The sequence below is a fragment of the Microbacterium gawkjiense genome (assembly GCF_031932225.1).
Classification (GTDB): Bacteria; Actinomycetota; Actinomycetes; order Actinomycetales; family Microbacteriaceae; genus Microbacterium; species Microbacterium gawkjiense.
Genome location: NZ_JAUZVV010000002.1, coordinates 563,012 through 617,482 on the forward strand (window position 1 = coordinate 563,012; position 54,471 = coordinate 617,482).

62 protein-coding genes, 2 tRNA genes and 1 other RNA gene (2 of these 65 only partly in view) are annotated in these 54,471 nt (G+C 70.7%); 31 read left to right on the plus strand and 34 right to left on the minus strand.

Translation table 11 applies throughout. The annotated features are described in order from the left end of the window. A protein-coding gene (locus tag Q9S71_RS10875) for a hypothetical protein (RefSeq protein WP_064001906.1) crosses the window boundary here: on the plus strand, positions 1-241 show its 3' portion. Its footprint begins 20 nt before the window's first position; the window shows 241 of its 261 coding nt (coding positions 21-261); its start codon lies off the left edge, out of view; it ends in the stop codon at positions 239-241. Between the two features lie 27 nt (positions 242-268). Here the strand turns inward: Q9S71_RS10875 and Q9S71_RS10880 are convergent, their stop codons facing one another. Genes Q9S71_RS10880 through Q9S71_RS10890 form a run of 3 tightly spaced genes read right to left on the minus strand, consistent with a single transcriptional unit; the run spans position 269 to position 2,875 of the window. Next, on the minus strand, positions 269-1,450 hold the full coding sequence (locus tag Q9S71_RS10880; protein WP_311862337.1) for an acetyl-CoA C-acetyltransferase: 1,182 nt from the start codon (positions 1,448-1,450) through the stop codon (positions 269-271). Then, positions 1,447-2,100: a CoA transferase subunit B gene (locus Q9S71_RS10885; protein ID WP_311862339.1), complete on the minus strand. Its 654-nt coding sequence runs from the start codon at positions 2,098-2,100 to the stop codon at positions 1,447-1,449. The genes Q9S71_RS10880 and Q9S71_RS10885 overlap by 4 nt, the downstream gene beginning before the upstream one ends. Before the next feature lies 1 nt (position 2,101). Next, positions 2,102-2,875, minus strand: coding sequence for a CoA transferase subunit A (locus Q9S71_RS10890; protein ID WP_311862341.1), 774 nt, complete (start codon positions 2,873-2,875; stop codon positions 2,102-2,104). Positions 2,876-2,977: 102 nt separating this feature from the next. Between Q9S71_RS10890 and Q9S71_RS10895 the strand changes: the two genes are divergently transcribed. Continuing rightward, positions 2,978-3,769 carry an IclR family transcriptional regulator gene (locus Q9S71_RS10895; RefSeq protein WP_064001902.1) on the plus strand — a complete coding sequence of 264 codons (792 nt, stop codon included), beginning with the start codon at positions 2,978-2,980 and terminating at the stop codon, positions 3,767-3,769. Between the two features lie 12 nt (positions 3,770-3,781). Here Q9S71_RS10895 and Q9S71_RS10900 read toward each other — a convergent pair whose 3' ends face one another. Then, the gene (locus tag Q9S71_RS10900) at positions 3,782-5,197 is read right to left on the minus strand and encodes a dihydrolipoyl dehydrogenase family protein (protein ID WP_311862343.1); all 1,416 of its coding nucleotides are present in this window, start codon (positions 5,195-5,197) and stop codon (positions 3,782-3,784) included. 148 nt (positions 5,198-5,345) lie between these two features. Here Q9S71_RS10900 and Q9S71_RS10905 point away from each other — a divergent pair, with 148 nt between their 5' ends. From Q9S71_RS10905 to corA, 12 genes are all read left to right on the plus strand, one after another. Next, the gene (locus Q9S71_RS10905; RefSeq protein WP_311862345.1) at positions 5,346-6,182 is read left to right on the plus strand and encodes an ABC transporter ATP-binding protein; all 837 of its coding nucleotides are present in this window, start codon (positions 5,346-5,348) and stop codon (positions 6,180-6,182) included. 7 nt (positions 6,183-6,189) lie between these two features. Next, positions 6,190-6,867, plus strand: a complete 678-nt coding sequence (locus tag Q9S71_RS10910; protein WP_311862347.1) for an ABC transporter permease — start codon at positions 6,190-6,192, stop codon at positions 6,865-6,867. Beyond that, the gene (locus Q9S71_RS10915) at positions 6,864-7,583 is read left to right on the plus strand and encodes an ABC transporter permease (protein WP_311862349.1); all 720 of its coding nucleotides are present in this window, start codon (positions 6,864-6,866) and stop codon (positions 7,581-7,583) included. The genes Q9S71_RS10910 and Q9S71_RS10915 overlap by 4 nt, the downstream gene beginning before the upstream one ends. Before the next feature lie 39 nt (positions 7,584-7,622). Beyond that, on the plus strand, positions 7,623-8,546 hold the full coding sequence (locus tag Q9S71_RS10920; protein ID WP_311862351.1) for an ABC transporter substrate-binding protein: 924 nt from the start codon (positions 7,623-7,625) through the stop codon (positions 8,544-8,546). A 3-nt stretch (positions 8,547-8,549) separates the two neighbouring features. Further along, a complete protein-coding gene (locus tag Q9S71_RS10925) occupies positions 8,550-9,335 on the plus strand; it encodes a glycosyltransferase family A protein (protein WP_311862353.1) in 786 nt (261 codons plus the stop codon). Further along, the gene (locus Q9S71_RS10930) at positions 9,332-10,150 is read left to right on the plus strand and encodes an endonuclease/exonuclease/phosphatase family protein (RefSeq protein WP_311862356.1); all 819 of its coding nucleotides are present in this window, start codon (positions 9,332-9,334) and stop codon (positions 10,148-10,150) included. The genes Q9S71_RS10925 and Q9S71_RS10930 overlap by 4 nt, the downstream gene beginning before the upstream one ends. Beyond that, entirely contained in the window at positions 10,147-10,749 is a 603-nt protein-coding gene (locus Q9S71_RS10935; RefSeq protein ID WP_311862359.1) for a DUF2238 domain-containing protein, read from the plus strand. Before Q9S71_RS10930 ends, Q9S71_RS10935 begins: the two co-directional genes overlap by 4 nt. Further along, positions 10,737-10,949: a hypervirulence associated TUDOR domain-containing protein gene (locus Q9S71_RS10940; protein ID WP_064001895.1), complete on the plus strand. Its 213-nt coding sequence runs from the start codon at positions 10,737-10,739 to the stop codon at positions 10,947-10,949. The genes Q9S71_RS10935 and Q9S71_RS10940 overlap by 13 nt, the downstream gene beginning before the upstream one ends. A gap of 75 nt (positions 10,950-11,024) precedes the next feature. Next, complete coding sequence (locus Q9S71_RS10945) at positions 11,025-11,732, plus strand: WXG100-like domain-containing protein (protein WP_311862361.1); 708 nt, start codon at positions 11,025-11,027, stop codon at positions 11,730-11,732. After that, positions 11,732-12,370, plus strand: a complete 639-nt coding sequence (locus tag Q9S71_RS10950; protein WP_064001894.1) for a DNA/RNA non-specific endonuclease — start codon at positions 11,732-11,734, stop codon at positions 12,368-12,370. Before Q9S71_RS10945 ends, Q9S71_RS10950 begins: the two co-directional genes overlap by 1 nt. A gap of 14 nt (positions 12,371-12,384) precedes the next feature. Further along, positions 12,385-12,765 (plus strand): hypothetical protein, encoded by a 381-nt coding sequence (locus Q9S71_RS10955; RefSeq protein WP_064001893.1) that lies wholly within the window; start codon positions 12,385-12,387, stop codon positions 12,763-12,765. 74 nt (positions 12,766-12,839) lie between these two features. After that, entirely contained in the window at positions 12,840-13,838 is a 999-nt protein-coding gene (gene corA / locus Q9S71_RS10960; protein ID WP_064001892.1) for a magnesium/cobalt transporter CorA, read from the plus strand. A 66-nt stretch (positions 13,839-13,904) separates the two neighbouring features. Here the strand turns inward: corA and Q9S71_RS10965 are convergent. After that, positions 13,905-13,977 (minus strand) — tRNA-Lys (locus Q9S71_RS10965). A gap of 115 nt (positions 13,978-14,092) precedes the next feature. Between Q9S71_RS10965 and Q9S71_RS10970 the strand changes: the two genes are divergently transcribed. After that, the gene (locus Q9S71_RS10970; protein ID WP_311862363.1) at positions 14,093-14,917 is read left to right on the plus strand and encodes an inositol monophosphatase family protein; all 825 of its coding nucleotides are present in this window, start codon (positions 14,093-14,095) and stop codon (positions 14,915-14,917) included. Further along, positions 14,914-15,486, plus strand: coding sequence for a hypothetical protein (locus Q9S71_RS10975; RefSeq protein WP_311862364.1), 573 nt, complete (start codon positions 14,914-14,916; stop codon positions 15,484-15,486). The genes Q9S71_RS10970 and Q9S71_RS10975 overlap by 4 nt, the downstream gene beginning before the upstream one ends. Positions 15,487-15,546: 60 nt before the next feature. Here the strand turns inward: Q9S71_RS10975 and ssrA are convergent. Continuing rightward, positions 15,547-15,919, minus strand: a transfer-messenger RNA (tmRNA) gene (gene ssrA, locus Q9S71_RS10980). Between the two features lie 101 nt (positions 15,920-16,020). Then, positions 16,021-16,431 carry an NUDIX hydrolase gene (locus Q9S71_RS10985; RefSeq protein WP_311862365.1) on the minus strand — a complete coding sequence of 137 codons (411 nt, stop codon included), beginning with the start codon at positions 16,429-16,431 and terminating at the stop codon, positions 16,021-16,023. 47 nt (positions 16,432-16,478) lie between these two features. Between Q9S71_RS10985 and Q9S71_RS10990 the strand changes: the two genes are divergently transcribed. Then, complete coding sequence (locus Q9S71_RS10990) at positions 16,479-17,948, plus strand: SDR family NAD(P)-dependent oxidoreductase (RefSeq protein WP_311862367.1); 1,470 nt, start codon at positions 16,479-16,481, stop codon at positions 17,946-17,948. Then, positions 17,945-18,163 (plus strand): putative acetyltransferase, encoded by a 219-nt coding sequence (locus tag Q9S71_RS10995; protein WP_311862369.1) that lies wholly within the window; start codon positions 17,945-17,947, stop codon positions 18,161-18,163. The genes Q9S71_RS10990 and Q9S71_RS10995 overlap by 4 nt, the downstream gene beginning before the upstream one ends. Positions 18,164-18,166: 3 nt before the next feature. Here Q9S71_RS10995 and smpB read toward each other — a convergent pair whose 3' ends face one another. The 8 genes from smpB to prfB form a co-directional block, all read right to left on the minus strand. Then, positions 18,167-18,643, minus strand: a complete 477-nt coding sequence (gene smpB, locus Q9S71_RS11000; RefSeq protein ID WP_064001887.1) for an SsrA-binding protein SmpB — start codon at positions 18,641-18,643, stop codon at positions 18,167-18,169. 65 nt (positions 18,644-18,708) lie between these two features. Beyond that, positions 18,709-19,623, minus strand: coding sequence for a permease-like cell division protein FtsX (gene ftsX, locus Q9S71_RS11005; RefSeq protein WP_311862370.1), 915 nt, complete (start codon positions 19,621-19,623; stop codon positions 18,709-18,711). Next, entirely contained in the window at positions 19,620-20,684 is a 1,065-nt protein-coding gene (gene ftsE, locus Q9S71_RS11010) for a cell division ATP-binding protein FtsE (RefSeq protein ID WP_311862372.1), read from the minus strand. Before ftsE ends, ftsX begins: the two co-directional genes overlap by 4 nt. Positions 20,685-20,741: 57 nt before the next feature. Continuing rightward, on the minus strand, positions 20,742-21,500 hold the full coding sequence (locus tag Q9S71_RS11015) for an anti-sigma factor (RefSeq protein ID WP_311862374.1): 759 nt from the start codon (positions 21,498-21,500) through the stop codon (positions 20,742-20,744). After that, entirely contained in the window at positions 21,487-22,065 is a 579-nt protein-coding gene (locus Q9S71_RS11020) for an RNA polymerase sigma factor (RefSeq protein WP_422880362.1), read from the minus strand. Before Q9S71_RS11020 ends, Q9S71_RS11015 begins: the two co-directional genes overlap by 14 nt. 2 nt (positions 22,066-22,067) lie before the next feature. Beyond that, positions 22,068-22,712 (minus strand): class F sortase, encoded by a 645-nt coding sequence (locus Q9S71_RS11025; RefSeq protein ID WP_311862378.1) that lies wholly within the window; start codon positions 22,710-22,712, stop codon positions 22,068-22,070. A 9-nt stretch (positions 22,713-22,721) separates the two neighbouring features. Continuing rightward, positions 22,722-23,543 carry a DUF4397 domain-containing protein gene (locus tag Q9S71_RS11030; protein ID WP_311862380.1) on the minus strand — a complete coding sequence of 274 codons (822 nt, stop codon included), beginning with the start codon at positions 23,541-23,543 and terminating at the stop codon, positions 22,722-22,724. Between the two features lie 117 nt (positions 23,544-23,660). After that, complete coding sequence (prfB, locus tag Q9S71_RS11035) at positions 23,661-24,773, minus strand: peptide chain release factor 2 (RefSeq protein WP_217530141.1); 1,113 nt, start codon at positions 24,771-24,773, stop codon at positions 23,661-23,663. 26 nt (positions 24,774-24,799) lie between these two features. On the opposite strand from prfB, the gene Q9S71_RS11040 reads away from it, so the two are divergent. Together Q9S71_RS11040 and Q9S71_RS11045 are read left to right on the plus strand one after the other, a co-directional pair. Next, positions 24,800-26,080, plus strand: a complete 1,281-nt coding sequence (locus Q9S71_RS11040; protein WP_311862381.1) for an MFS transporter — start codon at positions 24,800-24,802, stop codon at positions 26,078-26,080. Continuing rightward, entirely contained in the window at positions 26,077-26,490 is a 414-nt protein-coding gene (locus tag Q9S71_RS11045) for a hypothetical protein (protein ID WP_311862382.1), read from the plus strand. Before Q9S71_RS11040 ends, Q9S71_RS11045 begins: the two co-directional genes overlap by 4 nt. 25 nt (positions 26,491-26,515) lie before the next feature. Here the strand turns inward: Q9S71_RS11045 and Q9S71_RS11050 are convergent, their stop codons facing one another. The 8 genes from Q9S71_RS11050 to Q9S71_RS11085 all read right to left on the minus strand — a co-directional run bounded on the left by Q9S71_RS11050 (position 26,516) and on the right by Q9S71_RS11085 (position 31,301). Further along, entirely contained in the window at positions 26,516-26,821 is a 306-nt protein-coding gene (locus Q9S71_RS11050; protein ID WP_311862383.1) for a DUF6980 family protein, read from the minus strand. A 78-nt stretch (positions 26,822-26,899) separates the two neighbouring features. Then, a complete protein-coding gene (locus Q9S71_RS11055; RefSeq protein ID WP_311862384.1) occupies positions 26,900-27,307 on the minus strand; it encodes a pilus assembly protein TadG-related protein in 408 nt (135 codons plus the stop codon). Next, complete coding sequence (locus tag Q9S71_RS11060) at positions 27,304-27,771, minus strand: TadE/TadG family type IV pilus assembly protein (RefSeq protein ID WP_311862386.1); 468 nt, start codon at positions 27,769-27,771, stop codon at positions 27,304-27,306. The genes Q9S71_RS11055 and Q9S71_RS11060 overlap by 4 nt, the downstream gene beginning before the upstream one ends. Then, complete coding sequence (locus Q9S71_RS11065) at positions 27,746-28,135, minus strand: TadE/TadG family type IV pilus assembly protein (RefSeq protein WP_311862387.1); 390 nt, start codon at positions 28,133-28,135, stop codon at positions 27,746-27,748. The genes Q9S71_RS11060 and Q9S71_RS11065 overlap by 26 nt, the downstream gene beginning before the upstream one ends. A gap of 10 nt (positions 28,136-28,145) precedes the next feature. Then, a complete protein-coding gene (locus Q9S71_RS11070) occupies positions 28,146-28,349 on the minus strand; it encodes a hypothetical protein (RefSeq protein ID WP_311862388.1) in 204 nt (67 codons plus the stop codon). Positions 28,350-28,372: 23 nt separating this feature from the next. Continuing rightward, the gene (locus Q9S71_RS11075; RefSeq protein ID WP_311862389.1) at positions 28,373-29,284 is read right to left on the minus strand and encodes a type II secretion system F family protein; all 912 of its coding nucleotides are present in this window, start codon (positions 29,282-29,284) and stop codon (positions 28,373-28,375) included. Beyond that, positions 29,281-30,141, minus strand: a complete 861-nt coding sequence (locus Q9S71_RS11080; RefSeq protein ID WP_311862391.1) for a type II secretion system F family protein — start codon at positions 30,139-30,141, stop codon at positions 29,281-29,283. Before Q9S71_RS11080 ends, Q9S71_RS11075 begins: the two co-directional genes overlap by 4 nt. Beyond that, entirely contained in the window at positions 30,138-31,301 is a 1,164-nt protein-coding gene (locus Q9S71_RS11085) for a TadA family conjugal transfer-associated ATPase (RefSeq protein WP_311862393.1), read from the minus strand. The genes Q9S71_RS11080 and Q9S71_RS11085 overlap by 4 nt, the downstream gene beginning before the upstream one ends. 108 nt (positions 31,302-31,409) lie before the next feature. Between Q9S71_RS11085 and Q9S71_RS11090 the strand changes: the two genes are divergently transcribed. The 3 genes from Q9S71_RS11090 to Q9S71_RS11100 all read left to right on the plus strand — a co-directional run bounded on the left by Q9S71_RS11090 (position 31,410) and on the right by Q9S71_RS11100 (position 33,034). Then, complete coding sequence (locus Q9S71_RS11090) at positions 31,410-32,030, plus strand: flavin reductase family protein (RefSeq protein WP_311862394.1); 621 nt, start codon at positions 31,410-31,412, stop codon at positions 32,028-32,030. Positions 32,031-32,109: 79 nt separating this feature from the next. Then, positions 32,110-32,191 (plus strand) — tRNA-Leu (locus tag Q9S71_RS11095). Positions 32,192-32,263: 72 nt separating this feature from the next. After that, positions 32,264-33,034 carry a DedA family protein gene (locus tag Q9S71_RS11100; RefSeq protein WP_217530546.1) on the plus strand — a complete coding sequence of 257 codons (771 nt, stop codon included), beginning with the start codon at positions 32,264-32,266 and terminating at the stop codon, positions 33,032-33,034. Here Q9S71_RS11100 and ku read toward each other — a convergent pair whose 3' ends face one another. Beyond that, entirely contained in the window at positions 33,035-33,922 is an 888-nt protein-coding gene (gene ku, locus Q9S71_RS11105; RefSeq protein WP_217530167.1) for a non-homologous end joining protein Ku, read from the minus strand. It abuts the gene before it with no gap. 60 nt (positions 33,923-33,982) lie between these two features. Here ku and Q9S71_RS11110 point away from each other — a divergent pair, with 60 nt between their 5' ends. Continuing rightward, positions 33,983-36,364, plus strand: coding sequence for an ATP-dependent DNA ligase (locus Q9S71_RS11110; protein ID WP_311862395.1), 2,382 nt, complete (start codon positions 33,983-33,985; stop codon positions 36,362-36,364). 6 nt (positions 36,365-36,370) lie between these two features. On the opposite strand, the gene Q9S71_RS11115 is transcribed toward Q9S71_RS11110, so the two are convergent. The 4 genes from Q9S71_RS11115 to murI form a co-directional block, all read right to left on the minus strand. Then, positions 36,371-37,282 carry a cation diffusion facilitator family transporter gene (locus Q9S71_RS11115; protein WP_311862396.1) on the minus strand — a complete coding sequence of 304 codons (912 nt, stop codon included), beginning with the start codon at positions 37,280-37,282 and terminating at the stop codon, positions 36,371-36,373. 98 nt (positions 37,283-37,380) lie between these two features. After that, the gene (rdgB, locus tag Q9S71_RS11120; RefSeq protein ID WP_311862398.1) at positions 37,381-38,019 is read right to left on the minus strand and encodes an RdgB/HAM1 family non-canonical purine NTP pyrophosphatase; all 639 of its coding nucleotides are present in this window, start codon (positions 38,017-38,019) and stop codon (positions 37,381-37,383) included. After that, positions 37,965-38,708 carry a ribonuclease PH gene (rph, locus tag Q9S71_RS11125; RefSeq protein ID WP_064001858.1) on the minus strand — a complete coding sequence of 248 codons (744 nt, stop codon included), beginning with the start codon at positions 38,706-38,708 and terminating at the stop codon, positions 37,965-37,967. Before rph ends, rdgB begins: the two co-directional genes overlap by 55 nt. Continuing rightward, positions 38,705-39,532, minus strand: a complete 828-nt coding sequence (murI, locus tag Q9S71_RS11130) for a glutamate racemase (RefSeq protein ID WP_311862399.1) — start codon at positions 39,530-39,532, stop codon at positions 38,705-38,707. Before murI ends, rph begins: the two co-directional genes overlap by 4 nt. A 56-nt stretch (positions 39,533-39,588) precedes the next feature. On the opposite strand from murI, the gene Q9S71_RS11135 reads away from it, so the two are divergent. Beyond that, complete coding sequence (locus tag Q9S71_RS11135; RefSeq protein ID WP_311862400.1) at positions 39,589-40,917, plus strand: nicotinate phosphoribosyltransferase; 1,329 nt, start codon at positions 39,589-39,591, stop codon at positions 40,915-40,917. Here Q9S71_RS11135 and Q9S71_RS11140 read toward each other — a convergent pair. From Q9S71_RS11140 to Q9S71_RS11150, 3 genes are read right to left on the minus strand one after another with little or no spacing between them, the layout of a single operon-like run. Continuing rightward, a complete protein-coding gene (locus Q9S71_RS11140) occupies positions 40,896-41,162 on the minus strand; it encodes a DUF3039 domain-containing protein (RefSeq protein ID WP_064001855.1) in 267 nt (88 codons plus the stop codon). The genes Q9S71_RS11135 and Q9S71_RS11140 overlap by 22 nt on opposite strands. 41 nt (positions 41,163-41,203) lie before the next feature. After that, a complete protein-coding gene (locus Q9S71_RS11145; RefSeq protein WP_311862401.1) occupies positions 41,204-42,757 on the minus strand; it encodes a hypothetical protein in 1,554 nt (517 codons plus the stop codon). Continuing rightward, on the minus strand, positions 42,733-44,118 hold the full coding sequence (locus tag Q9S71_RS11150) for an ABC transporter ATP-binding protein (RefSeq protein ID WP_311862402.1): 1,386 nt from the start codon (positions 44,116-44,118) through the stop codon (positions 42,733-42,735). Before Q9S71_RS11150 ends, Q9S71_RS11145 begins: the two co-directional genes overlap by 25 nt. A gap of 228 nt (positions 44,119-44,346) precedes the next feature. Here Q9S71_RS11150 and Q9S71_RS11155 point away from each other — a divergent pair, with 228 nt between their 5' ends. The 6 genes from Q9S71_RS11155 (at position 44,347) to Q9S71_RS11180 (ending at position 50,954) form a co-directional block, all read left to right on the plus strand. Then, entirely contained in the window at positions 44,347-45,036 is a 690-nt protein-coding gene (locus Q9S71_RS11155; protein WP_311862403.1) for a phosphocholine cytidylyltransferase family protein, read from the plus strand. A 40-nt stretch (positions 45,037-45,076) separates the two neighbouring features. Further along, positions 45,077-45,898 (plus strand): hypothetical protein, encoded by an 822-nt coding sequence (locus Q9S71_RS11160; RefSeq protein ID WP_311862404.1) that lies wholly within the window; start codon positions 45,077-45,079, stop codon positions 45,896-45,898. Positions 45,899-45,907: 9 nt separating this feature from the next. Further along, positions 45,908-46,132, plus strand: a complete 225-nt coding sequence (locus tag Q9S71_RS11165; RefSeq protein WP_311862405.1) for an SCO4848 family membrane protein — start codon at positions 45,908-45,910, stop codon at positions 46,130-46,132. A 77-nt stretch (positions 46,133-46,209) separates the two neighbouring features. Next, on the plus strand, positions 46,210-47,352 hold the full coding sequence (locus Q9S71_RS11170) for an acyltransferase family protein (protein ID WP_311862406.1): 1,143 nt from the start codon (positions 46,210-46,212) through the stop codon (positions 47,350-47,352). 30 nt (positions 47,353-47,382) lie between these two features. Then, positions 47,383-49,890, plus strand: a complete 2,508-nt coding sequence (locus Q9S71_RS11175; RefSeq protein WP_311862407.1) for a glycosyltransferase — start codon at positions 47,383-47,385, stop codon at positions 49,888-49,890. Then, on the plus strand, positions 49,887-50,954 hold the full coding sequence (locus Q9S71_RS11180) for a glycosyltransferase family 2 protein (RefSeq protein WP_311862408.1): 1,068 nt from the start codon (positions 49,887-49,889) through the stop codon (positions 50,952-50,954). Before Q9S71_RS11175 ends, Q9S71_RS11180 begins: the two co-directional genes overlap by 4 nt. 28 nt (positions 50,955-50,982) lie before the next feature. Here Q9S71_RS11180 and Q9S71_RS11185 read toward each other — a convergent pair whose 3' ends face one another. The 3 genes in view from Q9S71_RS11185 to Q9S71_RS11195 are tightly spaced (at most 41 nt apart) and all read right to left on the minus strand, a layout consistent with a single transcriptional unit that may run on beyond the window. Beyond that, on the minus strand, positions 50,983-52,428 hold the full coding sequence (locus Q9S71_RS11185; RefSeq protein WP_311862410.1) for a CDP-glycerol glycerophosphotransferase family protein: 1,446 nt from the start codon (positions 52,426-52,428) through the stop codon (positions 50,983-50,985). After that, positions 52,425-53,669, minus strand: coding sequence for a CDP-glycerol glycerophosphotransferase family protein (locus tag Q9S71_RS11190; protein ID WP_311862411.1), 1,245 nt, complete (start codon positions 53,667-53,669; stop codon positions 52,425-52,427). Before Q9S71_RS11190 ends, Q9S71_RS11185 begins: the two co-directional genes overlap by 4 nt. 41 nt (positions 53,670-53,710) lie before the next feature. After that, positions 53,711-54,471, minus strand: the 3' portion of a protein-coding gene (locus tag Q9S71_RS11195) for a S1C family serine protease (RefSeq protein WP_311862412.1). The gene runs 691 nt beyond the window's last position; only the last 761 of its 1,452 coding nucleotides appear in the window; its start codon lies beyond the right edge, outside the window; the stop codon is at positions 53,711-53,713.

A 54,471-nucleotide genomic window follows, 5' to 3' on the forward strand; every position in this document is an offset into this window, starting at 1 on the left:
CACCGGGCTCCTGTCGGCACTCACCGGAGGCGTCACCCTGCTGCGCTCTGCACGGAGCGAGGAGAAGTTCACCTGGCGCACCGCTCTGGCGTGGCTCAGCTGGGGTATCACGATGGCCCTCGCGGTCGGCTCGGTCGTCGACACGCGACGCGCCTCGCGCGGCAAGCTCATCCCGCTCGACTCGCCGCGCGCCGACGACAAGAAGAAGCTCTTGAAGAAGCGCGTGTCGCGTCGGCGCTGACGCCGAGGAGCCTCACGGCGCGAGCCTCTACCGAGTAAGGATCAGCGCCTCGCCCTGACCGCCGCCGCCGCACAGCGCCACACCGGCCGATCCGCTCCCGCGGCGGGCCAGCTCGTGCACGGCGTGCACGACCAACCGCGCGCCAGACGCGCCGATCGGGTGTCCGATCGCGATCCCGCCGCCGTGGACGTTGACGACCGCATCATCGACGCCGAGCTCGCGTCGGGACTGGGCGACGACGGCGCCGAAGGCCTCGTTGATCTCGATGAGGTCGAGGTCGGCGGCGGCCATGCCCTGCCGCCCCAGCGCCTGCGCCAAGGCCCGCGCGGGTTGCGAGTGCAGCGAGTTGTCGGGGCCGGCGACCTGACCGGCCGAGCCGATCACCGCGAGGACGGTCCACCCCTCGGCATCCGCCCGGGAGCGGGTCGTCACCACGACCGCCGCGGCACCGTCGGAGATCGGCGACGCGTTGCCGGCCGTGATGTCGCCGTCGGGCGAGAACGCGGGGCGCAGGCGCGCGAGGGTCTCGACGGTCGTCTCGGGGCGGATGCCCTCGTCCCGCGTGAGCCGGAGCGGATCGCCCTTGCGCTGCGGCACCTCGACCTCGACGATCTCCGCGTCGAAGACACCCGCCTCCACCGCAGCGGCCGCCCGCTGGTGAGACAACGCGGCGACGTGGTCCTGGTCCGCGCGGGAGAGTCCGAGCCCGGGGTTGCGGCGCTCCGTCGACAACCCCATCGACACGCCGTCGTAGGCGTCGGTGAGCCCGTCGACGGCCATGTGGTCGAGGACCTCGACGGAGCCGTACGTCCAGCCGTCCCGAGACCCCATCAGCAGGTGAGGGGCGCGCGTCATCGATTCCATCCCGCCGGCGACGACCACCGAGGCATCGCCCACGGCGATCATCCGCTTCGCGTCGATGATCGCCGTCAGCCCCGACAGACACACCTTGTTGACCGACGTGGCGGGGACGTCCCAGCCGAGCCCGGCGCCGACCGCGGCCTGACGTGCGGGATTCTGCCCCGAACCGGCGGCGAGCACCTGCCCCAGGATGACCGCGTCGACGGATGCCGGGGCGACGCCGCCGCGCTCGAGGGCGCCGCGGATCGCGAGGGCGCCCAGTTGCGGCGCGGTGAACGGGGCGAGCTGCCCCTTCAACCGGCCCTGCGGGGTCCGCGCCGCCGCCACGATCACGATGTCTTCGGTCATGCTCCCACCTTCACATCCTGCGCGACCACGAGCTCGGGCTCGGTCGCATCCTTCACGTCCTGCACGGTGACCCCCGGTGCGGTCTCGACCAGCACCAGCCCCTCGGACGTCACGTCGATGACGGCGAGATCGGTGATGATCCGGTCGACGACACCGCGACCGGTGAGAGGCAGCGAGCAGTCCGTCACGATCTTCGGCGACCCGTCACGGGCCGTGTGCTCCATGAGCACGATCACCTTCGCGGCGCCGTGGACGAGGTCCATCGCACCGCCCGGGCCCTTCACCATCTTCCCCGGGATCATCCAATTCGCGAGGTCGCCCCGGGCCGACACCTGCATCGCGCCGAGGATCGCAGCGTCGATCTTGCCGCCGCGGATCATCCCGAAGCTGAGCGCGGAGTCGAAGAACGCCGCCCCCGGAAGGGTGGTCACCGTCTCCTTGCCCGCGTTGATGAGGTCGGGGTCCACCTGGTCCTCCCTCGGGTACGGGCCGACGCCGAGGATGCCGTTCTCCGACTGGAGCACGACGGTCACGCCTTCGGGGATGTGGTTGGGGACCAGCGTCGGGAGCCCGATCCCCAGATTCACGTAGGCGCCGTCCGGCAGCTCGGCCGCCGCTCGCGCCGCCATCTGCGTCCGTGTCAACGCCATCTCACTCCCCCTCCGTCGCGACGGTGCGTCGCTCGATGCGCTTCTCGATCCCCGTGCCCACCTCGACGATGCGGTGCACATAGACGCCGGGCAGGTGCACCGCGTCCGGGTCCAGTTCGCCGGGTTCGACGAGCTCCTCGACCTGCGCGATGCAGATGCGGCCGGCCATGGCGGCCAGCGGGTTGAAGTTGCGGGCCGCCTTGTTGAAGACGAGGTTGCCGTGCCGGTCGCCCCGCAGCGCGTGGACGAGGGAGAAGTCCGTCGCGATGGCCTCCTCGAGGACGAACTCCCGGGCTTCACCGCGGACGTCGAAGCGGCGGACGTCCTTCGGCGGGGATGCCACGGCCACGCCGCCGGCGCCGTCGTACCGACGCGGCAGACCACCCTCCGCGACCTGCGTGCCGACACCCGTCTGCGTGTAGAAGGCGGCGATGCCGGCCCCGCCGGCGCGCAGCTTCTCGGCGAGGGTGCCCTGCGGCGTGAGCTCGAGCTCCAACTCGCCGGAGAGGAACTGGCGCTCGAACTCCTTGTTCTCGCCCACGTACGACGAGGTCATCTTGCGGATGCGGCGCGCTCGCAGCAGGACACCGAGACCCCAGTCGTCCACCCCGCAGTTGTTGGAGACGACGGAGAGGTCCGTCGTCCCCTGTGCGAGCAGGGCGTCGATGAGGGCGATCGGGTTTCCGGAGAGGCCGAAGCCGCCGACGGCGATGCTCGCGCCGTCGGGGATGTCGGCGACGGCGTCGGCCGCCGAGGGAACCGCCTTGTCGATCACGGTGCACTCCTTCGTGTCGTTGCTCCCAGCATCGACGTCGGAGGCCCCGGACCGCGAGCTGTCGGTTGCGATGTGGGACGCTCCGCGCCTAGGGTCCACGATGTGGAACACCCCTCGTCGACCGTCCCGGGAGCGCAGGCCATCGCGCGGGCGGCGCGCCTGCTCCGGCTCGTCAGCGCCGCCGGCGCGGAGGGCCGCGGTGTGCGCGAACTCGCCCACGAGGCATCCCTCTCCCGGTCGACGGCGCACCGCCTGTTGACCGCCCTGCGCGCCGAGGGCCTGGTCGATCAGGACGAGCGCACGGCACGATGGCTGGCCGGACCGGAACTCTTCCTCATGGGCGCGGCCGCCGCGCCCCGCTACGACATCACGCACGTCGCCGGCGACATCGTCCGATCGCTCGCGGTGAAGACCGAGGAGAGTGCGTTCCTGTCCGTCCGGCGCGGTGATGAGACCGTCTGCCTCATGCGCGAGGAGGGGTCGTTCCCGATCCGGTCGTTCGTGCTCAGCGAAGGAGTCCGCTTCCCGTTGGGCGTCGCGTCCGCGGGGCTCGCGATCCTCTCGTTCCTGCCGCAGCCCGAGGTCGACGCCTACCTCGGCCGCCATACCGACCTCGCCGCGCGGTGGGGTGATGTCCACGATGCGGATCCCCTGCGCGCACGCATCGGGGAGACTCGGGACCGCGGTTACGCGGTGAATCCGGGGCTCATCGTCCCGGGATCATGGGGGCTCGGGGCAGCCGTGTTCGATCAGGAGGGGCGGCCCGCCTGGGCCCTCAGCCTCACCGGCGTCGAGTTCCGCTTCGGCCCGGACCGCCTCCCCGAGTTGGGGCGTCTGCTGCTCGCGCACGCGCACCAATTGACGACCCGCATCCAGTCCGTCCGCCGTCGATGACGACGGCGGCGGTCACAACCCCGCGGTCTCGAGCCAGCGCAGCCACACCTCGCTGACGGTCGGGTACGCGGGGACGGCGTGCCAGAGGCGGTGCAGCGGGACCTCGCCGACGATGGCGATCGTCGCGGCATGGAGCAGCTCGGCGACATCGGGTCCCACGAACGTCGCCCCGACCAGCACGCCGCGCTCCGCGTCGATGACGGCCCGCGAGCGCCCCTCGTACCGGTCGGAGTGGGTGCTCGCCCCCGCCACCCAGGACAGGTCGTAGTCGACGACCTTCACGCCGATGCCGGCGTCACGAGCGGATGCCTCGGTGTGCCCGACGGCGGCGACTTCGGGCTCGGTGAACACGACCTGAGGAACGGCGCTGTGGTCGGCGGTGGCCGCCAGCGCGCTCCAGGCCGACGTGTCCACGTCGTTCGACGCGGCGCGACGCGCGATGACGTCGCCGGCGACACGGGCCTGGTACTTGCCCTGGTGGGTCAGCAGGGCCCGGTGATTGACATCGCCCACCGCGTACAGCCAGTCGTTGCCGGGGACGCGCATCGTGTCGTCTACCCGGATCCACGATCCCGCCTCGAGTCCGACGTGTTCGAGGCCGAGGTCTTCGGTGCGGGGCACACGACCCGTCGCCACCAGGATCTCCTCCGCCCGGACGACGGAGCCGTCATCCAGAGTGACACTCACCCCGTCGGAGGAACGGGCGACGTGCTCGACACCGTGCCCGGTGAGAACGGTCGCGCCCGCGCCCTTCAGGGCGGCGCCCACGGCCTCGCCGGCGAAGTCCTCGAGTCCGCCGAGGAGGGTGGACCGGGCGATCACGGTCACGTCCGAGCCGAGCGCGGTGGAGGCCGTCGCCATCTCGAGACCGACGACGCCGCCGCCCAGGATGATCAGCGAGGACGGCACGGTGCGGACCCCCGTCGCCTCGCGACTGGTCCAGGGTGCGGCATCCTGCAATCCGGGGATATCCGGGATCAGCGCGGCGGAGCCGGTGCAGACGGCGACCGCGTGGCGCGCGCGCAGGGTGGTGACCGCGCCGTCCGCCGCGGTGACGGTCACTTCCTTCTCACCGGCGAGGCGCCCGTGGCCGCGCACCAGGTCGATCCCCGCTCCCTGCAGCCACTCGACCTGCGACGTGTCCTGGTAGTCGTGCACGATGCGGTCCCGGCGCGCAAGCACGGCGGCGACATCGACCCCGCCGGTCACCGCCTCCGCGGCGCCCGCGACGTCGCGGGCCGCGCGCAGCGCAGCCGGGGCCCGCAGCAGCGCCTTCGAGGGCATACAGGCCCAGTACGAGCACTCGCCGCCCACCAGCTCGCTCTCGACGATCGCGGCCGTCAACCCCCCTCGCACGGCACGATCGGCGACGTTCTCACCGACGGGTCCTGCTCCGATCACGATGAGGTCGTACTCGCGTGTGCTCATGCCTTCACGCTACTGACAGGACGACCCAGCGGGGTCGGAACGAGGGCATCTCCTGCCACAACCGCCATGTGACGTCAATGGTCGCCCCGGACTCCCGGGATGTCCGGGGTGTGTGGTTGGCTGAAACACCGGCCGAAAGGACCCCTCCATGGCGATCGAATTCCGATCCGTCACCAAGCGATTCGGCGACGGACCCGCGGCCGTCGACGAGGTCACCCTCGAGATGCCGGCGCGCAAGACGACTGTCCTCGTGGGTTCGTCGGGATGCGGCAAGACCACCCTGCTCCGCATGATCAACCGTCTCATCGAGCCGACGTCGGGCGACATCGTGATCGACGGCGAGTCGATCCGGTCGAAGGACGCCGTCCAGCTGCGGCGGAGCATCGGGTACGTCCTCCAGAACGCCGGCCTGCTCCCCCACTACACGGTGGCGGACAACATCGCGACGGTGCCCGTCCTCACCGGACAGACCAAGGCTGCCGCACGGCGTCGCGCGCTCGAGCTGATGGAGGTCGTCGGCCTCGACGCCGCCTTCGCCGACAGGTATCCCGCGCAGCTCTCCGGCGGTCAGCAGCAGCGCGTCGGCGTCGCGCGCGCCCTCGCCGCGGACCCCAACATCCTCCTCATGGACGAGCCCTTCGGCGCCGTCGACCCCATCGTCCGCAAAGAACTGCAGGCCGAGGTGATCCGGCTGCAGCGAGAACTCGACAAGACCATCGTCTTCGTCACGCACGACATCGACGAGGCCTTCCTCCTGGGCGACCAGGTCGTGATCCTGCAGAAGGGTGCACACATCGCCCAGCGCGGCACGCCCTCGGAGATCATCGAATCCCCGGCTGACGACTTCGTCGCGACTTTCATCGGCACCGACCGCGGAGCGCGCGCGTTCCGCGCCAAGCAGACCCCTCGCGGCACCGTCCTCGTGGATGGGGCGGGACGCACGCAGGGAGTGCTCGTGTCGGATGCGGCAGAGGATCCGAGGTGACCTCCACATGAACTGGGTCCTCGAGAACCTGGACCTGATCGGTCGCCTGACCGTCGCCCACCTCCGACAGAGCACGATCGCGATCCTCGTCGGGTTCGCCGTCGCGGTGCCGATCGGTTGGGCGGCGTTCCGCTACACGCGGCTGCGCGGCACGGTGCTGGGTGCGGTGGGCATCCTCTACACGATCCCGTCGTTCGGCCTGTTCGCGCTCATCAGTGCGATCAGCGGCATCCCTCTGCTGTCCGAGACCAACCTCGTCGTCGCGCTGACCATCTACGCGGTCGCGATCATGACCCGGTCGGTCACGGATGGACTCGCGTCGGTCGAGTCCAGCGTCCGCAACGCCGCGATCGCGGTCGGCTTCGGTCCGTGGCGGCGTTTCTGGACGGTCGACTTCCCGCTGGCGGGCCCCGTCATGCTGGCGGGCCTGAGGGTGACGGCCGTCTCGACGATCTCGCTCGCCACCGTCGGCGCTCTGATCGGCGTGCAGAACCTCGGGTACCTGTTCACGAACGGATCGCAGCGGAGGATCCTCCCCGAGGTCTTCGCGGGCGTGCTCGCCGTGGTGATCATCGCCCTCGTCATCGACGCGCTCCTCCTGCTGGCCGGACGCGCGCTGATGCCGTGGACCCGGCGAACCTCGCCCCCGCGGTCGCGGGCACGAATGCGGGAGGTCGCCGCATGAACGTCTTCCTCGACGCCTTCGCCTGGATTTTCTCGCCGGATCGCACGACGGGATACCTCCCCCTCGGCGAGGCGATCCTCCAGCACCTCGGCTTCACCTTCGGCTCCGTCGCCCTCGCTGCGCTCATCGCCGTACCCGCCGGATGGGCCATCGGGCACACCGGTCGCGGACGCGAGATCGCCGTCTTCCTCTCCGGCGCCGCCCGGTCGCTGCCCTCCCTCGGCCTCGTCGTCCTGCTCTACCTCCTGATCGGCGTGAACTTCAAGGAGCAGGCCGCCGTCGTCTCCTTCGTTCTCCTCGCCATCCCCTCGATCCTCGCGGGGGCCTACGCGGGGATCGAGGCGATCGAGCGCACGACGATCGAGGCGGGGCGCGCCGTCGGGATGACGCCGATGCAGGTCCTGTGGAAGATCGAGATCCCCCTCGGACTGCCGCTGCTGATCGGCGGCATCCGCTCCGCTGTGCTGCAGGTCGTCGCGACGGTCACCATCGCGGCCTACGTCGGCCTCGGCGGACTCGGCTTCGCCCTGATCCAGGGCATCCAGACCCGGAATCCGGCGCAGATCCTCGGGGCGTCGATCGTCGTCGTCGTCCTCGCCCTCATGCTGGACGGCGTGTTCGCGCTGCTCCAGCGCATCCTCGTCCCCCGCGGCGTCGCCGTCCAGCGATCCGCGCCGCGCCGCCTGCGGCGTCGCCCGTCCCCCCAACACGCCTGACTCACAGCAGCACGACCCCTATCCCACCCGGAGGCACCCATGTCCATCACCCGCACACGCATCCTGCCCGCCCTCGGCCTCGCCGCCGTCGCCGCCCTCGCACTCTCGGCCTGCGGGTCGAGCGAGTCCCTGCAAGGCGGCGGATCGGGCGGCAACGGCGGCAACGGCGGAGGCGAGGAGTCGTCGACGATCGTGATCGGTTCGCAGCAGTACTACTCGAACGAGATCATCGCGGAGATCTACGCCCAGGCTCTCGAAGCCGCCGACTTCACCGTCGAGCGCAACTTCTCCATCGGCCAGCGCGACGCCTACATGCCCTCGCTCGAGGACGGATCGATCAACCTCTTCCCGGAGTACACCGGCAACCTGCTGCAGTACTTCGACGAGGACGCCACGGCGACGACGCCCGACGATGTCTACGCCGCGCTGCAGGACGCCCTCCCGGACGGTCTGACCGCGCTCGACTACTCGCCGGCGACCGACCAGGACTCGTACAACGTGACCGCGGCCTTCGCCTCCGAGAACGACCTCACCGAGATCGGCGACCTCGCCGGCATCGACGGACTGAAGCTCGGCGGCGCGCCTGAGCTGGAACAGCGTCCCTACGGCCCCACCGGGCTCAAGGACGTCTACGGCGTGGATGTCGCTTTCGAGGCGACCGCCGACACCACCGTCGACGAGCTCGTCGCCGGCAACATCCAGGTCGCCAACGTGTACAGCGCCGACCCGCGCATCAAGACCGACGACCTCGTGACCCTCGAAGACCCGAAGGGCCTCTTCCTCGCGTCCAACGTCGTGCCGATCGCGAGCTCGGACATCGCGGACGAGATCGCCGACGTGATCAACGAGGTCAGCGCCGCGATGTCGCCCGAGGAGCTCGTCGCGATGAACGTCGAGTCCTCTGTCGACCAGCGGAACACCGAGGACATCGCGAAGGACTGGATCGCCGACAACCTGAGCTGATCCGTGCGCACCGAGGGCCCGCGGGCCGCCGCATCCGTCTCCGTCGTCATCCCTGTGAAGGACGACGCGGACGAGCTGCGACGCTGCCTGCGGGCCCTCGCTCTGCAGACGAAGCGGCCCGATCAGATCATCGTCGTGGACAACATGTCCTCCGATGAGTCCGCAGAGGTCGCCCGCTCGGCGGGCGCCGACGTGATCCACTGCGACCGGCCCGGCATACCGGCTGCGGCAGCCGCCGGCTACGACGCGGCGTCGGCCGACCTCATCCTCCGACTGGACGCGGACTGCGTTCCGGCGGGGTCGTGGGTCGCTGCCATGAGCAGCGCGGCCGACGCGCACCCCGAGGCCTCCGTGTTCGCCGGGGGCGCGCGGTTCGTGGACGGACCCCGCCCGCTGCGGACGCCGCTGGCGGGCGTCTACCTCGGCGCGTACGCGATCGTCCTGCTCCCCGCCCTCGGCCACGTCCCGCTGTTCGGCTCCAACCTCGGTCTGCGGCGCGATGCCTGGCGGCGCGTCAGCAGCAGCGTCCACCGGGACGATCCCGAGGTGCACGACGACCTCGACCTGTCGTTCCACCTCGGCGAGCACCACCGCATCCGCCTCGTCCCCGGCGCCGCGATGGGGATCTCGATGCGGCCCTTCACCTCCGCATCCGCGTTCCGTCGGCGGGTGCGCCGCGGCGTCCGCACCGTCGTCATCCACTGGCCCGCGAGCTTCCCGCCGGTCCGCTGGGTGCGTCTGGCGGTGCGACGCGCGGGCTCCGTGGTCGCTCGGCGGGTGACCCGGTGAATCGCCTCCTCGGCGCCGTGGAGGCTCCGCTCCTCCACATGATGACGCTGAACGTGCGTCGACCGATGCCCTCGCTGCTCTCTTCGCCGTCGGATCGCTGGGCGCGCCGCCGCCCCGCCCTCGTGTCGATGCTCCGGCGGGAGAGCCCCAGCATCCTGTGCACCCAGGAGGTCCTCCCCGGTCCCGCGGCGGAGATCGCCGCCGCCCTCGGACCGTCGTTCGCGCGGATCGGCGTGGGGCGTCGACGAGGCGGGCGCGGGGAGGGCTGTCCTGTGTTCTTCGATCAAGACCGGCTCGAACTGCTCCACCACCGCCAACGTGCCCTGTCGGACACACCCGACGTCCTCGGCACCCGGTCCTGGGGCAACCTCGTGCCCCGCGTCGTGACGGTCGGCGTTCTCCGCGACCGCACCACCGGTGCGCGCTTCGCCGTCGTCAACACGCACCTCGACCCCTTCTCCGCGCGGTCCCGGATGCGCGGGGTGGAGGCCATCCGCACCGAGGTGCGCGGCACCGGACTCCCGACCCTCGTCTTCGGCGACATGAACACCGGCGCGGAGTCCGATGCTCTCCGCGCCCTGCGCGCCGGCGATCTGCTGACGGACACGTGGACGGTCGCCGCGGAGAGGGTGACCCCCGCCTGGGGCACGTACGCGGGCTACCGCGCACCCGTCCGCGACGGCAAGCGGATCGACGTGATCCTCGCAACGTCGGACATCGAGGTCGAACGCGTCGGGATAGACGCGCGAACCGAGGACGGGATCGCGCCGAGCGACCACCTGGCTGTCCATGCCGCTCTCGAGGTGCCGCGATGAGGGAGGACTTCCTGCGCCAGCCGGCGTCGCCGGCGGAATGGGCGGCCGACGGCATCCGTCTCCTCGGCCTGATCAGCGTCCTGGCCGCCTTCGTCTGGTGGACTCCGACGGATGCCGGGATCCTCGCACTCGCACTGCCCGCCCTCCTCGTCCCGCGCCTGCTCGGTGTGCTTCCGTGGTTCGACGTCGTCTACGGAGTGACCGTCAGCGTCGCCGCGTGGAGCAACGTCCTCGACCTGTACCGGTCGATCGCGTGGTGGGACCTCGTCGTGCACTTCGTGGCGACGGGCGTCATCGCGTCAGTCGGGTACGTCGCCCTGCAGCGATCCGGCGTCCTCCCAGACCGGCCCCGGCGGCGCACCGCGATCGTCCTCCTGCCGACCATCGGGCTCGCCATCAGTGCGATCTGGGAGATGGTCGAGTGGCTCGGGAAGACGTTCGTGGACTCCGAGATCTTCGTCACCTACCCGGACACCATCGGGGACATGGCCGTGGGAGGGGCGGGCGCCCTCCTGATGGGGCTCGTCCTCGCACGGATCCGCATCGACCGAGCCGCGAATCGCGCGGCGGACAGGAAGGACGCATCATGGCAGCGTTGAAGAAGGGCGACCGGGTCAGCTGGAACACCTCCCAGGGACGCACCCACGGCACGATCGTCGAGCGGAAGACGAAGGACTTCACCTTCGACGGGCAGGACTTCACCGCGTCCAGCGACGAGCCCGCCTACATCGTGGAGTCCGAGAAGACCGGGGCGAAGGCCGCGCACAAGGGCTCCGCGCTGTCGAAGCTCTCCTCCTGAGGCGGAGCCGGCGGGGAGTTCTCCCCATGGACCGGCCCTCGGGCGATTCCTATCCTCGGACCAGGAGGTGGCGCGATGGGCATGATGTTGCCGAACGACCTCGTGTGGGTCATGGAGAAGCTCGGCTTCGAGTGGCCGGACATCGACGAGGACGAGGTGCGCAAGGGTGCCGACCTGCTGCGCAACCTGGGCACCGATCTCGAATCCGTCATCCAGGCGGTCGACCGCAAGATGAGCAACGACATCAGCGTCGCGATCCAGGGGCAGACCGGACCGGCGACCCTCGGCGCGTGGACCGCCAACCGCTCGCAGAACCTCCAGAAGCTCATCGACCTCATGCCGCCCGCGGCAACGGCGATGGACCTCGGCGCCGAGGCGATCTTCGCGCTCAAGATGAAGGTCATCGTCGACGTCACGTCCACCCTCGTCACGCTCGTCGCGATGCTGACGAACCCCCTCACCGCGGCGGGCGCCGGTCCGATGCTGCTCATCAAGAAGAAGCTGCTCAACGCCGCCGTCGACATCGCGGTCGAGCAACTCATCATGCAGCTCGCGCCGGCCGTCATCGAGCCGATGGCCGAGCACCTGCCCGCGGTCGTCGACGCCGTCCTCGACGCGCCCCTCGTCGAGGGTGCCGCCGGGGACTCGGACGAGTTCCACGCCGACCTCGCGGCGCTCGAATCGGCCCGGTCGGACATGAAGCTCCACGGAGCCGACATCCAGACGATCACCTCGGCCTTCTTCGCGGAGTTCTCCGCGCTCGACTTCGGAGGGGATGCTTGATGAGTGGTCTCAAGCCGGTCTTCCGTGAGGCACGCGAAGCCGTCGTCATCGGCGCGGGACGCCTCAAGGACCGACTGCACCAGGTCGCCGACAACATGGACGGCCACCTCGACACGATCGTGCGGCGGGTGCGGGACGAGGACAACTTCAACAACGCCGTCGTGACGAACCGCGGGGGCAATGCGAAAGTCACGGTCTACGACCCCGCCACGGGCCGACCGATCACCGAGTACGGCCACATCCGCGAAGACTTCGGCAGCTCGACGCGCGGAGACAATGCGACGGCGGTCGGCAACAGCGTGCCCGGCGACTACGACGGCGGGCACCTCGGCGGCCACCGATTCTTCGGCGACACCGCAGACCCCGGAATCGTTCCGCAAGCATCCAACCTCAACCGCGTCGCGTGGCGTGTCATGGAGAACGAATGGGCCGCGTGGTCCCGACGGGGCTATCAGGTCGACTACACGATCGACGTGTATCCCCCCGGAGCAGCGCTCCCTGATACGTTCGAGGTCTCGTACACCGTCACCAACCCGAACACCGGCGAGCAGATCCTGCAGGCTTACCCCTACTTCTACAACCAACCCGGTCAGGTCTTCACCCGCGTCCCCAGCGCGGAGATGCCCCCGATCTCGTGAGCCGAAGGAGAGTCATGTCCACTGATCCGACGACGGAACTCATCCGCGCAATCGTCACGAACATGCAGGGCGCGCGCGACGACTGGAAGTCACTGGCGATGGTGATCAGCCTCGGCGGCGGGCGGCTGAGCGAGACGTCGGGCTACGCCTACTCGCCGGACGGAACTGTCTCGGCGGTCGCCTCACGCCCCTCGCAGATCAAGCCGGCGGTCGACGCCTACCTCGCCGACCGCTATCCCGAGGGCGCCGAGCTGCCCGCGAAGTTCCTGCTGCAGTTCGACCGCGACGCCAAGGCGTACGAGATCACCTTCGAGGACACCGACCCGATGCGATGGAAGGTGACCCCCGACAACTTCGAGGCGATACGACAGGAGCTCAAGCCGAACCTCGGCTGACTCCCGGCCCGTCCGCGCACCGCGGCGCGGCGCGGCGCGGTAACCTCGCGTCTCCGACGGCGGAGAATCGACCCATGCCCATCGTCGACAACGCCGTGTACGTGGACGGCCGCCGGATCCAGGATCCGGTGAACCTCAGCGAGACCTTCGAGCACATGCGCGACCACCACGGCATGGCGTGGATCGGTCTCTACCGCCCGACCGAGGAGGAAGTCGCCGCCGTCGCCACGGAGTTCTCCCTGCACCCGCTCGCCGTCGAGGACGCCCTCGCCGGGCATCAGCGCGCCAAGCTCGAGCGGTACGGCGACGTGCTGTTCACGGTGCTGCGACCGGCGCGGTACGACGACACGACGGATTCGGTGGACTTCGGGGAGCTGCACGTCTTCGTCGGTCCCGAGTTCGTGGTGACGATCCGGCACGCGGACTCGCCTGACCTCACGCAGGTGCGGGCGAGGATGGAGCACCAGCCCGAACTGCTGCGCATGGGTCCGGAGGCGGTCCTGTACGCCATCCTCGACCAGGTGGTGGACGAGTACTCCCCCGTGCTCGCCGGGGTCGAGAACGACATCGACGAAATCGAGGAGACGCTGTTCAGCGGGTCGGATGCCGGGCTGTCGCAGCGCATCTACACGCTGGCGCGCGAGGTGATCGCCCTGCACAAGTCGACGCTTCCCCTCGACGACATGCTGCAGCGGCTGCTGCAGGGGTCCGAGAAGTACAAGGTCGACATCGAGTTGCAGCGCTCGCTGCGGGACGTGCTGGACCACGTCATCCGTCTCAACGAGCGCATCGTCGCATTCCGCTCGATCCTCGACAACGCCCTGACCGTCCATTCGACGCTCGTCACCCAGCGGCAGACCGACACCTCGCTCGAACAGAACGAGCAGGTCAAGAAGATCTCGGGGTGGGCGGCGATCCTGTTCGGGCCGACCCTGGTCGGCACGGTCTACGGCATGAACTTCGACAACATGCCCGAGCTGCATTGGACCTTCGGGTACCCGATGGCCCTCGGCTTGATGGTCGCGAGTTCGGTCGTGCTCTACGCGGTCTTCAAGCGCAAGAAGTGGCTCTGACCGGGGCATCCGACACTGCAGAAGCAGAAGGCCCCGATCACTGGCGAGAGTGACCGGGGCCGTCCGTGCACCCCCTGGGACTCGAACCCAGAACCCACTGATTAAGAGTCAGTTGCTCTGCCGATTGAGCTAGAGGTGCGTGATTCGAAGAACTCGAACCGAGGGTCAACACTAGCATCACGATTGGCTGCTCCGCCAATCGAGACGCCCTCGGCGCCCACGAAGGCGTCAGGTGCACCACGTATCCTGGAGCCGTGACGCCTCTGCCCTCCGCGACGGACTGGACCGCCCCCTTCGAGGGCGACCTGACGGATGATCTCGCGCTCGCCCTGCGCCTCGCGGATGCCGCGGACGGCGTCGCGATGGAGCTTTTCGACGCGCCCGACCTCGACGTCCGCACGAAGGCCGACGCGACGCACGTCACCGAGGCGGATCTGGCCACGGAGCGCGCCATCCGCGACCTGCTCGCGGCGGAACGGCCCGCCGACGGTGTCTTCGGCGAGGAGTTCGGCACGACCGGCGACGGATCGCGGCAGTGGATCATCGACCCGATCGACGGCACGGCCAACTACCTGAAGGGCATCCCGATGTGGGCCACCCTGATCGCACTGGTTGTGGACGGCGTGCCGCGGGTCGGCGTGGTCAGCCAGCCGGCCATCTCGCGTCGCTGGTGGGGCGCCACGGGCGCCGGTGCGTGGACCCGCACCGCCGACGGCGAGACCCGCCGCATCCGCACCTCCGACGTCGCGTCGCTCTCCGACGCGAGCATCAGCTTCCAGAGCATCGCGCAGTGGGATGCCGAGGGTCGCGCGGACGACCTGCTGCGCCTCTCGCGCGCCGTGTGGCGCGACCGCGGCTACGGCGACGCCTGGCCCTACATGCTGCTCGCCGAGGGCCGTCTGGAGTTCGTCGCCGAGTTCGGGGTCCGCGAGTACGACATCGCCGCGCACGTGCCGATCATCCTCGAGGCCGGCGGCCGCTTCACCGACATCCACGGGGCCGAACGACTCGATGCGCTGTCGTCGCTGGCGACTAACGGCATCCTCCACGACGAGTTCCTCGGGATGCTCGGCGCGTGAGGTCCGCGCGACACGGGACGCGCATCGCCGCCGCGGTGGCGGCGAGCGGCCTCACGGTGCTCCTCGCCACGGCGTGCAGTCCCACGCCGGGACAGGCCGGGGGGACGGCGGCGGCTCCCGTCCCGGGCGCCTCCGCACCCGCGGCATCCGCCCCACCGACCATCGATCCCGCCGACGTGACATGCGAGAACATGCTCTCGCCCGAGACCGTGGACGCGTTCGCGGCGACGGGCTGGACGGTCCGCGAGGATCCGTTCGTGATCCTGGACCTCGAGCTCCCCGACGGCACGGCGTGCACCTGGGGCGACTTCAGCTCTCCCACCAACGACGACCTCGTCCTCTTCGGGTGGTCCCCGATCTCCCAGGCCGATGCCGACGCGACCGAGGCGGCGCTCGAGGCGGAGGGATGGCTCCGCGAGGACGACGACGCCGGCGTGCTCATCACCGAGGACCCGGACGCGGCGCTCCGCGTGGACGAGCAGGGATACGGCGTCACCTACCTCTTCGGCGACGGCTGGGTGAAGGTCTCGGACACCCGGCAGGGCCTGGATATCATCGAGCTCGGCTGACGCACGACGAAGCCCCCGGCATCCGTACGGACACCGAGGGCTTCACTCCGTGACAACGGTTCGTGGAGATGGGGGGAATCGAACCCCCGTCCATCGCTGAGAGACGGCGTCTTCTCCGGGCGCAGTCTGTAAAAGGCGTTCTGCTCGGCTCCGACCTTCAGTACAGACACATAAGTCGACGAGCCCAGCCTGAAGAAAGTCCCGCGTGACGCTCAGGCGACGTCACGCAGCGAGATCCCTTAGATGACGCCAGGGACCGCGAGGGGATCACTCACGGACTGACGGACTCGGGCTCGCTGCTTACGCAGCGAGGGCGAAGTCGGACTGCTTCTTTTCGGCAGTTATTGGTTCGCAGAGATCGTTAACGAGATAACCCTGCATCCTCGGCCCGCTTCCCGCAGAGTCACAAGCGATGTCGAAACCGATCATCCCCGAGACGCCTGACGGCGTGTGGACCGTTGTCACACTGTGGAGTTGTCCTGTCTCGGATGCCGCAGCGTCCGAGCATCCCAGAATAGCACCCGGACGGCCGGCTCAGTCGACGAGGAAGTAGTCGCGCGCGAGCGGCGCGACCTCCAGCGCCTGCGCCTCCGCCTCGCCGACCCATCGGAGTTCGGCGATCTCCGCCGCGGCGCGCGGCTCCTGGCGACCGAGCGGAACGTCGAACACGTCCGCGACCACCGTGTGCCCGGCCTCGTTCGCTGCCGCCGCCCGGAAGACACCCCGGGATCGGAGGTCGTCGACGCCGACGTCGACGCCGAGTTCCTCGCGCAGCTCGCGGACGAGCGTCTCGGCCGGGCCCTCCCCCGTCTCGGGCTTGCCGCCGGGCTGCATGAAGGCCGTCGTGCCCGTCTTGCGGACCAGCAGGAGCCGTCCGGAGGCGTCGCGGATGACGGCGGCCGAGACCCGGATCGAGCGGTCGGAGGCGTCGTCGGAGGTGGTCACGCCTGAACGCTAACAGGCTCGGCATCCGACTCGACGTAGAATCTCGTGTGCTTCCCGACACTCTCTCGTCCGACACGGCGATCGATCCCGCTGATCTCGCCACCACTCTCCGGGTGCTCGCGGCCCTACCCTCCCTCCCCCGGACGCACCCCGACTTCATCGCCGTCCGGCAAGCGAGCGCAGCGATGTTCAAGGCGGCGAAGAAGGAACGGCGCCGCGAGATCCGTGAGGCCGTCGCGACCGCCGACCGCGAGGTCGTCCACGCGACGGCGACGGGAGCGCCGGACCGCATCGACGACGAGACGCGCGGCATCCCCATCGCCACCCGCACCGCCGCCCCCATCGCGGGCGTCCTCAAGAAGGCGCGCGGCTGCTACATCTGCAAGCAGCCGTACACGATCGTCGACGCCTTCTATCACCAGCTCTGCCCCGACTGCGCGGCCCTCAGCCACGAGAAGCGGGATGCCCGGACCGACCTCACGGGCCGACGGGCGCTCCTCACGGGTGGGCGCGCGAAGATCGGCATGTACATCGCGCTGCGCCTGCTGCGCGACGGCGCCCACACCACCATCACGACGCGGTTCCCGCGGGATGCCGTGCGTCGGTTCCGCGCGCTGCCGGACTCGGCCGAGTGGATCGACCGGTTGAAGATCGTCGGCATCGATCTGCGCGACCCGGCACAGGTGATCGCCCTCGCCGAGGACGTCGCCGCTGCGGGCCCGCTCGACGTGCTCATCAACAACGCGACGCAAACGGTGCGCCGCTCGCCCGGCGCCTACCAACCGCTCGTCGACGCCGAACTCGCACCGCTCCCCGACGGCCCGCTGCCCGAACTCGTCACCTTCGGGCACACCAACGACCGGCACCCCGAGGCCCTCGAGCGGTCGGTGAGCGCGCACCCGATCCTCGCCGCGGCGGCCGATCGCGCCGACGTGCTCACGCGCGAGGCGATGGCCGCCGGGTCGACGTCGCTCGACCGTCTCGCCGCGGGGACGGCGATCGACGCCGGCGGTCTGATCCCCGACCTCGACCACACGAACTCCTGGGTGCAGCGCGTCGAGGAGGTCGATCCGCTCGAGATGCTCGAGGTCCAGCTCGCGAACACGACGGCGCCGTTCCTCCTCGTGTCCAAGCTCCGGCCCTCGCTCGCCGCGAGCCCCGCCCGGCGGACCTACATCGTCAACGTCAGCGCGATGGAGGGTGTCTTCGACCGCGGGTACAAGGGCCCCGGGCATCCGCACACGAACATGGCGAAAGCCGCGGTCAACATGCTGACCCGGACGAGCGCCCGCGAGATGTTCGAGAGCGACGGCATCCTCATGACGAGCGTCGACACCGGATGGATCACGGACGAGCGGCCGCATCCGACGAAGGTGCGCCTCGCGGAGGAGGGGTTCCACGCCCCGCTGGACCTCGTCGACGGGGCCGCTCGCGTCTACGACCCCATCGTGCGTGGCGAAGCCGGCGAGGACGTCTTCGGCGTCTTCCTCAAGGATTACGCGCCGGGCCGCTGGTGACCCCGTTCCCCGCTCCCGGGACCCGCGTGGTGGTGCGCTATCTGCTGCCCGACGGGCGGGCGACGGACGCCCTCGGCGAGCTCGTGTCGGTCGAACCCGACGTGATCGTCGTCGACGGCAAGCGCGGGCTCGAACGCATCGGCCGCACGGCGGTCATCGCCGCCAAGGCGGTCCCACCGCCCCCGGAACCGCGGCCACGGCGGCCAACGGCCTGAGGGTCACTCCCCCAGGCGGTTGCGGCTGCGCATGGCCCGCTCGGCCTCGCGCTTGTCTTCGCGTTCGCGGATCGTCTGACGCTTCTCGTACTCGCGCTTACCCTTCGCGACGGCGATCTCGACCTTCGCCCGCCCGTCCGAGAAGTACAGCTTGAGCGGGATGAGCGTGTAGCCGCCGGCGGCGACCGCGTGGGAGAGCTTGACGATCTCGTCCTTGTGCAGGAGCAGCTTGCGCGTGCGCTTGGCGGCGTGGTTCGTCCAGTGACCCTGCGAGTACTCCGGGATGTGCACGGCGTCGAGCCAGGCCTGGCCGCCGTCGATGAACGCGTAGCCGTCGCTCAGGTTCGCGCGCCCCTGACGCAGCGACTTCACCTCCGTGCCGGTCAGCACGAGACCGGCCTCGTAGGTCTTCTCGATGGCGTACTCGTGGCGCGCGCGACGGTTGGTCGCGATGACCTGTTCCCCGCGTTCCCTGGGCATGATGACTCCTCGACGCGGCCGCGCTCCGCGCGCGACCGGCCTGCCAGTCTAACGGAGGCCTGCGCTCAGGTGCGCAGCCATCGGCGGATGGCGAAGCTGGCCGACAGCGCCGCCAGCGCGAGACCGAGGCCCACGATCAGCGGGATGACCAGCAGCGCATCCCGTCCGTCGATCCACGTCGTCACGAAGTCGATCTCGTCGACGAGGAACCCGTGCACGCCGTACTGCACGCCGAGCCAGACCGCGACGCTGGCGAGTGCCGAGCCGATGAAGGCGGCGAAGACGCCCTCGAGGACGAACGGCGTCTGGATGAACCGGTTGGATGCCCCGACGAGACGCATGATGCCCAGTTCCTTGCGCCGCGCGTAGGCCGAGAGCCGGATCGTGGTGGCGATGAGGAGCACGGCCGCCACCAGCATGAGCCCGGCGATCCCCACCGCGAAGTACGTCGCGATCGTGAGCGCAGAGAACAGCGGCTGCAGATACTCCATCTGGTCGGTCACCCCCTCGACGCCCTGCGTTCCCGAGAACGCCTCGTCGATGACATCCGTCTGCGTGGGGTCCACGAGGTTGACCCAGTACGTCTCGTTCAACTGGGCCGGGGTGATGAAGTCTTTGTAGTCCTCGCCCATGAGGTCGAGGACGTTCTGGTAGGCCTCCTCGCGCGTCTCGAACCGGACGCTGCGGACGATGCCCTCGAGTGCCGGGCTCTCGAGCTTCTCCTTGACCGCGGCGAGTTGTTCGTCCGTCGCCTCGCCGTCGCTGCAGGTTATCTCCGTAGACCCGTCGCGGCACATGAAGATCGCGACCTGGGCGCGCTCGGCCCAGTACCCCTGCATCTTGGCGATCTGCATCTGCATGAGCAGGGCGGCGCCCACGAACGTGAGCGACACGAAGGTGACGAGGATGACGGAGATCACCATCGACGCGTTGCGACGAAGACCCGTGAGGGCCTCGCCGAGGACCAGACGGACTCTCATGCGGTCGGCCCCACTTCGTCGTCGTCGCGGTGCCCGAGACCCAGACGGTCCGCTGCCCCGAGCCCGTCGATGTCGCCGAGGTCGATGTCGGCGGGGGTGATCGGAATGCCTCTGGTGCCCGTGTCCGGCTCGGACGCCGCGGCCCGGGCCGCGGCATCCGTCTGCACCTCGGTCACCGGGGGCGGGTCCTGCACGACGGGGACGGCGGGCAGCACCGTCTCGGGCTGCGGAGCGGGAGGCTCGATCGGGTCCGGGAGGGGCTCGACCGCCCCCGTGTCGCCGGTCGCGATCTGCTTCTGCAGTTCGAGGACGGCCGTGAGCGCCGCCGTGGCCGCCGCGCCCTTGACCGTCTCGGGCGTGAGGACGGGCAGGCCCGATGTGTCGCCGTAGCCGCCGTGGCGCTCGTCACGCACGACCACGCCACCGCGCAGCTCGATGACGCGGCGCTGCATCTGGTCGACGAAGCCCGCCTCGTGGGTCGCCATCACGACGGTCGTACCGCCGGCGTTGATGCGGGCCAGCAACTGCATGATGTCGATGGAGGTTCCCGGGTCGAGATTTCCGGTCGGCTCGTCGGCGAGCAGGATCTGCGGCCGGTTGACGATGGCGCGCGCGATCGCGACACGCTGCTGCTCACCGCCTGAGAGCTCGTGCGGCAGGCGCTTCTCCTTGCCCGCCAGGCCCACCAGGGCGAGGGCTTCGGGGACGGACTGCTGGATGAACGCGCGACTCGACCCGATGACCTGCAGCGAGAACGCGACGTTCTGGAAGACGGTCTTGTTCGGCAGCAGACGGAAGTCCTGGAAGACCGACCCGATGTGACGACGGAAGTAGGGGACCTTGCGCGTGCTCAGACCGCGCACATCGCGTCCGAGGACGACGACGCGACCGTCGGAGGCGGTGTCCTCGCGGAGGATGAGGCGCAGGCACGACGACTTCCCCGAGCCCGACGCGCCGACGAGGAACACGAACTCCCCGCGCTGGACGTCGAACTCGACGTCGCTGAGGGCGGGTTTGCTGGTGCCGCGGTACTTCTTGGAGACCTTTTCGAAGCGGATCATGGCCAGACGAGCCTAAGCGGCGGGGCCGCCGCATCCGTCAGCGACACTCCCGCGCGCTCAGGGGGCTGACAGGGTCCCCCGGACGATCGAGTCGCCCGAGTGACCGGGATCCCCGTCGACGTCCTCCTGCGAGATGTCGACCACGGTGAACCGCGACAGGTCGACGTCGTCGGGGATGTCGAAGGAGCCCGAGCTGCCGTCGAGCACGCCGAGGCTGATCAGGTCGCTGGCGTCCGACGTGAGCAGCCACACCTCGCGGTAGCCGTCGTCGGGGACGGATGCCGTCAGGTCGACCACGACGCGGTCGTGACCGTCGACGCGCTCGAGCATCGCCTCGCCCTGGGCGCCCGCCCAAGTCGGGAAGCCGTCGAGCCGGGCCTCGGAGATGATCTCGGGACGCGGGGCGATGCCCCCGGCCATCCAGACGCCTGCCACGATCGCCACGACGGCGACGGCCGCTCCCGCCATCACGAAGAACACCGGGCGACGACTGACCCGCCGGCGACGTGCCACGTGCCGGGCCCCGGTCGACGGCGCCTCGGAGGGACGGGATGCCGGTTCGTCGGGCGTCGACTCCGGTGCGGTCGACGGCTCCGGCGGCAGAGCGAGTTCGCTGCGGATGGACTCCCAGACGCGGTCAGGGGGCGTCAGGAGCTCCTCGCCGGTGCGGGTCGCCCGGCCTGCGGCGACCGCGCGCGCGAACGAGGCGACTTCGGCCGTGCAGTCCGCGCAGGAATCGAGGTGGTGCTGCTCGTCGGCGGACGGCTGCTCCCCCATCGCCAGGAGGGCGGCGACCTCGGGGTCAAGATGTGACATGGTGCGCCTCCAATCGGGTTCGCAGGCGGGTGAGACTTCGTCGGATGTGGCTTTTGACGGTGCCGAGCGGCATCCCCAGTCTGTCGGAGATCTGCTGGTGGGTCAGATCCTCGTAGAACGCCAGCGCCAGGACGGCGCGGGCGTCGGGCTCGAGCTGGGCGACCTCGTCGGCCACGAGCATCGCGTCGGAGACGTCGTGTTCGGCGACCTCGTCGGGGACGACCGCCTTCAACGCCTCCTCGAGACGTGCCGCGCGGGTACGGGCCTCGTGGGCGTCGGCGATGCGGCGACGCGCGATCGTGATGAGCCACGCGCCGAGAGGCGCCCCGTCCAGGCGGTACGACGACCGGGAGGTCCACGCCGAGACGAACGTGCGCTGTGTGACGTCCTCCGCCTCGGTCGTGTCGCCGAGCGAGCGGACGGCCAGGGTGTACACGATGCGCGACCACCGGTCGTACATCGCCTTTACCGCGGTCTCGTCACCCGCCGCGAAACGCTCAGCGAGGTGGGTGTCGTCGTCGACGGCCTGCTCCTTCCGTGCGGCGAGCCGAGGCGGGGCCGTGATGGTCACGACTGCGCCTTCGCAATGAGCACCACGTTATCGCTGTAGGTGCGGGTCTGCTGATCGAAATCACCACCGCAGGTGATGACGGCGAGGGTCCGCGGACCCTCACGGGTGAACAGGTCGTCCACGGGGAGCTCCGCGCGGGGGATGTACGTGACCGACTCGGTGACGTAGGTGGTGACCGTGCCGTCGGCATCCGTCACCGTCACCTCGTCGCCCTCCTTCGCTTCACGCAGTCTGGCGAGCGGTCCCACACCGTACTCCCGGTCGTCCACGTGGGCCGCGATCACGGTCGTGCCTTCGGCGTCGGCGGGGGCCTTGCCGAAGCGGTACCACCCCGCGATCGACGGACGTTCCGGGATCTCCATCTCGCCGGTGTCCTGCACCCCGACCGCCTCCACCGGCATGTCGACGTCCAGCGACGAGATGGCGAGCCGCTCCGGTGCCGGAGCGCGCACGACGGCCTGCGGAGTGGCCGGAGCGACCGGGACGGAGACCTGCGGCGTGGGAGCCGCCGGTCGAGGGGAGACCGTCCCGGTCGCGCCCGAACCGGTGTCGGAGGGGGGTGATCCCGTCTCCGACACCGGTGCACAGGCCGCCAGCATCAGGGCCGTCAGCGTGACGGCGATGATCGACAGGCGGCGCATGTCAGGACCTCAGCGGCGCGCAGCCGAGGTACGGGCGACGAGCACACCACCGGCGACGAGACCGGCGATGAGGGCGGCACCACCGGCGATCAGCCAGCCGTTCGGGCCGTTCTCGGCGACGAGGCCCGCCGAACCCGTGTTCACACCGTCGGGGCCGGAGTGCAGACCGTCGATGGTCTGCGTGGCCAGGGCGAGGTTGCCGTCCTCGGCCGAGCCCCAGGCGTAGGCGATCGTCAGGACGCCCTCCTGGACCTCGACGTCGGCCGGGCCGATGACCGGGTCGGTCGTGCCCTCGAGCGCGACGGCCGCGCTCACCGTGCCGGCGGGCAGGTCGAGCGACTCCTCGTTGGGGTTGGTGAGGCCGGTGATGACCGCTTCGCCGCCGGCGAGCACGTCGACCGCGGGGGCGGCGGCCACGTGGCGCACCGTCAGACGACCCTCACCGGCAGCGGTCTCGGAGGTGTCGTTCGTGAACAGGTTCGCAGTGGGGGTGCCCTCGGCGTCGAGGTGCGCGACCGCGGTGTAGTTCATGCCGGCCTCGAGGGTGAGGTCGATGGGGCCGAGGACCGGGTCGGAGTCGTCGGTGGCGTCCGCGGCGGTCAGCGCGACCGAGTAGGTTCCGCCGGGAAGCTCGAGCGGACCGCCGAGGTCACCCGGCTGGAAGTCGTCGATCGTCAGGTCCCCGTTGACGTACACGTCGACGGGAGTGTCCGGGATCGCGTGGAGCACCGCGAGGTCGGCCGTGTCCGACGTGGCAGCGGATGCGGGGGCGAATGCAGCGAATGCCACGGCGGCACCGAGGGCGACGCCCGCAGAGAGTGTCTTGCGCATGGGAACTCCTTCTGATTCGGCGCGAGGTGTTCGCGCTTTCACAGAGGTATTCCCGCGGTCCACCGACTTTGGATGCAGGTGGATGGAAAAATCTCGAAGAGATTCCTCCGCGTCGACTCAGTCGTCGTCGTCCTTGCGCTTGCGCCAGCGGATGCCGGCCGCGATGAAGCCGTCGAGGTCGCCGTCGAACACGACCGCGGGGTTACCCACCTCGTGTCCCGTGCGCAGGTCCTTCACGAGTTGCTGACCGTAGAGGAAGTACGAGCGCATCTGGTCGCCCCAGCTCGCGGTGATGGTGCCGGCGAGCTCCTTCTTCTTCGCCGCCTCCTCTTCCTTCTGCAGCAGCATGAGTCGGGTCTGCAGGACGCGCATCGCGGCCGCGCGGTTCTGGATCTGGCTCTTCTCGTTCTGCATCGAGACGACGATGCCCGTCGGGATGTGGGTCAGTCGCACGGCCGAGTCGGTCGTGTTGACCGACTGTCCGCCGGGCCCCGACGACCGGAACACGTCGACGCGGATGTCGCCCTCGGGGATGTCGACCTCCTGGGCCTCCTCCATGACGGGGATCACCTCGACGGCGGCGAAGCTCGTCTGGCGCTTGTCGGCGGAGCCGAACGGGCTGATGCGTGCGAGGCGGTGGGTGCCCGCCTCGACCGAGAGCGTGCCATACGCGTACGGCGCATCCACCTCGAAGGTGGCGGACTTGATCCCGGCGCCCTCGGCGTAGGACGTGTCCATCACCTTGACGGGGTACTTGTGGCGTTCGGCCCAGCGCAGGTACATGCGCATGAGCATCTCGGCGAAGTCGGTGGCATCGTCGCCGCCGGCGCCGGAGCGGATCGTGACGACCGCCCCGCGGTCGTCGTACTCGCCGTCGAGGAGCGTCTGCACCTCGAGCTGGCTGATGACCTTCTCGAGGTCGGCGATCTCCCGACGGGCCTCCTCGGCGGAGTCCTCGTCGTCCATCTCCTGCGCGAGCTCGACGAGCACCTCGAGGTCGTCGAGCCGCTGCTCCACCTCGGTGACGCGCTTGAGCTCGGACTGGCGGTGGCTGAGGGCGCTGGTGACCTTCTGCGCCTTCTCGACGTCGTCCCAGAGGTCGGGGGCGCCCGCCTCGTCGGACAGACGGGCGATCTCGGCAGAGAGAGCGTCGACGTCGACGACCGCCTTGATCTCACCGAAGGTGGAACGGAGGGCCTGGATGTCCGCAGACGGATCGAATTCAAGCATGACACTCCAGAGTAACGTGGATAGGGATGACCGACCGCCCCGACTCCCCCGCTGCTCGAGATGTGCTCTGGCGATTCGGCCCCATGGTCTATGCACCGACTGCCCTCTTCGCGATCGGCGAGGGTGCGGTCCTCCCCCTCATCCCGAGTCTCGCCGGCTCCCTCGGCGCCGACGTCGCCCTCTCGGCGCTGATCGCGTCGATGCTCGTCGTGGGCCAGCTCATCGGGAACCTCCCCGCCGGCTGGGCCGTCGCGCGCGTCGGCGAACGGGCCACGATGATCGCCGCCGGAGCCCTCGCCCTCGTGGTCTCCCTGACGGCCGCGCTCCTGCCGTCGCTGCCCGTGTTCGCCGGCGCCGTCTTCCTCATCGGGTTCTGCGCCGCGGCGTTCGGCTTGGCGCGGCACTCCTTCATGACGACGCGTGTGCCGGTGCTGTTCCGCGCCCGCGCCCTCTCACTGCTCGGCGGCACGTTCCGGCTCGGCATGTTCACCGGCCCGTTCATCGCCGCCGCGCTCATCGGATTGTTCGGCGACGAGCGGGCGACCATCTGGTTCTTCGCCGTCTGCCTCGCGGCCCTCATCGTTCTCGTCACCTTCGGTCCCGATCCGGAGAAGCAGTTCGTCGCGCAGCCCGTGCACAGCCACGACGCCGAGGACTCGGGCGAGCCGGTGACGGGATCGATCCCGGTGGCCGAGCGCATCGGCGTGTTCCGGACGATGTGGCGGCACCGGCGGGTGCTCTCGCGCGTGGGACTCGCAGCGGCGTGCCTGTCGGCCGTGCGGTCGGCCCGTCAGGTGGTGCTGCCGCTGTGGGGTGTGTCGATCGGCCTCGACGCGCAGACGATCGCCCTCGTCGTCGGCATCTCCGGGGCGCTCGACTTCGCCCTCTTTTATGCGAGCGGCCAGGTCATGGACCGCTTCGGCCGCCTCTGGGCCGCACTGCCCGCGATGATCCTGATGGGCAGCGGCTTCCTCGCCCTTTCTGTCACCCACGACGGAGCGTCCGCCGAGATGTGGTTCGCGATGTTCGCCGCCGTCCTCGGCGTCGGGAACGGGTTGTCCAGCGGCATCCTTCTCACCATCGGTGCGGACCTCGCTCCCAAGGACGATCCCGCTCCCTTCCTCGGGTCCTGGCGGACGCTGACGGATGCCGGTGGTGCCACGACCCCGCTGATCGTGACCGGCATCACCGCGATCTCGTCCCTGTCGTTCGCCGCCGGGGCGGTCGGTCTGATCGGCTTGCTGGGTGCCGTCGCCTTCGTGCGCTGGTTGCCCCGTTTCCTGCCGCACGTGGACCGCCGCTCATGACCAGCGACACGACGGCGATCGCGATGCGTCGGGGCGACCTCACGGTCCGCGCGAGCCTCACCTGGCGCCGGGAGGGGTGGCGCTACGCCGTCTCACTGTCGTCCGACGCCGTCGAGACGATCGAAGAGGTCGCCGATGACGCCTTCGAGGCTCTGTGCCGGGTTCGCGAGCACCTGGAACCGCGGGGCTGGCGCATCGGCGTCGTCGGTGCGCAGGCCGACGTGTGGCCGAGCGGGATGGCGCGGGATCAGGGAGGCGGGCTGCGCGCCTACCGGGTCGGTGAGGACCGCGTCGGCGACCTCGTCGACGTGTTCGCACCCGCCGATCCCGACACGGTCACGACCGTTGCGGCCCAGCGCGCCGAGACGGATCGGCGATTCGAGCTCATCCGCAGGGCTGCAGGAGGCTGATTGCCGCGCCGGCTCCCTCGGGCGATCACGGCTCCGGCTCCACGACGAGGTTCCCCTCGTCGTCGAATCGGCCTCGCCACCACGCATCGGTCCGGTAGTGCTCCGGGAGTGAGGTGAGCGGGTCTCCGAGCTCGTACGCGCCGCCGGTGACCCGGTCCACGGCATCCCACCACTGCTCGCTCAGATCCGTCGGAAGCCGCTCGCCGCACCACGGACAGAAGTCGATCCGCTGCACGACCCGCAGGTCGCCGGGGGCGTGGTCGCCACGTTCCTCGATCGCGTAGCTGCGATCACGAGGGGTGTACCGCACCGCGAATCGCGGGTCGGCCACCATCGTGCTCATCATCCGGCACGAGTGCGGGTCGGTGGCATCGGTCCCGGAACCATGACGTCATTCTCGTCCATCGGTTCAGTCCAGCAAGGTGCGGCTCGTCGCGGTCGCCTCGAGCACCACCCCCGCGGGGACGAAGATCGACGAGATCGGTGGATGCCACGTCGTCGACACCGTCACGCGGGCCGACACCCCGTCGGGGGTGGATGCCGAGACGAGCGCGACCTCGCCGTCCGCCGCGACCAGCGCCTCCGCCTGCTCCCGCACGCCGGCGTCCGTCAGCTCCGCGCGCGGCTGATCCCCGTGCACCTCGAGCGTGAACCCGTCGGCGCCTGCGAGAGCCGCGGCATCCGCCGCCGCCTGCGTCCGCTTCTGCGCGAGGTACAGACTCGTCGCGTCGACGCAGACGAAGACGAGCACCAGTGCCAGGAGCGCGTAGCCGATGGTCAGGATCAGGATGCTGCCGTCCTCGTCGCGGGCTCTCATCCGTCCCTCCAGTAGCGCGAGACCTTTTGCACGGACGACGACTCGACGCCCACGCGGGTCGCCTCGTCGAGCCCGAGGACCGGCGGCACGAGCGGCAGCGGCACGGAGGCCACGACCGTCACCCGGACGGTCTCGCCTGCGCCCGGGCACTCCGCCGGCCGGCCGACGCAGGAAACGTCCACGGCGAGCGTGTCCGCATCGATCTCGTACTCACGCACGAGGGAGTCGAGGACCGCCGATGCCCGGGCGTCGGCATCCTGCACGCTCTCCGCTGACGCGACGGCGCGTGCGACATGCCGAGAGGCCGCCTCGACGCCCAGCGCGTGCGACTGGATGATCCCGAGGGTGACGATGAGGTAGACGATCGGGACGAGGAGGATGACACCGCCCACGATGAACTCGAGTGCGGCCGACCCGCGCTCGTCGCCGAGGAGGCGGTCAGTCGAAGGTCTCCGCCGGGGCATGAACGGTCACCTCCCACCCGTGCGGCAGGCCGAGGAGGCCGATGAGGGGCAGCCGTGTCGTCACGGTCACCGCGACGGTGTCGTACCCGAGCGCGGTCGATTCCGAGGCGGTGGCACTCTCGACGAAACCGTCGCCCACGGCGCGCTCCACGACATCCCGGGCGCGCTGCGCCCCCACCGCGGTCTCCACATCGGCGAGGGCCGCGTGGTACGCCCCCTCGACCGCCGCGTCGTGGACGACGTTGCGGACGTACACGGCGAGCCCCAGTTGCAGGACCCCGAGGGTGAGCGCGGTCAGCAGCACGCCGACGAGCACGAACTCGACCGGAGTCGAGCCGCGTTCGTCGGAGAGCAGCCGGCGCACGTCGACGTCCTCAGAAGCTCGAGACCTGGTCGATCGCCTGCTCGAAGAGCTGGGCGAGCGCGGGACCCGCCAGGGCCCAGATGACGACGACGAGTCCGGCGGTCATGAGGGTGATCAACACCCAGCCGGGCACGTCGCCCCGATCGTCGTCGCGGACGTCCCCGAGCACGGCACCCCAGGCGGTGCGCAAACGGGACAGAGTGGAACGGATCATGATGTTCTCCTTTCGGTCAGGTATCAGCCGACCCCGAGCCGCAGCATGACGATGCCGGGAAAGACGGCGAAGAGGACGCTCATCGGCAGCAGCAGGAAGACGATCGGGAAGAGCATCGCGATCTCCTTCTTGCCGGCGCGTTCGATGAGCGAGCGTTTGGCGTCCTCGCGGGCGTCGCCGGCCTGCGCCTGCAGGACCCCCGCCAACGGCGCACCGCGGTCGATGGCCGCGACGAGGTGCTCGAGCGCGCGCGACAGTGCCGGGACGTCGAGCCGCCGGCCGAGGTCCACGAGGGCGTCCGACAGGTTCGACCCGGTGCCGCTGTCGAGGACGGCGCGGCGGATCTCCGCCGTCAACTCCCCCGAGCCGATCTCCCCGACGCGGCGGAGGGCGTCGCGCAGGCCCTCGCCCGCGGCGAGGCAGAGCGAGAGGAACTCGAGGAGCGTCGGCAGCTCCTCCTCGACGCGCGCCCGGCGTCGGCGCCCCGCCGACGTCAGCCGCAGATCCAGCACGGCCGCCGCGGCCGCCCCGGCCACAGGAGGAAGCAGCACGGCTCCCGGACTCATCCGGCCGACGAGGGCCAGAAGGACCAGGACGGCCCCTCCCGCCAGTGCACCCACCACGATCCAGGTGAGTTGCCGCGCACGGAACCCGGCCGCATCCTGCGTCCAGCCGGCCTGCCGCAGCCGCTGCTCGAGACGGGCGGCTCCTCCGAACGCGGCCATGAAGCGATCGCGCCGCGTGCGCCAGTCCGTCCCGGCGGACTCGAGGGGGGTCAGACCGCGCGGGTCGGCGATGTCGCGGAGGTAGGGTGCGATGCGCCGCGACAGCGTGGGCGCCGCCAGCCGTGGCACGCGGGTCGCGACGAGCACGACGCCGGCCGCGAAGGCGCCGCCGAGCACGATCGCGAGCGCGAGCTCCGTGAGCGCGCTCATGCGAACCACCTCCGAGGCTCCGGGAGGCGTCCGATGCCGACCATGAGTCGGAACGCGACCACCGAGACAGCGGCGCCGAGCAGGATCACCGCGACGCCCTCGGGGCTGCTGTAGGCCGTCGCTCCTTCGGGACGCAGGGCGAGCAGGCCGAGGATGATCCACGGCGCGACGACGCCGAGCACCGCGGCCCCGCGGATCCACGACTGACGCGCTTCGATCTCGGCGCGCAGCGCCGCGTCAGCCCGCACCGAGGCGGACAGGGCGCGGAGGACGCTCGTGAGCTCCGTCCCGCCGACCTGACGGGCCATCCGGAGCGCCTCGATGATGCGGTCGGCGACCGGATCGGCCAGCCGGGCCTTGAGGCGCAGCGCGCTCGAATCGAAGTGCCCCGACGCCGACACGTCCGACGCGAAGGCCGCGAACGCGGGGCGCAGCGGCGGCGGCCCGACCTCGCCGAGCGCGGAGACCGCGTCGGGAAGCGACATCCCGGACCGTACCGAGGCGACGAGGAGGTCGCACACGTCCGGCCACAGCTGACGGCGGCTCTTCTGACGCCGGCGGGCGCGACCCCGCAGCCACCCGGCGGGCGCGAAGAATCCCGCCACAGCTGCGACGGCCGCGAACGCGGGCAGGGCGGTGACGAGCCAGACGATCGCCCCCGAGAGCGCCGCCGTGGCACAGGAGACCGCCGCGAGGTGCCCGGGCGTCGCATGGCCGAATCCGGCGCTCTGCAGGAGACGAGCGGATGCCGCATCGCGCCGCACGGGCGCCGGCTCCCCCGCGCGCGGTGGCCAGAGCCACGGTGACAGGGCGAGCAGAATGCCCGCCGCGAGGGTGATGCCGAGGAGGACGGTCATGCCGGAGCGTCCCCGAAGAGCGTGCGGGTCTCGACCACGCCGTCGACGACACGGCCGGTCGGCGCGACGATCTCCACGACGGCGCGGCGACCGTCGGCATCCCGCCGGCAGTGGACGACCAGACCGACCGAGGCGGCGATCGCGGGCAGGAGGAAGTCACGGTCGATGTTCCGCCCGGCCAGCAACGGGAGCGAGCCGAGCTTGCGGAGCGCGTCGGGCGCCGAGTTGGCGTGGATCGTGGCGGCGCCCGGGACGCCCGTGTTCAGGGCGAGCAGCAGGTCGAGGGCCTCCGCATCGCGGACCTCGCCGACGACGAGGCGATCCGGTCGCATGCGGAGCGCTTCCTTCACGAGCCGGCGCAGCGACACCTCGCCGGTCCCTTCGAGGCTCGGCTGACGGCCCTGCAGCGCGACGAGGTCGGGGGCCTGCGCGTTCAACTCGAACGTCTCCTCCACCGTCACGATGCGGTGGTGCGCCGGTGCGGCGGCGATGAGGGCGCCGAGCAGCGTGGTCTTGCCGGCGTGCGTCGCGCCCGAGACGACGACGCTCGTACCCTCGCGCATCGCGGTGCGGAGGATCGCCGCCGCCTCAGGGGCGACGGACCCGGCGGTGACGAGGTCGTCCAGGGTACGGAAGCGGGTGAGGAACTTCCGGATGTTCACCGCCCAGTGCCGGCGCGTGATGTCGGGGATGACGACGTGCAGGCGCGACCCGTCCGGCAGCGACGCGTCGACGAACGGTTGGCTGAGGTCGACGCGGCGGCCGGTGGCGTGCAGCATCCGCTCGACCAGGTCGCGCACGGCCGCGTCGGTCAGGACGATCGGTGCACGTTCGCTGCGCCCCTCGCGGGCGACGTAGACGCGGTCGGGCGCGTTGATCCAGATCTCCTCGACCTCCGGGTCGTCGAGGAGCGCCTGCAGGGGGCCGTACCCTGCGACGGTTGACAGGATGTCGCGGACGGACCCGGCTTCGTCCTCGATGACCTCCACGCCCCGCGCGAGGGCGAAGTCGTTGTGGCGACGCACCTCGGCGCGAGCGATGAACGCTGCGCGGTCGGGGTCGCGCGACGGGTCGACCTGCTCGCTGCGCAGCCGCTCGCGCACCCGCTCGGCCACCGCGGCGAGCCCGCGGGTCGAAGTCGGGGCGGACGCGATGCTCATGGCCAGGGATCCTCGCAACCCGACCCCGCCCGGCGTGGGAGTTATCCACACGCCACCGGCTCCAGGTGGACTGCAGACGCCCTGTCGGCGGAAGGCGAGAATCGAAGGATGGACGGAACGCGACGTGTCGAACTGCCCGTGCTGTACTTCGGGACCCCGGTCGCGTTGATCACCACGGTGAATCCCGACGGGTCCTCGAACATCAGCCCGATTTCCTCCGCCTGGGCGCTGGGCGACCGCTACATGCTGGGGCTTGGCGCCGACGGCCAGGCGGTCGCCAACCTCCGCCGCGTCGGCGAACTCGTGATCAACCTGCCGTCATCCGACCTCGTCGGCGCGGTCGAGGCGATCGCGCCGACGACGGGGCGGAACCCGGTGCCCGAGGCCAAGAGACCCGCCTACCGCCACGAGCCCGACAAGTGGACCCTCGGCGGTCTCACCCCGCTCACGTCGGACGCGGTGACGGCGGCACGTGTGGCCGAATGTCCGGTGCAGATCGAGGCTCGTGTGGCGCAGATCGTCGGCATCGACGGTGGCGACGCCGTCGCCGTGGAGGCGCAGGTCCTGCAGGTCCACGCGCACGAAGGGATCCTGCGGGAGGGGCAGGATCGCGTGGACACCGACGCGTGGCGACCGCTGTACTACGGGTTCCGCCACTACTTCGCGCAGGGGCCGCACGTCGGTGCCAACTTCCGGGCGCCGCTCCTGGACGATCCCGCGCTGACCTGACCAGGTCCGCGTCGCCGCGCGATCCTCGGGATATCCCTCTCAGGCGTCTCCCACCGCGCGCCCTAGACTGAACGCACCAGCGGGAGTGGTGAAATCGGCAGACACGCAGGATTTAGGTTCCTGTGCCTTCGGGCGTGGGGGTTCAAGTCCCCCCTTCCGCACGAGGCACCCGCGTGCCTCACACCTTGCGCCCATCCGTCGGCGGGCCCACCGCCGCGAATCGAAGGACCTCCGTGCACCCCTTCGCACTGCTTCCCTGGCTCGATCCCGAGACCATCATCAACGCGGCCGGCCCGTGGGCCCTCGTCGTGGTCTGCTTCATCGTCTTCGCCGAGACCGGCCTGCTCGTCGGCTTCCTGCTGCCGGGTGACACCCTGCTGATCATGGCGGGGCTGCTGTCGAACCCGGTCACCCACGCCCCGAACGGCGTCTTCGGGATCAACGTCTGGGTGGTCGGCCTGCTGATCGGTCTCGCGGCGTTCCTCGGCGGTGAGGTCGGATACCTGATCGGTCGCAAGGGCGGACCCGCCGTGTTCGAACGCAAGGAGTCCGGCCTCTTCAGTCGCAGCAACGTCGAGCGGACGAATGCGTTCTTCGAGCGCTACGGCGGCGTGACGGTCATCCTCGCCCGTTTCGTGCCGATCGTGCGCACCTTCGCCCCGGTTGCCGCCGGCGTCGGCAAGATGGCATGGCACAAGTACTCGCTCTACAACCTGATCGGCGCCGTGATCTGGGGCTTCGGTCTGACGGTCGTCGGTTACCTCGTGAGCCTCATCCCGGGCGTCGGCGAGTTCGTCGCCGAGTACATCGACGTCATCCTGCTCGTGGCGGTGGCCGGCACCATCATCTTCATCGTGTGGCACTACTTCGCCGAGAAGCGCAAGGTCAAGCGTGAGATGGCCGCCGGACCCGACGGCGTCACCGACCAGGCCGAGGCGCAGCAGCTCGTCCTCGAGCCCGAGGCGTTCGACGAGCGCCCCGACGGGGAGAGCCGCCGCTCCTGATCAGGAGGCCTTCTTCTTCGCGGGCTTCTTCTTCGCCGCCGCCGGCTTCGTGTCGGCGGCGGCGTCTTTCTTCCCAGCGTCCGTCTTCCCGCTGCCCGCGCGCGCGGCGCGGCTCTTCTCGACGCTCGCCCGCAGGGCCTCCATCAGGTCGATGACCTCTCCGCCGGAGGCATCCGTCTTCTCGCCGAAGGTCTCGGCCGTGTCGAACGCGTCGCCCTTCTCGAGCTTCGCCTCGATGAGGGTGCGCAGCTCCTGCTGGTACTCATCGGTGAACTCGGTCGGGTCGAAGTCGCTCGAGAAGCTGTCGACGAGGGATGCCGAGAGCTCCAGCTCCTTGCTCGAGATCTTCACCGGCTCATCCAGCACCGGGAACGACGCCTCCCGCACCTCGTCCGCCCACAGGAGCGTCTGCAGCACGAGCACGTCGCCGCGCACGCGGAGCGCCGCCAGCCGGGTCTTCTGCCGCAGCGCGAACCGGACGATGGCGGTGCGGTCGGTCTGCTCCAGCGTCTGCCGCAGCAGGACGTAGGCCTTGGGACTCTTCGAGTCGGGCTCGAGGTAGTACGCCTTGTCGAGCGTCAGCAGGTCGATCTGTTCGGTCGGCACGAACTCGACGACTTCGATCTCGCGGCTGCGCTCGCTCGGCAGGGCCGCGAAATCGTCGGAGGTCAGGACGACGGTGCGCTCGCCGTCGTCGTACGCCTTGTCGATCTCGGCGTACGGGACGACCTCGCCGTCGATCTCGCAGATGCGCTGATACCGGATGCGGCCGCCGTCCGCGGCGTGCACCTGGTGCAGCGACACGTCGTGGTCCTCGGTCGCGGAGTACACCTTGACGGGCACGTTCACCAGGCCGAAGGTGAGGGCGCCTTTCCAGATCGCTCGCATCACACCAGTAGACACCCGTCACAGCCGGTTGCGACAGGGCTTGCGCACTACTCTGGGCCCATGCCAGCCCCACCCCAGGAGGTCGTCGTCGACGGACGCCGGCTGCGGCTGTCGAATCTCGAGAAGGTCATGTACCCGGAGACGGGGACGACCAAGGGCGAGGTCATCGACTACCTCACCCGCATCGCTCCGGCGATGCTGCCGCACCTCGCCGGTCGGCCGGTCACCCGCATCCGCTGGCCCGACGGCACCGGCGAGGGCTCGTTCTTCGCGAAGCACCTCGAAGCGGGGGCGCCGCCCTGGGTCGCGCGGCGGCCCATCGAGCATTCGACCGGCGCGAAGGACTACCCGCTCGTCGACGGGATCCCGACTCTCGTCTACCTCGCGCAGGTCGCCTCGATCGAACTGCACGTCCCGCAATGGCGCTTCGACGCCACCGGCGGACGGCGGAACCCCGACCGTCTCGTCCTCGACCTCGACCCGGGCCCGGGAGCGGGGCTCGCCGAGTGCGCGGAGGTCGCGCGGTGGGCGCGCGCGATCCTCCTCGACCTCGGGATGGACCCGGTGCCCGTCACGAGCGGCAGCAAGGGCGTCCACCTCTACGCCCCCCTCGACGGATCCCGCACGAGCGACGAGATCAGCGCCTTCGCGAAGGAGCTCGCCCGCCTGCTCGAAGCCGACCACCCCGACCTCGTCGTCAGTCAGATGTCGAAGGCTGCCCGTCCCGGCAAGGTGTTCCTCGACTGGAGCCAGAACAACGGCAAGAAGACGACGATCGCGCCGTACTCGCTGCGGGGCCGCGACCGGCCGACCGTCGCCGCGCCGCGTAGCTGGGACGAGCTCGACGACCCCGATCTGCGCCACCTTCTCTTCGACGAGGTCCTCGAGCGGGTGGGCGGGGTCGGCGACCTGTTCGCGACCCTGGCGCCGACGGATGCCGGGCCGCTCGCCTCGTACATCGCGAAGCGCTCCGCGGCGAAGACGCCGGAGCCCGTGCCCGACTCCCCCGCCGGCACGCCGTCCGCCGGCTCCGCGCGCTTCGTCATCCAGGAGCACCACGCCCGTCGCCTGCACTACGACCTGCGTCTCGAACGCGACGGCGTGCTCGTCAGCTGGGCGGTGCCGCGCGGCATCCCGGACTCCCCCTCGACGAACCACCTCGCGGTCATGACCGAGCCGCACCCGATGGAGTACCTGGGCTTCGCGGGCGAGATCCCGGCGGGCGAATACGGCGCCGGGTCGATGTCGATCTGGGACACCGGCACCTTCGCGCTGGAGAAGTGGCGCGACGACGAGGTGATCTTCACCGCGAACGGTCGCGAGGGCGGCCCGCTCGGCTCGGTGCGGCTCGCCCTCATCCGCACGAGCGGCGACGGCGAGAAGTCGCAGTGGCTGCTGCATCGGATGAAGACGGATGCCGCGCCCCCCGCATCCGCTCCTCCAGCACCCGCGTCGCGGCCCTCCCCCGCCACGCCCCTCCCGCCCCCGTCGCCGATGCTCGCGACGACCTCCACCCCTCCCCTGGCGCGCCGCGCGGCGGAGCGATGGGGAGCCTGGGTCGAGTTCAAGTGGGACGGCGTACGTGCCCTCGGGATCTGGGACGGACAGACGTTGCGGCTGCGGGCCCGTAGCGGCACCGACATCACGGCACGCTACCCCGAGGTGACCGCGGCGGCGGCGTTCGGTCCCGCCTCCTGCGTGGTGGACGGCGAGATCGTCGCTCTCGACGAACGCGGTCGACCGAGCTTCTCCCTGCTGCAGCACCGGATGCACCTGACGAAGACGCCCGAGATCGAACGCGAGGCGCGGCGGATCCCGGTGCAGTACCTGCTGTTCGACGTCCTCGAGGTCGACGGGAGGGATGCCGCGCCGCTGCCCCTCGCGCAGCGGAGGGAGCTCCTCGAACGGCTCGCCGCCGATGCGCACGAGCCGATCGTCCTTCCCCCCATCGCGGACGACGTCGACGACGCCCTCGCCACGGCGCGTGCGATGGATCTGGAGGGTGTCGTCGTCAAGGACCCCTCGTCGGTCTACCGACGCGGCCAGCGCAGCGACCAGTGGCTCAAGGTCAAGCTCACCCTGATGCAGGAGATCGTGATCGGCGGCATCCGTCCGGGCAAGGGCGGTCGCTCCGGGGGGATCGGGTCGCTCCTGATGGGGATCCCGACGCCCGACGGGCTGCACTACGTCGGGCGTGTCGGCTCCGGTTTCGGCGACGCGACCCTCGCACGATTGGATGCCGCGCTCACCCCGCTGCGCACCGACGAGAATCCGTTCGTCGACGTCGGCCAGGAAGAGGCATCCGATGCGCTCTGGGTGCGCCCTGAGCTCGTCGGCGAGGTCGAGTACGCCGAGGCGACGCCGAACGCGACCCTCCGCCACGCCCGCTGGCGCGGTCTGCGACCCGACAAGACGCCGGACCAGGTCCGGATGGAGGACTGACCGGCGTCAGGCGTGGGCGTCGTGTTCGACGTGACCGGCGGGTTCGAGCTGGAACGTGGAGTGCGCCACGTCGAAATGCCGGGACAGGCAGGACTGCAGCTGCGACAGGAGTGCGCCGGCGCGATCGTCGGCGAAGTGATCGGGTGCGACGACGACGTGGGCCGTGAACACCGGCGCGCCCCGGGTGAGCTGCCACACGTGGACGTCGTGGACGTCGACGACGCCCTCGGTGCCGAGGATGTGATCCCGGATGTCGGCGACCTTCGTCCCCGCCGGCGCGCGCTCGCCGAGCACGGCGAACACCTCGCGCAGCAGGGCGACGGCGCGGGGCACGATGAGGGCGGCGATGAGGAGGGAGGCCACGGCGTCCGCCGGCATCCATCCCGTCAGCCAGATGACCCCGGCGGCGAGGATGACGACGACGGAGCCGATGAGGTCGCCCAGCACCTCGAGGTAGGCGCCGCGGACGTTGATACTCGTGCGTTGAGCGGCGCTCAGGACGTAGAGCGAGACGCCGTTCGCGACGAGGCCGATGACCGCGACCACGAGCATCGGCAGCCCCTGCACCTCGGCCTCGGCGGGGTCGACGAGTCGGGAGATCGCCTCGACCGCGATCCATCCGCCCAGCACGATAAGGATGACGGCGTTGAGCAGCGCGCCGAACACCTCGGCCCGCTGGTAACCGTAGGTCTGGCGTTCGTCGGCGGGACGCGCCGCCACCGACGCCGCGATGAGGGCGATCACGAGACCCGAGCTGTCGGTGAACATGTGCCCGGCGTCCGCGAGGAGCGCGAGCGATCCCGTGAGGATCGCGCCGACGAGCTGGATGACGAGCACGGTCGCCGTGATGCCCAGCGAGACGGCGAGCAAGCGGCGGGGATGTCCGCCGCGGATGCCGGTGGGCGCGTGATCGTGCATATTTCGAGGGTAGGGCGGGGCGGCCGACCTTCCGCCCGGTTCGGCCTACTCGGGAATGAGTCCGATTCTCAGGCTCAGCAGTGTGCGCGGAGCGGGCGTCAGAGCGCAGCCAGGAGCGGCGCCAGCGCCTCGAATGCGCGGGCGCGGTGCGACGTCGCGTTCTTCTCCGCCGCCGACAACTCCGCGGCTGTGCGCCCGTCGGCGTCGTCGGGCAGGAATACGGGGTCGTAGCCGAATCCGTTCCCACCCGCGGGAGCCGTCGCCAGCCGGCCCGACCAGATCCCCGTCACCACGTGCTCCTCGCCGCCCGGGACGACGAGCGCGATCGTCGACACGAACTGCGCCGTCCGATGCGGGTCGGCGATGTCGGAGAGTTGATCGAGCAGCAGCTCGTAGTTCGCGACGCCGTCCTTGCGGTGTCCGGCCCAGTAGGCGGAGAACACACCGGGCGAGCCGCCCAGAACGTCGACGCTGATCCCGGAGTCGTCGGCCATCGCGGGAAGCCCCGTGTGGGCGGCCGCGGCGCGCGCCTTGATCAGCGCGTTCTCGGCGAACGTCACGCCGTCCTCGACGGGCTCGGGTCCGTCGTAGCCGACGACCTCGAGGTCGGGCCGCGTCGCGGCGACGATCGCACCGAACTCCTCGACCTTGTGCGCGTTGTGCGTCGCCAGGACGATGCGGCTCACGCGCGCTCCTGCGCGAGGGCGGCGAGCTGGATGTCGCGGAGGTCGCCGCATCCGTTCACACCGAGGTCGAGCAGCGCGTCGAGCTCCCGCTTGTCGAAGGGCGCCCCCTCGGCGGTACCCTGCACCTCGACGAACAACCCGCGACCGGTGACGACGACGTTCATGTCGGTCTCGGCGCGGACGTCCTCGACATAGGCGAGGTCGAGCATGGGCTCACCGTCGATGATCCCGACCGAGACCGCCGCCACCGAGTCCAGCAGCGCCTTCGCGTTCTTCCCGACGAACCCCTTCGCCCGGCCCCACTCGATCGCGTCCGCGAGGGCGACGTAGGCGCCCGTGATCGCCGCGGTGCGGGTGCCGCCGTCGGCCTGCAGCACGTCGCAGTCGATGACGATCGTGTTCTCGCCCAGCGCCTTCGTGTCGACGACCGCGCGGAGCGCGCGACCGATCAGCCGGGAGATCTCGTGGGTGCGGCCGCCGACCTTGCCCTTGATGGACTCGCGGTCGTTGCGGGAGTTGGTCGCGCGCGGCAGCATCGCGTACTCGGCGGTGACCCACCCCTTGCCCTTGCCGGTCAGCCAGCGCGGGACGCCGTTGGTGAAGGATGCGGTGCACAGCACCTTCGTTCCCCCGAAGGAGATGAGCGCCGACCCCTCAGCGTGGGCGCTCCAGCCGCGTTCGATGGTGACGGGGCGCAGCTGGTCGACGGCGCGGCCGTCGGCACGGGTGGTCTCGGTCATGAGGTCTCCTTCGGTAGGTCGATGGCACCGGTCTGGACGAGACGGACACTGCTCACACCGCGTCCCATCAGCCGTTCGGCGAGGCGGAGGAAGTCCTCGGCGGAATCCCCCGTCGCCTCGTAGACGTGCGTTGGTTCCGCGTCGGGTCCGGCCAGCAGGTCGCGCGACACGAGCTGACGATAGACGTCCTTTGCGGTCTCGGTATCGCTCGAGACGAGCGACACGTCCGGGCCCATCACATAGCTGATGGCGCCCTCGAGGAACGGGTAGTGGGTACAGCCGAGCACGAGGGTGTCGATCCCCGCGTGACGCAACGGCGCGAGGTACTCCTCGGCGACGCGAAGGACGTCGGGCGTGTCCGTGACCCCCGCCTCCACGAAGTCGACGAAGCGCGGACAGGCCTGGGCGAAGACACTCAGGCGCTCGTTGACGCCGAGCATGTCCTGGTACACGCCCGAGCCGATGGTGCCCGCGGTGCCGATGACGCCGATCCGCCCGTTGCGCGTGGTCGAGATGGCGGTGCGCACGGCGGGGCCGATGACCTCGACGACGGGCACGTCGTACCGCTCCCGCGCGTCGCGCAGGAGTGCCGCCGACGCGGTGTTGCACGCGATCACGAGCATCTTCACGCCCTCGTCGACGAGGGCGTCGAGCACCTCGAGGCCGTAGCGCCGCACGTCGGCGATCGGTTTCGGTCCGTACGGGGAGTGCGCCGTGTCGCCGATGTAGAGCACCGACTCCCGCGGCAGCAGCTGCGAGACAGCGCGGGCGACGGTGAGGCCGCCCACTCCGGAGTCGAAGATCCCGATCGGTGCGTCCGTCACGATCGTCCAGCCTAGTCTCGCGCGGGGGTCCGCTCGCGCGTGGCTAGAGTGACGGCATGGGCATGTCCACGGCGCTGCTGACCGACCGCTACGAGCTCACGATGCTGGATGCCGCGCTGCGCGACGGCACCGCCGACCGCCGCTGCGTGTTCGAGCTCTTCGGCCGCCGCCTCCCGGGCGGACGCCGCTTCGGCGTCGTCGCGGGAACCGGGCGACTGCTCGCGGAACTCGCCGACTTCCGGTTCGAGGAGGCGGAGCTCGCCTTCCTCCGCGACAACCGCATCGTCAGCGCCGAGACCGTCCGCTTTCTCGAGGACTACCGCTTCCGCGGGACGATCAGCGGCTACCGCGAGGGAGAGCTCTACTTCCCCGGCTCGCCGATCCTCACGGTCGAGGGCTCGTTCGCCGAGGCCGTCATCCTCGAGACCCTCGCGCTCAGCATCCTCAACCACGATTCGGCCGTCGCCACCGCTGCGGCGCGCATGAGCATCGCCGCCGGCGACCGCCCGCTCGCCGAGATGGGGTCGCGCCGTGCGGCGGAGCGCTCCGCCGTCGCCGCAGCCCGGGCCGCCTACATCGCGGGCTTCTCCGCCACGAGCAACCTCGAGGCCGGGCGCACCTGGGGCATCCCGACCATGGGGACGGCCGCACACGCGTGGACACTGCTTCACGACACCGAGGAGGACGCCTTCCGCAGCCAGATCGACGCGCTCGGCACCGACACGACGCTCCTCGTCGACACCTACGACATCCGCCAGGGCGTCGAGACGGCGATCCGCGTGGCGGGCACGGGCCTCGGAGGCGTGCGCCTCGACTCCGGAGACCTCCCGACCGTCGCCGCGTCGGTGCGCGCGCAGCTCGACGAGCTCGGCGCCACGGGTACCCGCATCACCGTGACGAGCGACCTCGACGAGTTCGCGATCGCGGCATTGGCGGCATCCCCCGTCGACGCCTACGGCGTCGGGACCTCGGTCGTGACGGGATCGGGCACCCCGACCGCGGGCATGGTCTACAAGCTCGTCGCACGGCAGGGCACCGACGGCGGGTGGGTCTCCGTCGCGAAGGCCTCGACGTCGAAGGCGTCCGTCGGCGGACGCAAGGCCGCGTTCCGCACCCGCGTCGACGGGGTCGCGACGGGCGAGGTGGTCGCCGTCGCCGCCGGCTTCGACGAGCTCGACACGCCCGCCGCCCACCCCGACGCCCGTCCGCTGCAGGTCGCTCTGGTCCAGCACGGCGAAGCGGATGCCGCGCACCTCGGACCCGAGGGGGTCGCCACCGCACGGGCGCATCACCTGCGCGTGCGGGAGGAGCTGCCCGTCACCGCTCTCGCGCTCAGCCGCGCCGATCCGGCGCTGCCGACGGTCTACGAGGTCAGCGAGGCGTAGATCTCCTTGCAGGTGGGGCACACCGGGAACTTCTCGGGGTCGCGCCCCGGCGTCCACTTTTTGCCGCACAGCGCGCGGACGGGCTTGCCGGTGATCGCCGATTCGAGGATCTTGTCCTTCTTGACGTAGTGCGAGAACCGCTCATGGTCACCCGGCTCGATGGACTCCTCGCGGATGAGCTCCTCGAGCTCACGGTCGAGTGTGGCGAGGCCGCCCTGATCCGGGCTGTCGATCGGCGTGCTCATTCCCCCGAGTGTACTGCCGGCGGGACCCTCGTGGACGGGGGTCAGTGCGTTTCGGCGAACTCCATGAGGCGGCTCGTGCGGCGCTCGAAGACCGCCCCGCCGACGGCGATCCCGACCCCCATCACGGTCACACCCACGCCGATGCCGGTCCAGAAGGACGTCCACGCGGCGCCCTCGTCTCCGCCGAGCGCGAGCCAGCCCGACCACAGCGCGGGGACGGAGAGGATGATCGCTCCGAACAGGACCGCCGCCTGAGCGACGGATCCGCCCGTGCGCTGCGGCTGCTCGAACGGTCCTTCTCCTGGACGCGAGACCGCGTAGGGCGCGGCCACGGACGCCACGGAGCTGAGGCCGAGGCCCGTCGCGAAGAGCGAGACGCAGACTCCGACGAGGGCCGGAAGCACCGCCCACCGCCCGTGGACCCAGATCGAGAGGGTGATGGCGAGCGCCAGGAGCGGCACCCCGAGGAGCAGGACGGGGACAAGGCGCCCCACCCGGTCGGCGACGCCGCGGACACCGGCGGAGATGTGCAGCCAGATCCCGGTCGAGTCGTACGCGAGGTCGTTGTGCACGAGCCAGCCGAGGAACAGCGCGAGGATCGGCGGCGGGATCAGCGCGACGGTCGACAACGGCACGCCGACCACCAGGAGCGGCAGCACGATGAGGACGGAGGCGATGGGGACGACCACGATGTTGGCGAGGTGCCGAGGGTCGCCCGACCAGTACACGATGCTGCGCGCGGCGATCGCGCCGCCGGGGGTGCCGGGCATGACGGCGAACCACCCGAGTCCGCGACGCTCGCGCACCGGTACCTCGCGCTCCGTCGCGCTCATCATGATCTGGACGAGCAGCCGCCACGCACCCGCCAGCGCGAGCACGGTCACGAGGGCCACGAGGACCGAGACGACGAGGTCGCCGCCGGTGCGCAGCGGGATGGCGACGGCTGCCCCGAGAGGCGTCGCACCCAGCACCTGCGCCGCCTCGGCGAGCTGCGAGGGCAGACCCCCGGACCACTCGAGCGAGAAAGCGAACACGGCCACGGGGATGACGACGATCGCGGCCGCCGTGACCATCAGGCCCGTGAGCTGCGGCGACCTGCGCTCGCGGAGGGCGAGGGCGGAGACGGCCATCGCGCACCGCGCGGCGAGGACGTTGGTGGCGACGAACAGCACCGCGGCGAGGACGGCGAGGGCGGGTGACGCGCCGTGACCGATCCACGCCACTGACATCGCGACCGCGACGGCGATCGTGACGAGTCCCGGTAGTCCGAAGGGGGATGCCGCCACCACCGACCACGCGACGATCCGAGGCTCGACGCCCGTCACGACGAATCGCCGGGGGTCGAGAGGATCGTCGGCGCCCGTGAAGAGCGGTACGAGGAGGAAGCCGCCGACGATGAGCGATCCGCCCACGACGACGAGCGTCGCCGCATCCGCATCCGGAACGCGGTCGAGCCGGACGAGCGCGACGCACACCGCCGCCACGGCGACCGCGAGGATCCCGAAGGCGGCCAGGCGGCGGACGAGCACGCCGGGGCGGGCGTTCAGCGAACCCGCGAGCAGCGCGAGCCTCAGTCGGAGTACGTGTGCAACCACTCGAGGCCTTCCACGTCGCTGAGTCCGCCGGACAGCTGGACGAAGCGCTCCGCGAGGGTGTGATCGCCGCGGACCTCGTCGACGGATCCATGGGCCAGCACCTGGCCGGCGACGATCACGGCGACGCCGTCGCAGACGCGCTCGACGAGCTCCATGCCGTGGCTCGAGAGGATGACGGTGCCACCGCGCGCCACGTATGCCGTGAGGATTTCGAGGATCACCTCGCTCGAGACGGGGTCGACCGCCTCGAAGGGTTCGTCCAGCACGAGGAGGCGGGGAGCATGGATCATCGCGCCGGCAAGCATGATCTTCTTCGTCATGCCCGCCGAGTAGTCGGACACCGGCCGCACGAGCGCCGCGGTCAGATCGAAGGCGCGGGCGAGGTCTTCCGTCCGCTCGGCGACGACGGCCGGGCGGAGCCCGCGCAGCACGCCGTAGTAGTGCAGCAACTGCCGCCCGGTGAGGCGGTCGAACGTGCGCAGTCGATCGGGCAGGACGCCCATCAGCGCCTTCGCCGCGCGCGGATCCCGCTGCAGGTCGACCCCGCCGACGACGATCGTCCCGGCATCGGGCCGCAGCAGACCGGCGATCATCGAGAGGGTCGTCGTCTTTCCCGCACCGTTGGGCCCGACCAACCCGTAGAAGGTGCCCGCGGGGATCTCGAGGTCGACGGCGTCGACGGCCCGCGTGCGGCCGAACGACTTCGAGACCTTCTCCAGTCGCAGTGCCGGCGCGGGATCGGATGCGTCGGCGCCCGCCTCGGCGCCGTCCAGGTCGAGGACGGCCGTCGCCGTCTCGAGCGCGGCGGCGTCGGTCGAAGGGGCGTCGTCCGTCATGATCTCGGCAGCCGGGGCCGGCTCGGTCTCCGGCGCGGGCCCGACCTCGGGCTCGGCCTCGGGCTCCATCGCGGGCTCGGGTTCGATCTCGGGCTCGGTTTCGACGCCGGCCGCGAGTTCGGTCTCCGGCTCGGTTTCGACGCCGGCCTCGGGTTCGATTTCGACGCCGGCCGCGAGTTCGGTCTCGGGCTCGGTTTCGGCGCCGACCTCGGGTTCAGGCCCGGATGCGGCGACGGGCTCGGTCTCGGCCGGAGCCGCGGGTTCGACCTCGGGCTCCCCGTCAGCCTCGGACTCGGACTGAGCCTCGAGCTCGGGTTCGGCCTCGGGCAGCACCTCCTGCTCCGACACCGGCTCCGACGTCGCGTCGTCCTGGTCGGCGGGTGCCTCACCCGGGTCGCGAGAGGCCTCCTCGAACCGCGCAGCGGCGACGGCGGCCGGCACCTCGGGCTTGGGCGGCAGGGCCTGCGCGACCTCGTCGACGGGTGCGGGCGGAGGCGGCGGAACCGGGTTGTCGGCGCCGGACACGGGAGCCTTCTTACGGGGCGGTCGTGTCTTGGGAGGCGTCACCCCTCAAACTTAGCAAGCCCGACCGGTGCGACTTCCGGCGCACGCCACAGGGGGTCGCACTATCACGAATGCACAACGTCGGGCCACGATACGGGCCCTTTTCAGGTGACACCGATAGCATCGAGGGCGGCACGAAGATGTGTCTTTCCGATGTACGGACAGTGACCACATCGTCAGGAGCACCCCGTGACCAAGATCGTCATCCTCGCAGCCGGCATGGGCTCGCGCCTCGGCCGCAGCCTTCCCAAGCCGCTGACCGCGCTGAGCGACGGCCGCAGCATCATGGGGCAGCAGCACGACAACATCCGCGCGGCATTCGGGCCCAAGGCCCACATCACCACGGTGGTCGGCTACCGTGCCGAGACCATCGTCGAGGCCTTCCCCGACGTCGACTACGTCTACAACGACCGCTACGACCAGACCAACACGTCCAAGAGCCTGCTGCGTGCCCTCAAGGCGACGGGCAAGTCGGGTGTCCTCTGGATGAACGGCGACGTCGTGTTCGATCCGCGTGTGCTCGGCCGGGCCCTGGCGCTCATCGAGGCGGACCAGTCCTTCGTGACGGTGAACACCTCGAAGGTCAGCGACGAAGAGGTCAAGTATACCGTCGACGCGAACGGCAACATCGCCGAGCTGTCGAAGACCGTCGTCGGCGGCCTCGGCGAAGCTGTCGGGATCAACTACATCTCGCGCGCCGACAAGCCGGCGCTCATCGCTCAGCTGGGCCACGTCGACAACCAGGACTACTTCGAGCGGGGTCTCGAGCTCGCGATCGCCGAGAACGGCCTGAAGCTGCGGCCGCTCGACATCTCCGACCTGTACGCCGTCGAGGTCGACTTCGCGGAAGACCTCGATCGGGCGAACCTCTACGTCTGAGGCAGCGGACGATGCGTCCCGGCGCATCGTGAGATCCACCATGAGTGACGTCCCCCGCATCCACTCCCTTCCGGACGGGGCGCCCTGGGCGGGCGGGCTCCCCCCGGAGGGTTCCCCCGAGCACCCGTGGCTGATCCGAATGCTCGACCGCGTGCTCGCGGTGCAGCGGCCGGCCGTCCTCGCGCACCTGCGGACGATCCGCGCGCGGCATCCCGAAGCGACCCCGGCCGAGATGGGCCGGATCCTCGAGCGTCGTTACCTCGCCACCGTCACGACCGGCGGTGCCGCCGTCGGCGCCACGGCCGTCGTGCCCGGCATCGGCACGGGCGTGACGCTCGCGCTCAGCGGTGCCGAGACCGTCGGATTCCTCGAGGCGACGGCGCTGTTCGCACAGTCCCTGGCGGAGGTGCACGGCATCCGCGTCAACGATCCCGACCGCGCCCGTGCACTCGTGCTGACCCTCATGGTGGGTCGCGAGGGTGTCGACCTGGTGAGCCAATTCGCCCGGCAGGTGAGCGGCACCGGCCCGGCGCGCGATGCGTACTGGGGCCAGATGATCACGACGTCCCTGCCGCGAGCGATGGTCGGTCCCCTCATCGACCGCCTCAAGGGCGCCTTTCTCCGTCGGTTCGCCGCGCAGGGCAGCGCGTCCCTCCTCGGACGGGCCCTCCCCTTCGGCATCGGTGCCGTGATCGGCGGCGGCGGCAACCACATCCTCGGCCGACGGGTCATCATCGGGGCCCGGCGCGCCTTCGGTCCGCCGCCGCTCGAGTTTCCGGCGGAGCTCACGGCCGCCCCTCCGCGTCGGCTGCCGCGATCCCGCAGGAAGCGACACGGCGACGACCCCGCCCTCAGCGGGTAGCGTGGCCGCGTGCTCCCCACCCTCGTGACCCTTCTGATCGCCAACGCCCTGTTCAACGTGCTCGTGTGGCCGACGTTCTTCCGTCGCGTCTCTCGCGACACACGGGCGCGGGACGCGCAGGGCCGACCGACCCGGTTCCTCGTCGTGCACGCCGTCCTCATCGGCGTCGCCCTGCTGCTCGCGGCGGCATCCCTCGTCGTCGGCATCCTGGCCGCCACCGGCGTCGGCAGCTGACCGTCGCGGGGCTGCACACCCGGCACGGCGCGCGCAAGTGGTGTGGAGGCGGCGCCCGGACTGACTAGCGTTGTCGAGTGGTCACGACTCCCTCGCAGCAGCCGTCCGGCCGGATCCAGAGCTTGGACGGACTTCGCGGAGTGGCCGCCCTCGTCGTGCTCCTGCACCACTGGCTGCTGATCGCGGAGCCGCTGCTGGAGGGAACCGTCAGCTGGGCGGTAATCTCCCAGTCGCCCGTCAAACTCCTCACGGCCGGCAACGAAGCGGTCCTCGTCTTCTTCGTGCTCTCGGGACTCGTGGTGGTCCTGCCGGTCTTCAAGGAGAACTTCTCCTGGATGGGCTTCCTTTCGGCCCGCGTCGTCCGCCTCTACGGACCCGTCATCGCCTCGCTGGCCCTGAGCGCCATCCTGATCCTCCTGGCCCCCCGCGACCCGTCGCGTATGCCGCCCGGGTCCTGGATGGCGGAGACGCACGCGGACAGCGTGTCGGCGGGATCGTTCCTGGCGCAGGCATCCCTCGTTCCGCGTCAGTATCCCCTCAACAACCCGTTGTGGTCGCTCCACTGGGAACTGCTCTACTCGATCGTCCTGCCGCTGGCGACGGCTCTGGCTCTGCTCGTGCGGCGGCACGCGCTCGCGGCGGTCATCGTCTGCTGCGCCCTCAGCGTCGTCGGGCGCCTCTTCGAGCAGAGCGAGCTGCTCTACTTCCCCGTCTTCGTGATCGGTACGATCATGGCTGCGCGGATGCCGGACCTGCTCGCCTGGGTGGAACGCCCCCGCCCGCGCTGGTTCATGCCGCTGTTCACCCTGGTGAGCGTCCTCATGCTCATCGGCAGCTGGCTGGCGCGCCCGATCTTCCCCAGCGGCACCGACCTCAACCACCTGCTGTGGGCGTTCGCCGCACCGGGGGCTGCCGGCATCGTGCTGGTCGCGCTCGCGTGGGGGCCGGCGATCCGGCTCTTCGAGACACGCCCGATCCAGTGGCTCGGCAAGATCTCCTTCAGCCTCTACCTCGTCCACGTGCCGGTGCTCGCCACCCTCGCCTTCGCGTTCGGATCCGAGGCCTGGGGGCTCGTCGGTCTTCTCGGCATCCCCCTCAGCCTCCTGGTCGCCTGGGGGTTCTACGAGGCGGTCGAAGCTAGAATGCACAAGGCGGCGCGACGCGTTCACCGAGCAGTTGCGGCGCGAGCGCGTCGCCGGGCCGGAGAAGTCGCGCCCTGACCTGCCGTCGACGAGAGCACAGCACCCCTCATGCGTTCGCCCCTTCCGCCCGCCGTCACCCGTGTCATCCGCTCCGCCCTCACCCGCGCCAAGCGCGTGCCGACCTCCGAACTCATCGCCTGGTCCCGGTCGCGGCCGATCCGGCATCGGACGGTCCTCTACGAGTCCTTCGCGGGCAACGGTGCGCTCTGCAATCCCGAGGCGATCTTCCGCGCCCTCATCGCCGATCCCGAGTTCGCCGACCTGACGCACATCTGGGCGATCAGTGACGCGGATGCCGCAGCCGCCCTCCACGCGGAGTTCGCCGGCGACCAGCGGGTCGAGATCGTCTCCCGGGGCAGCGGCGCCTATTGGCGTGCGGTGTCGACCGCGGGGTACCTCATCAACAACGCGACCTTCCCGACGGCATTCAGCAAGCGGGTGGGACAGGTCTACCTGAACACCTGGCACGGCACTCCGCTGAAGCTGATGGGCTTCGACATGCCGGGCGGCGCACGCGAGTCCGCCAACACCCTGCGGAACCTGCTGAACGCCGACTACCTCCTCGCGGCGAACCCCTTCATGGCCGAGACCATGTACGAGGACGCCTATCAGCTGCGCAACGTCTACCGGGGCGCGATCATCGAAGAGGGCTACCCCCGCATCGACCGTCAGCGGATGCCCGAGGCGGAACGCGTCGCCCGGATCGCCGACCTGGGGAGCCGTCTGGGCATCGACCTCGCAGGCCGGCGCATCGTCCTGTTCGCACCGACGTGGCGCGGCAGTTCGTTCCAGGCGCCGGACGCCGACCTCGCCCATCTCGCCGACCAGGCGGCGGGCCTGCAGCGACAGCTCGGCGACGACGTCGTCGTCCTCCTCAAGACGCACCAGGTGGTCCACCGCGCGGCCAGCGGCATCCCGGCACTGCGTCGCCTGCTCGTCCCCAACACGACGCCGACCAACGTGCTCCTCGGTCTCGCGGACGCCCTCGTGACCGATTACTCGTCGATCTTCTTCGACTACCTCGCGACCGATCGGCCGATCGGCTTCCTCGTGCCCGACGGCGACGCGTACGGCGCCGAGCGCGGCACCTACATGCCGCTCGACGAACTGCCCGGTCCGGTGCACACCGACCCCGAGGCGCTCGGGCGCGACCTGGCCGCGCTCCTGGGCCCGGGCGCCCCGGCGCACCCGCGGTACGCGGACTGGGCCCGCCGCTTCGTGCCCCACGAGGACGGCGAAGCCACGTCGCGGGTCATCGACGTCGTGTTCCGGGGACGCACCGCCGAGCGCCGGGTCCGCCAGGTGCGCCGCGACGGGCGTCCGCGCCTGCTGTTCTACCTCGGCGGCATGCGTCTGAACGGCATCACGACCGCAGCCGTCAACCTGCTGAACTCGCTCGACACCGAGAAGTACGACGTGACGGCGCTCATGGCGTTCCCGCGCGGCGCGACGACCACGCACAACCAGTCGCGGCTCGACCCGGGCATCCGGCAGGTCTTCCGCGTCGGCGGCATGAACGGGCTGAAGGCCCGTCAGATCATGCGGCGCGTCGCCGACGTCAGCACCGACCCGCTGCGAGCCCACCGGCGACTCGGCCACCGCACGCTCTGGCGCGACGAGTGGACGCGCATCTTCGGGTCCGCCAAGTTCGACTGGGTCGCGGACTTCAGCGGATACAGCCCGTTCTGGGCCCACCTGATGCTGCACTCGCCGCGCGCCGTCCGCGCCATCTGGCTGCACAACGAGATGGCCGCCGATCGCGACCGCACGGTCAACGGCAAGCAGCCGTTCCGCCGCTCCCTCGGCCGCGTGTTCGCCATGTACCGGGCCTACGACCAGCTCGTCTCGGTGTCGCCCGCCCTCACCGACCTCAACCGCGCCGAGCTGGCGGAGTACGCCCCCGGCGACCGGTTCGTCACCCTGCGGAACCTGCCCGACATCGTGTCCGCGGCCGCACTCGACGAGCGAGACGAGGAGGGCGAGGAGCCGGAGGAGGATGCCGTGCTCGGCGAGACGCTCGACGCCGTCCTCGCGGTGCCGGGGATCCGCAGGTTCGTCACGGTCGGACGGCTCTCGACCGAGAAGAACCACGCGCGCCTGATCCGCGCCTTCGCCCTTCTGTCCGCGACCGAACCCGACACCCAGCTGCTCATCGTCGGTGGAGGGCCCCTCCGTCGCGACCTGGAGCAGCAGGTCCGCGACGCGGGACTCACCGGACGCGTCATCCTGACCGGGCCGCTGCGGGACCCGGCATCCGTCATGCGGCGGTGCGACTGCTTCGTCCTCTCGAGCGACTACGAGGGCCAGCCCATGGTCCTCATCGAAGCAGCGCAGCTGGGCCTCCCGATCGTCTCGACCGCCTTCGGATCCGCCCGCGGCGCGCTCCCCGGCGACGACATGCACATCGTCGACCGTGAGGACACCGCCCTCGCCGCGGGGATGGCGGACTTCCTCGCCGGGCGCGTGGCACCGGCATCCCTCGACGTCGCGGCCTACACCGCCGAGGTGCTCGCCCAGTTCGACGCGCTCATCCCCCGTACCCCCGGCGCGTCGTGACCGTCGACGCCCCTGTGCCGGCGCCCGGATCGGGAGTCACGTTCGTCATGCCCGTGCTGAACGAACGGGACTACCTCGAGCGCGCGGTGCAGACGGTCCTGCAGCAGGACGTCGACGGACCCGCGGAGCTGATCCTGGCGCTCGGCCCCTCGAGCGACGGGACGACGGAGCTCGCCGGGCGACTGGCCGCGGCGGACCCCCGCATCCGTCTCGTCGAGAACCCGCAGGCCGACATCCCGGTGGCCCTGAACCTCGCGATCCGCGCCGCGCGGCATCCCACGATCGTGCGGGTCGACGCGCACTCCGAACTCGCCCCGGGGTACACGCGGCGCGCGCTCGCCACCCTCGAGCGCGCTCGCGCCGCGAACGTCGGCGGCGTGATGCGCGCCGACGGGCGCACCCCGTTCCAACGCGCGGTGGCGATCGCCTACAACTCCCCCGCCGGCCTCGGCGGCGGGGCGTATCACGTCGGGGCGCCGGAGGGCCCGGCCGAATCGGCCTACCTCGGCGTCATGCGACGCGAGGTGCTCGAGGAAGTCGGACTGTTCGATGAGTCGATCCGCCGCGGCGAGGACTGGGAACTCAACCTCCGCATCCGTCGGGCCGGCTACCGCGTCTGGTTCGACCCCCAGCTGGCGGTGACGTACTGGCCGCGCGAGAGCTGGGCGCGCCTGGCGCGGCAGTTCGTCGCAACGGGGACCTGGCGGGGTGAGCTCGTCCGCCGGTTCGGGCGGCTCAACTCGCTCCGCTTCTTCGCACCGCCCGCGCTGGTCGCCGCCGTCGTGGCGAGCCTCGTGATCGCGGTGCTTCAGGTCACCGGCCTGGTGAGCGGTGTCGCCTCGGCGGTCCTGTCGGTCGTCCACCTGCCGATCGCGCTCTACATCCTCGGCGTCCTCGGCTTCAGCGTCGTCGCCGGGCGGTCGTTGCAGGAACGCGCCTGGCTGGCCCTGGTCCTGCCCACCATGCACCTCTCCTGGGGGGCGGGCTTCCTCGTCGGCCTCGTGCGGGGGGCGAAGGACACGATCGACACGTCGCGGTTGGATCGCAACACGCCCCTGCCGTGACGACGGCCGCCGCGGCAGCGGCGAGGCGTCAGTCGCGCGAGATCATGCCCTGGTCGAGGAGGCGCGCGACGACACGCTCGGCGGCGCGGCCGTCGTCGCGCGCGTTGAACCGTGCGCTCCAGGAGGCGTAGCGCTCCGCGAACCGCTGGGGAACGTCCGGATCGTTCAGTCCCGCCGTCAGCTCGTCCTGCGTCGCCGCGAGCGGCCCCGGTGCCCGTTCGGCCAGGTCGAAGTAGAACCCGCGGAGCCTGCCGCGGTAGTGCTCGAGGTCGGGCACGAAGAAGTGGACCGGTTTGCCGGTGGCGGTGAAGTCGAACATGACGGACGAGTAGTCCGTGACGAGCGCATCGGCCGCCAGGAGGAGCGCCGAGATGTCGGGGTACCCGGTGACGTCGACGACGCGGGGCCCCGTCGCATCCGCGCCGGGGAGGAGGGTCCGCGAGTGGCCTCGCACGAGGACCGTGGCCCCGGCATCCTGCGCCAGCTTCTGCAGGTCGAGGAAGTCGACCATCTGCTCGCGGTCGTCACGCCACGTCGGTGCGTAGAGGAGGACGCGCTCGTCCGGCCCGACGCCCAATCCGCGGCGGACGGCGTCGCGATCCCCGGTGAGCAGCACGTCGTTGCGGGGATAGCCCTCCACCCACACGGGCCGCCGGCCGAAGGCGTAGGCGGTGCGGAGGATGCGGGCCGCGTACGGGTTCTGCGCGAGCAGCACGTCCCACCGCCGGCTCTCGCGGACGACGGCGAGAGCACGACGCGGGTCGAACCCGGGCCGGTCGAGGGCGAGCCGTTTCAGCGGTGTGCCGTGCCAGGTCTGCAGGACGCGTTGGCCGGGACGCCGGACGAACCGACGGCGCAGCCAGTCGTTGACGACCAGCAGGCGCGCCGCACCGCGCGCGCGCCACCACTCCGGGGACCCCTCGACCACGGCGACAGCGCCGGGTGGCACCTCGATCGACCGGTCGACGACGCTCCAGTAGCGGAGGACGGTCGGGGCCATCCGCGCGATCTCGGCGTCGATCGCCCGCGGGTTGCAGCTGGCGTTGCGGCCGTAGAAGCTCTCGAAGAAGACCGCGTTCTCGAGGTCGTCCGATCGGTCGGCGTAGGCCCGCTCGAGCGCAGCCTGCCCGGCGGGCGCGGCGTCGGCCTCGGTCAGCGGCGGGCCGACGATCACCTGCCCGTCGCGGACCTCGACGGCGAGGGTCTCCGCCACCGTGCGCGCCAGCGGAGCGATCTGCGCCGAGCCCGGCGCGGGACCGTCGAACTCGAGGCGGTAGGTGCCGCTGGGCAGCGCGAGCTCGGGCCTTCCCCACCGCGACACCCGCAGCGGGAGGACGGCGCGCCAACCGGCATCCGTCGCCGAGATCGACGCCGCGGAGACGGCTCGGGGCCCCGCGGCACGGAGCCCGGCGGGAGCGGGGCCGCGACCCTCGAACTGCAGCGCGTCCCCGGCCACCAGCGACACCCGGATCATCCTCGACCCCTTCCCCGGCGCGTGGTCGACAGTCCGCGGCGGATCGCGGCGTGGACGCGCTCGGCGTTGCGGCCGTCGCGGTAGGCGTGGACCTGGGCGCTCAGCGCCTCGGCACGCGCGACGCGGCGCTCGCGCTCACGTTCGTCGCCCAGCACCGCCGTGACCTGCGCCATGACGCCCGTCCAGTCGAGGGCGACGTCCTCGCCCGCGACGTCCCGGTAGCGACCGTAGAACCCGCGCTCGGCGGCGTAACGGGCCTCGTCCGGCGCGAAGAACACCACCGGTACCGGCACGAGCGCCGTGTCGTAGACGAGCGACGAATAATCAGTGATGAGGACGTCGAGGGCCGGAAGGGCCGGGGTCACGTCCGGCAGCAGGTCGGAGCCGAGCAGACGGATGCGGTCGCCCGCCGCCCCGGCGCGGTACTCCCCCGCCCCCAGCGGATGCGATCGCACGAGCAGCACGGCGTCGCCGCGCTCGAGCGCGTTTGAGATCGTCTGCCACTCGCTCGCGGTCGGCACGGCCGGATCCGGCTCGCCGTCGCGCCACGTCGGCGCGTAGAGCACGACTCGGGCGCCGCCGAGCGGCCCCACGAGCGCCTCGACGTCCGCCCGGGCCTCGGCGGCGGAGCGCCCGCTCGAGAGCACGTCGACACGGGGCTCGCCCGTGACGAGCACCCGGTCGTGACCGAGCCCGAACGCCGACTCCAGCCGTCCGCGGACGAGGTGCGAGGCGGCCGGGAGCAGACGGATGCGTCGCTGGGTCCGCCGGTAGGCGGTCCGCAGGAGGCGGGCGAGCCCCGGAATCGGGAGGGGGGCGCGCGCCGTGACCGGGGAGTCGAGGCCGAGCCGCTTCAACGGGATGCCGTGCCAGAGCTGCACGAGATAAGACCCTGACGTGGCGTAACGGTTCACGTCGCCGGCGCCGTGCGTGACAACCACGACGCGAGCGCGCGCCGTGAGCCAGAAGCCCCGCAGCCCGCGTTTGGGGGCCGACGGGATGCCCGCTCGGCGCGCCGCATCCGCGTCGGCATCCGACCCGGTGAGCCACACCGCACGTTCGCCCGCAGCGGCCGCGACGTGCCACAGCGCGAGGGCGCCCTCGCCGATCCCGACGGCGGAGCCGAAGACCCACAGGTCCCGGGTGCGCGGGATGACACGGGTGAGGACGAGCCCGAGGACGTGGAGCGGAAGCCTCATCACCTGGGCGGCATTGCCCGACGCGAACGAAAAAGACCCCACCCCGCGAGCCTATCGCGGGGTGGGGTCGTGACTCGGACGGGCTACTCGGTCAGCTCGCCGAGGGTGACATCGGCGCTCTGCGTCTTGCCGTCGCGGACGTAGACGAGACTGGCCTTCGCGCCCGCCGCCAGCGCACGGACCTGGGCGGTCAGATCGGTCGCGTCGCGGACCGGGACGCCGTCGAACTCGGTGACGACGTCGCCCGCCTTCAGACCTGCCTGCGCCGCGGCACCACCCGAGGTGACGTCGCTGATGAGGGCCCCCGCGACGGTGCTGTTCTCGGCGTCCGCGGCGTTGCCGACCATCGCGCCGAGCAGACCGTGGCTGGCGGAGCCGTCCGCGATGATCTCGTCCGTCACCCGCTTGACGATGTTCGACGGGATGGAGAACCCGACGCCGATCGATCCCGCCTCGCTCGAGGAGGACGAGCCGCCGCCCGCCGTCGCGATCGCGACGTTGATGCCGATCAGGTCGCCGGTGTCGTCGACGAGCGCACCGCCGGAGTTGCCCGGGTTGATGGCCGCGTCGGTCTGGATGACGGCGATCGAGATCGTGCCCGAGGATCCGGAGCCGCGCTCCTGACCCTGGCCGAAGTCGAACTGGAACGGCGACTCGCCGTTCTGGCCCTGGTCCTGCTGCTGCTCACCGGAGTCCGGGACGGCCGAGGACGCGATCTGGATCGAGCGGTTCAGCGCGCTGACGATACCGGTGGTGACGGTGTTCGACAGACCCAGTGGAGCGCCCACGGCGACGGTCGTGTCACCGACGTTGAGCTTGCTCGAGTCGGCGAAGGTGATCGGGG

Excerpts from the sequence above, each read along its gene's own strand:
- Q9S71_RS11045 (WP_311862382.1), top strand. The coding sequence starts at position 26,077 with ATGACCAGCGACACGACGGCGATCGCGATGCGTCGGGGCGACCTCACG.
- Q9S71_RS10950 (WP_064001894.1), top strand. The coding sequence starts at position 11,732 with ATGAGTGGTCTCAAGCCGGTCTTCCGTGAGGCACGCGAAGCCGTCGTC.
- ftsE (WP_311862372.1), bottom strand. The coding sequence starts at position 20,684 with ATGATCCGCTTCGAAAAGGTCTCCAAGAAGTACCGCGGCACCAGCAAA.
- Q9S71_RS11160 (WP_311862404.1), top strand. The coding sequence starts at position 45,077 with ATGAGTGACGTCCCCCGCATCCACTCCCTTCCGGACGGGGCGCCCTGG.
- Q9S71_RS10885 (WP_311862339.1), bottom strand. The coding sequence starts at position 2,100 with ATGGCGTTGACACGGACGCAGATGGCGGCGCGAGCGGCGGCCGAGCTG.
- Q9S71_RS11075 (WP_311862389.1), bottom strand. The coding sequence starts at position 29,284 with ATGAGCGCGCTCACGGAGCTCGCGCTCGCGATCGTGCTCGGCGGCGCC.
- Q9S71_RS11055 (WP_311862384.1), bottom strand. The coding sequence starts at position 27,307 with ATGAGAGCCCGCGACGAGGACGGCAGCATCCTGATCCTGACCATCGGC.
- Q9S71_RS11030 (WP_311862380.1), bottom strand. The coding sequence starts at position 23,543 with ATGCGCAAGACACTCTCTGCGGGCGTCGCCCTCGGTGCCGCCGTGGCA.
- Q9S71_RS11110 (WP_311862395.1), top strand. The coding sequence starts at position 33,983 with ATGCCAGCCCCACCCCAGGAGGTCGTCGTCGACGGACGCCGGCTGCGG.
- Q9S71_RS10920 (WP_311862351.1), top strand. The coding sequence starts at position 7,623 with ATGTCCATCACCCGCACACGCATCCTGCCCGCCCTCGGCCTCGCCGCC.
- Q9S71_RS10900 (WP_311862343.1), bottom strand. The coding sequence starts at position 5,197 with ATGAGCACACGCGAGTACGACCTCATCGTGATCGGAGCAGGACCCGTC.
- Q9S71_RS11115 (WP_311862396.1), bottom strand. The coding sequence starts at position 37,282 with ATGCACGATCACGCGCCCACCGGCATCCGCGGCGGACATCCCCGCCGC.
- Q9S71_RS11085 (WP_311862393.1), bottom strand. The coding sequence starts at position 31,301 with ATGAGCATCGCGTCCGCCCCGACTTCGACCCGCGGGCTCGCCGCGGTG.
- rdgB (WP_311862398.1), bottom strand. The coding sequence starts at position 38,019 with ATGCGGCGACCTCCGCGACATCCAGCTCGCCGCCCTCGCGCAGGAGCG.
- Q9S71_RS11175 (WP_311862407.1), top strand. The coding sequence starts at position 47,383 with ATGCGTTCGCCCCTTCCGCCCGCCGTCACCCGTGTCATCCGCTCCGCC.
- Q9S71_RS10940 (WP_064001895.1), top strand. The coding sequence starts at position 10,737 with ATGGCAGCGTTGAAGAAGGGCGACCGGGTCAGCTGGAACACCTCCCAG.
- Q9S71_RS11070 (WP_311862388.1), bottom strand. The coding sequence starts at position 28,349 with ATGATCCGTTCCACTCTGTCCCGTTTGCGCACCGCCTGGGGTGCCGTG.
- ku (WP_217530167.1), bottom strand. The coding sequence starts at position 33,922 with ATGCGAGCGATCTGGAAAGGCGCCCTCACCTTCGGCCTGGTGAACGTG.
- rph (WP_064001858.1), bottom strand. The coding sequence starts at position 38,708 with ATGACCGAGACCACCCGTGCCGACGGCCGCGCCGTCGACCAGCTGCGC.
- Q9S71_RS11135 (WP_311862400.1), top strand. The coding sequence starts at position 39,589 with ATGGGCATGTCCACGGCGCTGCTGACCGACCGCTACGAGCTCACGATG.
- Q9S71_RS10955 (WP_064001893.1), top strand. The coding sequence starts at position 12,385 with ATGTCCACTGATCCGACGACGGAACTCATCCGCGCAATCGTCACGAAC.
- Q9S71_RS10935 (WP_311862359.1), top strand. The coding sequence starts at position 10,147 with ATGAGGGAGGACTTCCTGCGCCAGCCGGCGTCGCCGGCGGAATGGGCG.
- Q9S71_RS11140 (WP_064001855.1), bottom strand. The coding sequence starts at position 41,162 with ATGAGCACGCCGATCGACAGCCCGGATCAGGGCGGCCTCGCCACACTC.
- Q9S71_RS10945 (WP_311862361.1), top strand. The coding sequence starts at position 11,025 with ATGGGCATGATGTTGCCGAACGACCTCGTGTGGGTCATGGAGAAGCTC.
- corA (WP_064001892.1), top strand. The coding sequence starts at position 12,840 with ATGCCCATCGTCGACAACGCCGTGTACGTGGACGGCCGCCGGATCCAG.
- Q9S71_RS11040 (WP_311862381.1), top strand. The coding sequence starts at position 24,800 with ATGACCGACCGCCCCGACTCCCCCGCTGCTCGAGATGTGCTCTGGCGA.
- smpB (WP_064001887.1), bottom strand. The coding sequence starts at position 18,643 with ATGCCCAGGGAACGCGGGGAACAGGTCATCGCGACCAACCGTCGCGCG.
- Q9S71_RS10880 (WP_311862337.1), bottom strand. The coding sequence starts at position 1,450 with ATGACCGAAGACATCGTGATCGTGGCGGCGGCGCGGACCCCGCAGGGC.
- Q9S71_RS11060 (WP_311862386.1), bottom strand. The coding sequence starts at position 27,771 with ATGCCCCGGCGGAGACCTTCGACTGACCGCCTCCTCGGCGACGAGCGC.
- Q9S71_RS11185 (WP_311862410.1), bottom strand. The coding sequence starts at position 52,428 with ATGATCCGGGTGTCGCTGGTGGCCGGGGACGCGCTGCAGTTCGAGGGT.
- Q9S71_RS11090 (WP_311862394.1), top strand. The coding sequence starts at position 31,410 with ATGGACGGAACGCGACGTGTCGAACTGCCCGTGCTGTACTTCGGGACC.
- Q9S71_RS11025 (WP_311862378.1), bottom strand. The coding sequence starts at position 22,712 with ATGCGCCGCCTGTCGATCATCGCCGTCACGCTGACGGCCCTGATGCTG.
- Q9S71_RS11080 (WP_311862391.1), bottom strand. The coding sequence starts at position 30,141 with ATGACCGTCCTCCTCGGCATCACCCTCGCGGCGGGCATTCTGCTCGCC.
- Q9S71_RS11015 (WP_311862374.1), bottom strand. The coding sequence starts at position 21,500 with ATGTCACATCTTGACCCCGAGGTCGCCGCCCTCCTGGCGATGGGGGAG.
- prfB (WP_217530141.1), bottom strand. The coding sequence starts at position 24,773 with ATGCTTGAATTCGATCCGTCTGCGGACATCCAGGCCCTCCGTTCCACC.
- Q9S71_RS10905 (WP_311862345.1), top strand. The coding sequence starts at position 5,346 with ATGGCGATCGAATTCCGATCCGTCACCAAGCGATTCGGCGACGGACCC.
- Q9S71_RS10915 (WP_311862349.1), top strand. The coding sequence starts at position 6,864 with ATGAACGTCTTCCTCGACGCCTTCGCCTGGATTTTCTCGCCGGATCGC.
- ftsX (WP_311862370.1), bottom strand. The coding sequence starts at position 19,623 with ATGAGAGTCCGTCTGGTCCTCGGCGAGGCCCTCACGGGTCTTCGTCGC.
- Q9S71_RS10910 (WP_311862347.1), top strand. The coding sequence starts at position 6,190 with ATGAACTGGGTCCTCGAGAACCTGGACCTGATCGGTCGCCTGACCGTC.